54 protein-coding genes are annotated in these 57671 nt (G+C 35.4%); 26 read left to right on the top strand and 28 right to left on the bottom strand.

Annotated elements, in window-relative coordinates:
• Positions 1 to 10: 10 nt before the first annotated feature.
• Together ORI89_RS15970 and ORI89_RS15965 are read right to left on the bottom strand one after the other, a co-directional pair.
• Positions 11 to 2128: a type IA DNA topoisomerase gene (locus ORI89_RS15970; protein ID WP_268231508.1), complete on the bottom strand. Its 2118-nt coding sequence runs from the start codon at positions 2126 to 2128 to the stop codon at positions 11 to 13.
• 184 nt (positions 2129 to 2312) lie between these two features.
• Positions 2313 to 3659, bottom strand: coding sequence for a deoxyguanosinetriphosphate triphosphohydrolase (locus tag ORI89_RS15965; protein ID WP_268231507.1), 1347 nt, complete (start codon positions 3657 to 3659; stop codon positions 2313 to 2315).
• A gap of 258 nt (positions 3660 to 3917) precedes the next feature.
• Between ORI89_RS15965 and ORI89_RS15960 the strand changes: the two genes are divergently transcribed.
• Positions 3918 to 4976, top strand: coding sequence for an aldose epimerase family protein (locus tag ORI89_RS15960; protein ID WP_268231506.1), 1059 nt, complete (start codon positions 3918 to 3920; stop codon positions 4974 to 4976).
• A 71-nt stretch (positions 4977 to 5047) separates the two neighbouring features.
• Entirely contained in the window at positions 5048 to 6559 is a 1512-nt protein-coding gene (locus ORI89_RS15955) for a redoxin family protein (RefSeq protein ID WP_268231505.1), read from the top strand.
• Positions 6560 to 6618: 59 nt separating this feature from the next.
• Here the strand turns inward: ORI89_RS15955 and argH are convergent, their stop codons facing one another.
• Complete coding sequence (argH, locus tag ORI89_RS15950) at positions 6619 to 7950, bottom strand: argininosuccinate lyase (RefSeq protein ID WP_268231504.1); 1332 nt, start codon at positions 7948 to 7950, stop codon at positions 6619 to 6621.
• A 903-nt stretch (positions 7951 to 8853) separates the two neighbouring features.
• On the opposite strand from argH, the gene rbfA reads away from it, so the two are divergent.
• The 9 genes from rbfA to ORI89_RS15905 all read left to right on the top strand — a co-directional run bounded on the left by rbfA (position 8854) and on the right by ORI89_RS15905 (position 18573).
• Entirely contained in the window at positions 8854 to 9225 is a 372-nt protein-coding gene (rbfA, locus tag ORI89_RS15945) for a 30S ribosome-binding factor RbfA (protein ID WP_268231503.1), read from the top strand.
• A gap of 33 nt (positions 9226 to 9258) precedes the next feature.
• On the top strand, positions 9259 to 9915 hold the full coding sequence (gene aat / locus ORI89_RS15940; protein WP_268231502.1) for a leucyl/phenylalanyl-tRNA--protein transferase: 657 nt from the start codon (positions 9259 to 9261) through the stop codon (positions 9913 to 9915).
• Positions 9905 to 10984 carry an aminotransferase class V-fold PLP-dependent enzyme gene (locus ORI89_RS15935; protein ID WP_268231501.1) on the top strand — a complete coding sequence of 360 codons (1080 nt, stop codon included), beginning with the start codon at positions 9905 to 9907 and terminating at the stop codon, positions 10982 to 10984. Before aat ends, ORI89_RS15935 begins: the two co-directional genes overlap by 11 nt.
• A 257-nt stretch (positions 10985 to 11241) precedes the next feature.
• Positions 11242 to 11886 (top strand): hypothetical protein, encoded by a 645-nt coding sequence (locus ORI89_RS15930; RefSeq protein ID WP_268231500.1) that lies wholly within the window; start codon positions 11242 to 11244, stop codon positions 11884 to 11886.
• Positions 11887 to 12162: 276 nt separating this feature from the next.
• Positions 12163 to 13404, top strand: a complete 1242-nt coding sequence (gene hemA / locus ORI89_RS15925; RefSeq protein ID WP_268231499.1) for a glutamyl-tRNA reductase — start codon at positions 12163 to 12165, stop codon at positions 13402 to 13404.
• A 234-nt stretch (positions 13405 to 13638) separates the two neighbouring features.
• Positions 13639 to 15228 carry a hydroxymethylbilane synthase gene (hemC, locus tag ORI89_RS15920; RefSeq protein WP_268231498.1) on the top strand — a complete coding sequence of 530 codons (1590 nt, stop codon included), beginning with the start codon at positions 13639 to 13641 and terminating at the stop codon, positions 15226 to 15228.
• A gap of 47 nt (positions 15229 to 15275) precedes the next feature.
• Positions 15276 to 16250 carry a porphobilinogen synthase gene (gene hemB / locus ORI89_RS15915; protein WP_268231524.1) on the top strand — a complete coding sequence of 325 codons (975 nt, stop codon included), beginning with the start codon at positions 15276 to 15278 and terminating at the stop codon, positions 16248 to 16250.
• 65 nt (positions 16251 to 16315) lie between these two features.
• A complete protein-coding gene (hemL, locus tag ORI89_RS15910) occupies positions 16316 to 17629 on the top strand; it encodes a glutamate-1-semialdehyde 2,1-aminomutase (protein ID WP_268231497.1) in 1314 nt (437 codons plus the stop codon).
• A 128-nt stretch (positions 17630 to 17757) separates the two neighbouring features.
• Positions 17758 to 18573, top strand: coding sequence for a hypothetical protein (locus ORI89_RS15905; RefSeq protein ID WP_268231496.1), 816 nt, complete (start codon positions 17758 to 17760; stop codon positions 18571 to 18573).
• An 85-nt stretch (positions 18574 to 18658) separates the two neighbouring features.
• Here ORI89_RS15905 and argC read toward each other — a convergent pair whose 3' ends face one another.
• From argC to ORI89_RS15890, 3 genes are all read right to left on the bottom strand, one after another.
• A complete protein-coding gene (gene argC, locus ORI89_RS15900; protein ID WP_268231495.1) occupies positions 18659 to 19678 on the bottom strand; it encodes an N-acetyl-gamma-glutamyl-phosphate reductase in 1020 nt (339 codons plus the stop codon).
• Between the two features lie 82 nt (positions 19679 to 19760).
• Complete coding sequence (gene argG / locus ORI89_RS15895) at positions 19761 to 20945, bottom strand: argininosuccinate synthase (RefSeq protein WP_268231494.1); 1185 nt, start codon at positions 20943 to 20945, stop codon at positions 19761 to 19763.
• A 152-nt stretch (positions 20946 to 21097) separates the two neighbouring features.
• On the bottom strand, positions 21098 to 21814 hold the full coding sequence (locus ORI89_RS15890; RefSeq protein ID WP_268231493.1) for a GNAT family N-acetyltransferase: 717 nt from the start codon (positions 21812 to 21814) through the stop codon (positions 21098 to 21100).
• A 555-nt stretch (positions 21815 to 22369) separates the two neighbouring features.
• Here ORI89_RS15890 and ORI89_RS15885 point away from each other — a divergent pair.
• Positions 22370 to 22561, top strand: a complete 192-nt coding sequence (locus ORI89_RS15885) for a hypothetical protein (protein ID WP_268231492.1) — start codon at positions 22370 to 22372, stop codon at positions 22559 to 22561.
• Positions 22562 to 22614: 53 nt separating this feature from the next.
• On the opposite strand, the gene ORI89_RS15880 is transcribed toward ORI89_RS15885, so the two are convergent.
• Complete coding sequence (locus tag ORI89_RS15880; RefSeq protein ID WP_268231491.1) at positions 22615 to 24768, bottom strand: S9 family peptidase; 2154 nt, start codon at positions 24766 to 24768, stop codon at positions 22615 to 22617.
• A gap of 172 nt (positions 24769 to 24940) precedes the next feature.
• On the opposite strand from ORI89_RS15880, the gene ORI89_RS15875 reads away from it, so the two are divergent.
• From ORI89_RS15875 to recA, 4 genes are all read left to right on the top strand, one after another.
• A complete protein-coding gene (locus ORI89_RS15875; protein WP_268231490.1) occupies positions 24941 to 26557 on the top strand; it encodes a S8 family peptidase in 1617 nt (538 codons plus the stop codon).
• A gap of 63 nt (positions 26558 to 26620) precedes the next feature.
• The gene (locus tag ORI89_RS15870) at positions 26621 to 26806 is read left to right on the top strand and encodes a hypothetical protein (RefSeq protein WP_268231489.1); all 186 of its coding nucleotides are present in this window, start codon (positions 26621 to 26623) and stop codon (positions 26804 to 26806) included.
• A 67-nt stretch (positions 26807 to 26873) separates the two neighbouring features.
• Positions 26874 to 27542 carry an endonuclease III gene (nth, locus tag ORI89_RS15865; RefSeq protein ID WP_268231488.1) on the top strand — a complete coding sequence of 223 codons (669 nt, stop codon included), beginning with the start codon at positions 26874 to 26876 and terminating at the stop codon, positions 27540 to 27542.
• A 66-nt stretch (positions 27543 to 27608) separates the two neighbouring features.
• Positions 27609 to 28637 carry a recombinase RecA gene (recA, locus tag ORI89_RS15860; RefSeq protein ID WP_268231487.1) on the top strand — a complete coding sequence of 343 codons (1029 nt, stop codon included), beginning with the start codon at positions 27609 to 27611 and terminating at the stop codon, positions 28635 to 28637.
• A gap of 78 nt (positions 28638 to 28715) precedes the next feature.
• Here recA and ORI89_RS15855 read toward each other — a convergent pair whose 3' ends face one another.
• From ORI89_RS15855 to ORI89_RS15840, 4 genes are all read right to left on the bottom strand, one after another.
• On the bottom strand, positions 28716 to 29321 hold the full coding sequence (locus tag ORI89_RS15855) for a superoxide dismutase (RefSeq protein ID WP_268231486.1): 606 nt from the start codon (positions 29319 to 29321) through the stop codon (positions 28716 to 28718).
• Positions 29322 to 29412: 91 nt separating this feature from the next.
• A complete protein-coding gene (locus tag ORI89_RS15850) occupies positions 29413 to 29883 on the bottom strand; it encodes a nucleoside deaminase (protein WP_268231485.1) in 471 nt (156 codons plus the stop codon).
• 1 nt (position 29884) lies between these two features.
• The gene (locus ORI89_RS15845; RefSeq protein WP_268231484.1) at positions 29885 to 30229 is read right to left on the bottom strand and encodes a tRNA-binding protein; all 345 of its coding nucleotides are present in this window, start codon (positions 30227 to 30229) and stop codon (positions 29885 to 29887) included.
• 2 nt (positions 30230 to 30231) lie between these two features.
• Entirely contained in the window at positions 30232 to 30447 is a 216-nt protein-coding gene (locus tag ORI89_RS15840; RefSeq protein WP_268231483.1) for a hypothetical protein, read from the bottom strand.
• A 70-nt stretch (positions 30448 to 30517) separates the two neighbouring features.
• Between ORI89_RS15840 and ORI89_RS15835 the strand changes: the two genes are divergently transcribed.
• From ORI89_RS15835 to ORI89_RS15815, 5 genes are all read left to right on the top strand, one after another.
• Entirely contained in the window at positions 30518 to 31099 is a 582-nt protein-coding gene (locus ORI89_RS15835; protein ID WP_268231482.1) for a porin family protein, read from the top strand.
• A gap of 267 nt (positions 31100 to 31366) precedes the next feature.
• Positions 31367 to 32140 (top strand): succinate dehydrogenase cytochrome b subunit, encoded by a 774-nt coding sequence (locus tag ORI89_RS15830; protein ID WP_268231481.1) that lies wholly within the window; start codon positions 31367 to 31369, stop codon positions 32138 to 32140.
• A 49-nt stretch (positions 32141 to 32189) separates the two neighbouring features.
• Positions 32190 to 34124 (top strand): fumarate reductase/succinate dehydrogenase flavoprotein subunit, encoded by a 1935-nt coding sequence (locus ORI89_RS15825; protein ID WP_268231480.1) that lies wholly within the window; start codon positions 32190 to 32192, stop codon positions 34122 to 34124.
• Between the two features lie 54 nt (positions 34125 to 34178).
• Positions 34179 to 34952, top strand: coding sequence for a succinate dehydrogenase/fumarate reductase iron-sulfur subunit (locus ORI89_RS15820; RefSeq protein ID WP_268231479.1), 774 nt, complete (start codon positions 34179 to 34181; stop codon positions 34950 to 34952).
• 93 nt (positions 34953 to 35045) lie between these two features.
• Positions 35046 to 38804, top strand: coding sequence for an ATP-binding protein (locus ORI89_RS15815; protein WP_268231478.1), 3759 nt, complete (start codon positions 35046 to 35048; stop codon positions 38802 to 38804).
• Positions 38805 to 38818: 14 nt separating this feature from the next.
• On the opposite strand, the gene ORI89_RS15810 is transcribed toward ORI89_RS15815, so the two are convergent.
• From ORI89_RS15810 to ORI89_RS15800, 3 genes are all read right to left on the bottom strand, one after another.
• A complete protein-coding gene (locus ORI89_RS15810) occupies positions 38819 to 39778 on the bottom strand; it encodes a hypothetical protein (RefSeq protein WP_268231477.1) in 960 nt (319 codons plus the stop codon).
• 91 nt (positions 39779 to 39869) lie between these two features.
• The gene (gene gmd / locus ORI89_RS15805; RefSeq protein WP_268231476.1) at positions 39870 to 41021 is read right to left on the bottom strand and encodes a GDP-mannose 4,6-dehydratase; all 1152 of its coding nucleotides are present in this window, start codon (positions 41019 to 41021) and stop codon (positions 39870 to 39872) included.
• A gap of 112 nt (positions 41022 to 41133) precedes the next feature.
• Positions 41134 to 41694 carry a hypothetical protein gene (locus ORI89_RS15800; RefSeq protein ID WP_268231475.1) on the bottom strand — a complete coding sequence of 187 codons (561 nt, stop codon included), beginning with the start codon at positions 41692 to 41694 and terminating at the stop codon, positions 41134 to 41136.
• Positions 41695 to 42106: 412 nt separating this feature from the next.
• On the opposite strand from ORI89_RS15800, the gene ORI89_RS15795 reads away from it, so the two are divergent.
• The 3 genes from ORI89_RS15795 to ORI89_RS15785 all read left to right on the top strand — a co-directional run bounded on the left by ORI89_RS15795 (position 42107) and on the right by ORI89_RS15785 (position 44752).
• On the top strand, positions 42107 to 43024 hold the full coding sequence (locus ORI89_RS15795) for a lysylphosphatidylglycerol synthase transmembrane domain-containing protein (RefSeq protein ID WP_268231474.1): 918 nt from the start codon (positions 42107 to 42109) through the stop codon (positions 43022 to 43024).
• A gap of 224 nt (positions 43025 to 43248) precedes the next feature.
• Positions 43249 to 43959, top strand: coding sequence for an SDR family NAD(P)-dependent oxidoreductase (locus tag ORI89_RS15790; protein WP_268231473.1), 711 nt, complete (start codon positions 43249 to 43251; stop codon positions 43957 to 43959).
• Positions 43960 to 44014: 55 nt separating this feature from the next.
• Positions 44015 to 44752, top strand: a complete 738-nt coding sequence (locus tag ORI89_RS15785; RefSeq protein ID WP_268231472.1) for a lysophospholipid acyltransferase family protein — start codon at positions 44015 to 44017, stop codon at positions 44750 to 44752.
• Here the strand turns inward: ORI89_RS15785 and ORI89_RS15780 are convergent.
• Both ORI89_RS15780 and ORI89_RS15775 read right to left on the bottom strand, forming a co-directional pair.
• Positions 44749 to 45816: a glycosyltransferase gene (locus ORI89_RS15780; protein WP_268231471.1), complete on the bottom strand. Its 1068-nt coding sequence runs from the start codon at positions 45814 to 45816 to the stop codon at positions 44749 to 44751. The two genes, ORI89_RS15785 and ORI89_RS15780, sit on opposite strands and share 4 nt — an antisense overlap.
• 49 nt (positions 45817 to 45865) lie before the next feature.
• Positions 45866 to 46840 carry a lysylphosphatidylglycerol synthase transmembrane domain-containing protein gene (locus ORI89_RS15775; protein ID WP_268231470.1) on the bottom strand — a complete coding sequence of 325 codons (975 nt, stop codon included), beginning with the start codon at positions 46838 to 46840 and terminating at the stop codon, positions 45866 to 45868.
• 92 nt (positions 46841 to 46932) lie between these two features.
• Between ORI89_RS15775 and ruvC the strand changes: the two genes are divergently transcribed.
• Positions 46933 to 47496 (top strand): crossover junction endodeoxyribonuclease RuvC, encoded by a 564-nt coding sequence (gene ruvC / locus ORI89_RS15770; RefSeq protein ID WP_268231469.1) that lies wholly within the window; start codon positions 46933 to 46935, stop codon positions 47494 to 47496.
• Here ruvC and ORI89_RS15765 read toward each other — a convergent pair.
• Positions 47493 to 48536: a hypothetical protein gene (locus ORI89_RS15765; protein WP_268231468.1), complete on the bottom strand. Its 1044-nt coding sequence runs from the start codon at positions 48534 to 48536 to the stop codon at positions 47493 to 47495. The genes ruvC and ORI89_RS15765 overlap by 4 nt on opposite strands.
• A gap of 328 nt (positions 48537 to 48864) precedes the next feature.
• Here ORI89_RS15765 and ORI89_RS15760 point away from each other — a divergent pair, with 328 nt between their 5' ends.
• Positions 48865 to 49335 carry an Lrp/AsnC ligand binding domain-containing protein gene (locus ORI89_RS15760; protein WP_268231467.1) on the top strand — a complete coding sequence of 157 codons (471 nt, stop codon included), beginning with the start codon at positions 48865 to 48867 and terminating at the stop codon, positions 49333 to 49335.
• Between the two features lie 17 nt (positions 49336 to 49352).
• Here the strand turns inward: ORI89_RS15760 and ORI89_RS15755 are convergent, their stop codons facing one another.
• The 11 genes from ORI89_RS15755 to ykgO form a co-directional block, all read right to left on the bottom strand.
• Positions 49353 to 50423: a M20 family metallo-hydrolase gene (locus ORI89_RS15755; protein WP_268231466.1), complete on the bottom strand. Its 1071-nt coding sequence runs from the start codon at positions 50421 to 50423 to the stop codon at positions 49353 to 49355.
• Complete coding sequence (gene proC / locus ORI89_RS15750; protein ID WP_268231465.1) at positions 50413 to 51213, bottom strand: pyrroline-5-carboxylate reductase; 801 nt, start codon at positions 51211 to 51213, stop codon at positions 50413 to 50415. Before proC ends, ORI89_RS15755 begins: the two co-directional genes overlap by 11 nt.
• A 5-nt stretch (positions 51214 to 51218) precedes the next feature.
• Positions 51219 to 52013 carry an acetylglutamate kinase gene (argB, locus tag ORI89_RS15745; RefSeq protein WP_268231464.1) on the bottom strand — a complete coding sequence of 265 codons (795 nt, stop codon included), beginning with the start codon at positions 52011 to 52013 and terminating at the stop codon, positions 51219 to 51221.
• 20 nt (positions 52014 to 52033) lie between these two features.
• Entirely contained in the window at positions 52034 to 52996 is a 963-nt protein-coding gene (locus ORI89_RS15740; RefSeq protein WP_268231463.1) for an acetylornithine carbamoyltransferase, read from the bottom strand.
• Between the two features lie 62 nt (positions 52997 to 53058).
• Positions 53059 to 54195: an aspartate aminotransferase family protein gene (locus ORI89_RS15735; protein WP_268231462.1), complete on the bottom strand. Its 1137-nt coding sequence runs from the start codon at positions 54193 to 54195 to the stop codon at positions 53059 to 53061.
• 135 nt (positions 54196 to 54330) lie between these two features.
• The gene (rplQ, locus tag ORI89_RS15730) at positions 54331 to 54852 is read right to left on the bottom strand and encodes a 50S ribosomal protein L17 (protein WP_268231461.1); all 522 of its coding nucleotides are present in this window, start codon (positions 54850 to 54852) and stop codon (positions 54331 to 54333) included.
• Positions 54853 to 54950: 98 nt separating this feature from the next.
• Positions 54951 to 55943 carry a DNA-directed RNA polymerase subunit alpha gene (locus ORI89_RS15725; RefSeq protein ID WP_268231460.1) on the bottom strand — a complete coding sequence of 331 codons (993 nt, stop codon included), beginning with the start codon at positions 55941 to 55943 and terminating at the stop codon, positions 54951 to 54953.
• Between the two features lie 87 nt (positions 55944 to 56030).
• The gene (gene rpsD, locus ORI89_RS15720; RefSeq protein WP_268231459.1) at positions 56031 to 56639 is read right to left on the bottom strand and encodes a 30S ribosomal protein S4; all 609 of its coding nucleotides are present in this window, start codon (positions 56637 to 56639) and stop codon (positions 56031 to 56033) included.
• 67 nt (positions 56640 to 56706) lie between these two features.
• Positions 56707 to 57096: a 30S ribosomal protein S11 gene (gene rpsK / locus ORI89_RS15715; protein ID WP_268231458.1), complete on the bottom strand. Its 390-nt coding sequence runs from the start codon at positions 57094 to 57096 to the stop codon at positions 56707 to 56709.
• A gap of 10 nt (positions 57097 to 57106) precedes the next feature.
• A complete protein-coding gene (gene rpsM, locus ORI89_RS15710) occupies positions 57107 to 57484 on the bottom strand; it encodes a 30S ribosomal protein S13 (RefSeq protein WP_268231457.1) in 378 nt (125 codons plus the stop codon).
• Positions 57485 to 57513: 29 nt separating this feature from the next.
• On the bottom strand, positions 57514 to 57630 hold the full coding sequence (gene ykgO / locus ORI89_RS15705; RefSeq protein WP_013665024.1) for a type B 50S ribosomal protein L36: 117 nt from the start codon (positions 57628 to 57630) through the stop codon (positions 57514 to 57516).
• Between the last annotated feature and the right edge of the window lie 41 nt (positions 57631 to 57671).

Genomic DNA, 57671 nt, shown 5'->3' with positions numbered 1-57671 from the left:
TTCAACAAAATCATGCTGGCTGAACAATAGCTTTAAAATTATCCAATACCAAATAACCATCCTGACTATTGCCTCCAACAGGTTTTAAACCTTTTAACAAGGTTGTTTTGCCCTTTTCCAAGAGGTTTTTCATTTCTTTTTCTTCTAAAAAAACGCCACTTAATGTTCTCCATATTTTAAAATCGCAACCTCGCGCATAATGATCGCACTGCGCAATTTTATCGTATAGCTGTACACTACCAGACTGGCACTTGGGACATTTTATTTTTCCTTTTTGTTGCGGCTTAATTTCTTCCTGCTGTATAGCAACTCGCATCTGTACCAACTCGGTTGTTATCTTTGCAGTATAATCCTTAATATGCTTCATAAAGACCTCATAGGAAACTTTATTTGCCCGCATCTCTTCCAGCTTCTGCTCCCACTTACCTGTTAAGGTTACCTTTGCAATAGACCGGTCCTTTACTAAACCATAAACTGTAAGTCCTTTTTCGGTAGGTATCAGTCTTTTCTTTTCCCGTTTTATGTAGTCACGTTGAAACAAGGTTTCTATCGTTGCAGCCCGGGTAGCGGGCGTACCTAACCCACAATCTTTCATAGCCTGTCGCATTTCATCATCTTCTATTTCCTTACCTGATGTTTCCATCGCTTTTAATAAAGAAGCTTCCGTATGTATTGGCCTTGCTTTGGTAAAGCGCTCCGCTAACTCTAAAGACAACACCTCCAATAGTTCCTCTGCGAGCAGCTTCGGAAGTTGCGCATTTTCATTGTCCTGGTCGTCATTATTTTTATCTTCATCAGGAAGCTCGACCTGCTCGGCAGACAAACGCCAGCCATACTGCCTGATTACAGTACCTTTTGCGATAAGCTCTACTCCTTTAGCATCAATAGTAACTGTGGTAATGTCTTTTAAGCATACCTCCGAAAAGCTCTCGACCATACGCTTGGCTATCATATTATAAATATGTTGTTGATCTTTGGGCATTGGCCCCGGCTTTTCATCCGTTACTAACAAAGCATGATGGTCGGTTACTTTCTTATCATCCACGGAGCGTTTATTCAATTTTGCCCCGATAAGATTACGGCTTATTACGGATATACTTTCCTCAGCTGTGTCTGCCAGGTGTTGAAATAAAGCATCTATTTCTTCAAAAACATCTTCACCGATGTATCTAGACCCTGTACGTGGGTAGGTTATTACTTTCTTCTCGTATAAAGCCTGTGCTATACTAAGCGTTTGATCTGCTGAATAACCGTATTTTTTATTCGCATCCTGTTGCAAAGAGGTTAGATCAAAGAGCAAAGGCGGCTGTTCTTTTGTTTCTTTAGCTTCGACTTTAAGCACTTTAGCCGATTCTCCGATTTGTATCAGATTTACCAGCCCCTCAGCCTGCTCTTTTTTATCGATACGGTCAGACGTTGCCTTAAAACTTATATTATCCTTCTCAAACCCGGCCTGTATCTTATAAAAAGCTTGCGGTTTAAAATCTTTATTTTCTAAATAACGGGAGCAGATCATCGCCAATGTAGGCGTTTGCACCCGTCCTAAAGACAATAGCCCTCTATTGCCGGCTGCTAAAGTCAATGCTTGTGTAGCGTTGATACCAATTAACCAGTCGGATTCAGACCGAGAACGCGCCGACATATACAAACTATCATACTCTGTACCGTCTTTTAAATTTGCGAAGCCTTCTTTAATTGCTTTATCTGTCTGCGAGGAGATCCATAAGCGTTTAAACGGCACTTTAGAGTTCAAATAGTAATAAATATTTCTAAAAATAAGCTCTCCTTCCCTCCCGGCATCTGTTGCGACGATCACCTCCTCAGCTTGACTAAGCAAGTGTTTAATCGTATTTAATTGTTTTAGTGCACCACCATCATCAATCTGCTTGCCGTCACGCTTCACTTTTTTTACTTCTAAACGAAATTCCTGAGGAATAATAGGCAAATTAGACACAGACCAAGTCGCATAACCATAAGCCTGCGGAGTACACAATTGCACTAAATGACCAAATGCGTATGTAAATGCATATCCATTTCCAGCGATATACCCGTCCATCACTTCTTTCGCTCCCATGACACGTGCTAAATCTCTTGCTACTGACGGTTTTTCTGCTATGACTAACTTCATATGTACTTAATTCTTCGTATGCTTTTTTTTCCTAACAGAACTTGTGGTTGTTCTGTACTTTCTTCCCATAATTACTAGTGTGACCATAATCCATATTAAAAAAAACAGGATTAATATTTCAATTATATGAATATTGAAAAAGACAGGCTACTACAACACAATGGGATTGATTTCTCCTAACATTTTAATCTAATGACGGAATGGATATTCCTTGAATTTTTCGATATAGATCAATGGCGTAAATATCCGTCATACTGGACACGAAATCTAAGACCGCTCTTATCTTCTCATACGTACCCGAACTGTCTGTATGAAATTGCTCGGGTATCATCGCCACGAGTTTATGATCGAATAACATTTTGTTTGTTTTTAGATAAGCAGGTATAAACTCATCCAACAAAGCATTCATAACTTTATAGCCTGCAATCTCTATTTGCACAACAGTAGGTGCATTATAAATCTTTTTGACCGACACCTTAGATATGGCTTTCATCTGCTCAACTATCTGCTCATCCAATGCATCCATAAGTGCTTTATCAAAAGTTCCATTAAGAAATCGCTCTTGATTCTCAGCAAAAACCTCTGCACATCCGTTAATCAATGTATTGATAGCTTTTGCGCGTAACAAAGCAACACGACTCCCTTTATCTGCCAGACTATTCAAGCGTGGACGTAAATCACCACCACCACACAGGGGCAAAAGCAACTCTTCAACTTCTGCATAGGATAGGATTTTTAGATGGTGTGCATCCTCTAAGTCAATAATATTATAACATATATCATCGGCAGCTTCTACTAAATAAACTAAAGGATGACGTACGTAGCCTTTAATATTTTCTGGATCTCTCTTTAAACCCAGCTCTTGTGCTATTTTTTCAAAAGTATTTAGCTCCGTATCGAAAAAGCCATACTTTTTTCGGTGGTGGCTTCCTTTAATATGTCCATCTGCTGCTGCGCATGGATATTTCACAATTGATGCCAGTGTTGAATAAGTTAGCGCAAAACCTTTACTATCTTTACCATTAAAAGCATGGGTTAGGATCCGTAATGCATTTGCATTTCCCTCAAAGTGTGTAAGATCTTCCCATTGCTCTGGAGTAACATGCTCCTGATATTTTTGACCTGCCCCCTGTGTAAAATAGGTGGATATTGCCGTTTCACCGGAGTGGCCAAAAGCAGGGTTACCTAGGTCGTGCGAAAGACATGCTGCGGAAACAATATTACCAACTTCCTGCAAAAAAGGATATTCCTTATCAATATTTGGGTTTTCCTTTTTCATTAAAGTATAGAAGAGTCGTCCAAGTGACCTCCCTACACTAGCTACTTCCAGACTATGTGTCAATCTATTATGTACAAAAACTGCTCCAGGCAAAGGAAAAACCTGTGTTTTGTTCTGCAACCTCCGAAAAGGAGATGAAAAAATCAAACGATCATAATCCCTTTGAAATTCCGATCGGGCATCGAACTGATCACTCATTACACGATCTTCATACCCCCATCTTTTAGCTGAAAGCAATTGTTTCCAATTCATCTATATTCTATTTTGCTATACTGCAAATATAAGCTTTCAAGGCTATATAACTAAGCTATACATTTGGGGGCCAGTTTATTTTTTATAAAAAAACGATGATGTCTTGATTAGAAAAAACTATTAAAACTATGAACCAAAGGCTTTAAACCTCCTTTATGGAATAAAGTATATGTACGCCGATTGCTTTAAGTAAGTTATATAAGTTTGTTTGAAGCCATTAATATTTTGTATTTTTAGAAATATTATACTTTGATAACAATGATCTATAAACTTCCTTCTGCTAAAAACTTTGAACATAATATTGGGGGTAAAAACACCCATCTAATAACCTTACAGAACCGTTCGGGAATGCAAGTTGCTTTTACAGATTATGGCGCTCGTATTGTCAGTATCTTAGTGCCCGACAACACAGGGGAACTCCGGGATGTGGTACTGGGCTTTGATAGTATACAGGGGTATTTAGAGGCTGATGAAAAATATCACGGGACGACAGTAGGACGTTTTGCCAACAGAATTGCAAACGGAGCTTTTACGATTGATGACCAGCAATTTACGCTAGAGAAGAATAATGGAAATAATAGCCTACATGGTGGGCCTAATGGTTTCCATAACCAAATTTGGGATAGACAAGTTTCATTTAAGAAGAAAGTAGATTTTTATTATACCTCAGCCGATGGCGAAGAGGGATTTCCTGGCAATTTGAAAGTATATGTTTCCTATGAATTGACCGAGGAGAATGAAATTATCATCACATATAAAGCGGAGACAGACCGGAAAACGGTAATTAACTTAACGAATCATAGTTACTTCAACTTAAATGGAGAAGGGAATGATGACATTCTAAATCATATTTTGGAAATTCCGTCGTCGCAATATGTTGCGATTGACGAAAATCAAATTCCACTTACGCAACTTGCAGAGGTAGCAGACACAGCATTTGACTTTCGAAGCCCAAAAGCCATTGGAAAAGATATAAACAACACAGATAAACAACTCGAGTATGGGAACGGCTATGACCATAGCTACGTCTTAGATGGCGAAATAAAACGGAGAGCTGCGAAAGCCTTTTCACCTAAATCAGGCATAGTTTTAGAAGTTTTCACTTCTGAACCGGGCATACAATTATATACAGGTAATTTTCTGTCGGGAAAAGACATCGGAAAGACAGGAAGAAATTATGCAAAAAACTCCGCATTTTGTTTAGAGACACAGCATTACCCTGACAGCCCGAACAGAACAGACTTCCCTTCTGTTAACCTTGATGTAGGCGAAGTGTTTACATCTACTACAATCTATAAATTTAGTATTCAAAAATAAACACCCTGACAGTACATAAAACACAGTACCATGGTCAGTAGGAAATAATATATAGTAACTAACAACGAGGGATGAAAAAGATAAATTTATTTTCAGCAATATGCCTACTATCGGGCATCTGCTTTTTAACACCCAGCTATGCACAATTAGCTAAACAAAAAGATATTACTGCTGAGGAACTAACGAAGCATATAAGCAGTCTGGTAAACGCCGGAACAGACTCGGCAATAACGGAATTAAAAAAAGAAATCATCTATTTAGAGCAAAGTGACGACGAGGCCATTTTATCGCTTGCTCCTTTTGTTTATGAGCATGCTTTAGATAATGTCACAAAAGCAGAAGAACTAAGAACCGAGATTGCGACTAAGTTTCCCGTAGGACGCACGGCTCGTGGAATTGCTTACAACAAAGTTTTCGAAGACAAGGACAAAAACACAAGCCCACAAGTTTTTGAAGAACGTTTATTGGCCTGGCGCAAAGCATTTCCTGAAGACAGCTTCCCAGAAACAGACCGTTCTATCTATAGCTTCGCTACGCAAAATTTAGCTCGACATTTTGCACGTGCTAATGCGACCGATAAAGCCTTACAATATCTTGAAGAACTGAAAGATGCGGATAACTTTGCGATGGTAACTTACACAGTAGTAAACGCTAGCGCCAAAGAAGAAACCCCAAAATACAATGCACTGATACAGCATGCCTACCAAGTGGCAGACAAAGCGTCTCAATCTAGCGACGAAAAAATAAAGAAAGGTGACAATGCACGATACAAATCAGCATTACTAGTGTTGTATGCAAACGCTATTTTAGATGATGGGGGCAGCGAACAAGCAATCAACCTTTTAAAGAACCGCTTAGAAGAGGATGAATATTCTGGTTATTACGCTAATAAAGATGTAGAAATATTAACAAAAGCATACTTACTTCAGAACAAGCCAAAAGAAGCTTTCGATGCTTTAGAAAAAGTCATGAAAAATAATGGCGTAAACCCTTCTTTAGAAGAATTATCTAAGGGGTTGTTTCCTACTCAGAAAAAAGAAGAGTTAAACTTTGAGAACTATATAGCTGATATCAGAAAAACCTATAGGGAAAAGATGACGGCCAAATACGAGAAAGAAATTATTAATACAGAAGCACCAAGCTTCACCTTAGTAAATCGAGATGGAAAAGAAGTTTCTTTAGCGGATTATAAAGGCAAAGTGGTGGTAATTGACTTTTGGGCTACTTGGTGTGGTCCTTGTATTATTTCTTTCCCAGGGATGCAAGCTGCTGTCAATAAGTTTAAAGATGACAAAGAAGTTGAATTCTTATTCATTAATACCTGGCAACGAGAAAAAGATTACAAGGAACTCGTAGAGAAGTTTATTACCGATAATAAATATACGTTCCACGTACTTTTCGATGAAATGGAAGAAAGAAGCAAAGCCGTTGTTACAGCTTTTGGAGTAAGGGGAATTCCAACAAAGGTAGTTATTGATAAAAATGGGATGATCCGCTTCCAATCAGCAGGAGGTAGCGATAATGTAGAAGAGATTTTAACGGAAATGGAAGTAAAAATTGGCTTAGCTAAACAGGCTAGTTAAGTTTAAAAAATAAGAGCGCTTAATGAACGCTCTTATTTTTTAAACTGTAATACTTTTGATTATTTTACAAGCTCTGCTATAGCAGTTTCAACCTTTTGAAAGTCAAAATCGTTTTTCACTTCGTAAAACATACGTTCAATCTGATCGTTACATAAGTTGCCGATACTCCCTTCATGTATATGTGCAACTTCTTTTGAAGGTTTGAATGTTCCATTTTCAATATCCAGGCCTATTCTTCTATACGCCTCTCTAAAAGGCACCCCCTCCAATACCATATTATTAACAACTTCAACACTGAACAAATAATCGTATTTGGGATCTTCCAACACATCGGAACGCACCTCTATATGTTTCAACATAAAAGTTGAAATTTCTAAACAGTCACTCAATGATTGGAATGCGGGGAACAGATTTTCTTTCAACAACTGTAAATCCCTGTGATAACCCGACGGTAAATTTGTAGTCATTAAAGCGATCTCATTTGGAAGTGCTTGTATCCTATTACAACGCGCACGAACCAATTCAAAAACATCTGGGTTCTTCTTATGGGGCATAATGCTTGACCCTGTTGTCAAATGGTCAGGGAAAGAAATAAATCCGAAATTTTGATTTATAAACATACAGATGTCCATGGCAAACTTTGCCAAAGTAGCAGCTACACTGCTCATTCCCTGTGCGAGAATTCGCTCTGTTTTGCCACGTCCCATTTGGGCATAGACAACATTATAATTCAAATCATTAAATCCAAGTAACGTTGTAGTCATCGTACGGTTTAGTGGAAAAGAAGAGCCATAACCAGCTGCAGACCCCAGAGGATTCTTGTTGCATACCTTCCAAGCGGACTTTAAAAGCTCCATATCGTCTACCAGACTTTCTGCATAAGCAGCAAACCACAAACCAAAGGAAGAAGGCATAGCAATCTGCAGATGTGTATAACCTGGAATAAGGATAGCTTTATGCTGTTCACTAAGCAAAAGAAGTTGCTGAAAAAGCCCTTCTATCTGCTCAACCAAGCGTTGTATCTCCGCACGAAAATAAAGTTTCAGATCAACCAATACCTGATCGTTTCGTGACCTACCTGCATGTATCTTTTTCCCGGGATCGCCGATTCGTTCGGTTAAAACCTGTTCGACATGCGAATGCACGTCCTCTGCAGTATCGGCAATAAAAAATTCTCCTTCTTCTATTTCTCGGTATATCTTTTTAAGCTCGTCTTGTACCGATTGTAAATCTGAGTCTGTCATCAAACCTATACTATTAAGCATTCGCGTATGAGCAAGTGACCCCAAGACATCTGCAGCCGCCAAATGCTGGTCCATCTCTCTGTCATTACCAACTGTAAATGATTCTACAAACGAGTCTACATCAATATTTTTTTGCCAAATCTTCATGCTAAATGGTTTTTTGAATTGCAAATTTATTCATTCTACCTAATATAAACGTAGATTTTAAAAATATTCACCATCCGTTTTTAGATTAAGCAGAAAGAAGAGAGTTTTCTATATCAGTCTGCCCTTCCATTTCCATATTTTTTTAGACTTCTTACATTAAAAAAAGTGAACGCTCACCAAGCAGCTTTAACATCGTATCTTTAAATTTTCAGCAAAAAAAGCAATCGTTTGTCTAAGGTGTCTAAAAAAAAATTAAGCAATAAAAAGGGCTGACAGCCTTTAAACGCAGAATTAAAGTGATTACTCACTTTTTTTTAAAAAAACTCTTTGTCATCCTAAAGTATATATCTATGTTTGTATCAGTAAGGGGAAAATGAAATAGAAAAACGACCTCAAGTGAGTTGGCACTCACAGCTCGTTTACCAAATGACTAAATGTACTAAATTTGATAGACGAAGGTCTTAAATCTTAAAGAAATACAACTAACCATTTATAAACTATTTTTGTTTAAAAGCGTATCTCTGCCTGTGGTACGCTTTTTTTATATTGTACCTTTTCAAAAACTGCTTAACGCCCCCCTTTTTTAAGCTTCGCTATTAATTTATATTATTCATATATCAAATCTTATGCCTTAATTTTAAAATCACATTTAATAGGCCTTTTTAATAGTAAAATATTTCTTTATTCTATTATTAAACAAGCACACACTCAAAATCAAGCTATATACGTGATGATGAATCAGTTTGCACTGAATGAAAATAAAATCGCATGTAAAACAATGGAGATATACTGTATCAATAATGAAAACGAAATTATATACATATGAAACAGCATATTCCTCCATTATCCTTACCTTTGTTATTAATGTGAACCTCTATTATAGTGGTTCGGAATAATAAAGTTATGGGAATAGAAAGCAAAAGACAGCAGCGATTTTCAGCTGTAATACAACAGGATATGGCTGAACTTTTTCAGCGAGACGGGAATGTTTGGGCACCAAATGCATTTATTACAGTGACTAGAGTTCGGGTAACACCTGACTTAGCAATTGCGCGCATCTATTTAAGTTTTTTAGATGCTAAAACAGCAAAAGAAAATGTAGAACGTATACGGACTAAAGCGAGTGAAATACGCTATAAATTAGGTATGCGTATAAAAAATCAAGCACGTATAGTCCCTCATTTAGAGTTTTTTTTAGATGACACCAATGAGTATGTAGAGAAAATGGATAAGTTATTTGATGAAATTAGCAAGGAGCCTAGACAACCAGAGTAAAAGAACTCTGTTTTAAAGACCTTTTTTGCAACCATGCTTTACCAACTTGATCAGGAGATTATATTTCCACATCCGAAATTAGCTAACGAAGACGGCTTACTTGCTGTAGGCGGAGATCTTTCGACCGAGCGTCTGCTTCTGGCTTACAGTCATGGGATATTCCCCTGGTATGCAGATGACACTCCAATCCTATGGTATGCGCCAAAGGAAAGGTTTGTGCTCTACCCAAATGAGGTGAAAATCAATAAGAGTATGCGGCAATTTATGCGGAACACAAAATTTCAGGTACATCAGGATCGTTCTTTTAGAAAAGTCATAGAAAAATGTGCTAGCGTAGGACGCAAAGACCAAGATGGCACATGGATCACTGAAGAAATGCAAAAGGCCTATATTGACTTACATGTAAAAGGCTATGCACACAGCATTGAAACATACGACGAGAACGATGTTTTAGTGGGTGGTTTATACGGCATATTAGTAGGTAATATTTTCTGTGGAGAAAGTATGTTCTCCGACAAACCGAATGCGTCGAAGCTTGCACTAGTACATCTCTGCCAGAATTTCAATATCGCACTAATAGACTGTCAGATATATTCGGAACATTTACAAAAATTAGGAGCAAAGCTGATCAATGGGGAACATTATTACCAAATGTTACAACAACAAACACTAAATTCAAATGGGTTTTAGAGAGCATTTTCAAATACCGGACAACCTTGTTTACCTAAATACACCTGGTAACGGCCTTTTACCGACAAAAACGTTAGAATGGCGGGCCAAATGGGAAAGAACCTTTTATGCACCGGAAACACACCTTAGAGACCAACAGCAAGCTGTTATACAAGAAACAAAAAAAACGTTAGCCTCTTTTTTCAATACGAAAAGTACAACTGTTTTTTGCACGCCAAACTTCTCTCATGCCTTTATTTCTTTACTGGAATTACTTCCGGAAGATTACACTTATCTAATACTTGACGAGGACTACCCTTCACTAAATTATCCTATAATTAATCGAAGACGTAAGCATAGCTTTCTTCAAATAACGGAAACATTAGAAGAGGATATATTTCAAAAAATAGAATCGTGTAAACCTGATGTTTTAGTGTTGAGTATAGTACAATATATTACAGGCGTAAAAATAGACCTGCAATTTATTAAGAAACTAAAATCTGCGTTTCCAGAGCTTATTATAATCGGTGATGGAACACAATATTTCGGGACAGAAGCGTTTGATTTTGACATTTCTGGTTTTGATGCTGTGGCAGGTAGTGGCTACAAATGGTTACTGAGTGGTTTTGGCAATGGATTCATCCTTATCAATGAATGTTTGCAAGAGCGATTAACCCATAATTTAGAACATTTCAAATTTCCTAAACAAATGTGGGCCGATAAATCAAAGTTACAGACATTTTTCGAACCAGGACACCAAGATACCCTATCACACGGAACACTAAGCGAATCGCTTTCTTTCATACTGGATTGTGGGCTTGATAATATACAAAAGCATATTACAAAACTGACAGTTTTTGCTTATGAAAAGCTGCAGGAGCGCAATATGCTTCTACCTATAGTAAGAAAACGATCGGTTAAATCGGCATTAATAAATATACAATTAAACCCTGACCTGTATCCTGAACTGGTAAAGAAAGGTATAAGATGCTTTCCAAGAGGCAGTGGTATACGCATCGGATTACACCTTTATAATACAGAGGAGGATGTAGAGTATTTATTAGATGTCATGGATACCTTAAAGAAATGACAGAAAGTATGCCTATTGCACAAGTAAATTGCACATAGTGTAGTTATTTCATGAGTTCACTACAGTTGGTTTGGATATGCTATACGACCATAAAAAAAAACAAACCTGCGAGTTTACAAAGTAACTACCAAACACTTTATAAGTTGCAGTAAATAATAAGAATATACGAGTAGTTATATAAAATACGAAATGTCTACATTTCTGTAAAGTACATACACGAGTATTATATATGACTAATAAAAACAGATTATATACATATGAATCTTAAAATTGGAGACTTGGTTAGATTTGTTGATGAACCTATCGAGGGACATATTACTTCTTTCCAAAACAATGACATTATCGGGGTAACAGATAAATCAGGCTTTGAAATACCTGTATTAGCAAGCAAGGTTACTTTAGTTCACGGAAATATGAAACGTGAAGATGATAACTTTGAAGAACCTGCAAAAATTAATATTCCATTTGTAGAGAAGGGAATATTCTTAGCAGTTGAGGGCGAACAACGTGAGGGGTTAGCGAAATTTCATATCGTTAACCACACATCATACGATTTATTAATAGCCATAGCAGAGGTAAACACATTAAAACGCACAGGTGTTTTTGCCGAGAAAATTTTAAAAAAGGACACCCTACAGTTCTATACTGCAAATTTCAGTCAGGTCGGAAAATGGCCTACCTTCGAGATTCAAATTATTCGTTTTACAAAAACGGTTCAAAAAGCGACGCAACCTATTATCAAAGAGATCCGCGTTAAACCACTCGATTTAATTCAATCCAAAGATCTTGATGAGGTTTTAGACACCAAAGTATGGTCTTTCGAACTCGACAAACCAGAAGAAAATATTGGTTTAGACAAATTAAAAGATCACTTTATTTCTCATCGTCCCAATAAAAAATAATATCAGGCCTAGAGCTGCTTTTCTAAATGTAGCTCTAAGCTTCATGATAATTCTCACCATCAAACACATTAACTTATCAACAGTAAATGAAATTTTATTGCCTTGCAGAGAAATGATTTTTATCACTTTTCTAAGAAACAAAACACAACAAACTAATAACAAGCCACTTAAGTCTATTTATAAGCATTCTAAATTACATGTGTTGACAGATTTTTGACATATTAACATGTCTTTTAATCTACATTTGCAGTATTAATTATTGAAGGTAACCAGACTTTGAAGAATTTAAAAGTTATAGCATTCACACACAAGCACGTTGATCTAAAGGATTTAGGCAATTTAGTTATCTGTAACGAAGAGTTAGAAGGAAGACTAATGAGTTTAAAAAACGCTTTAGATATACCTGAAATTTTTTACATAGCGACTTGTAACCGTGTAGAATTTATATTTTGTGGAGCTCATGAGCTGACAGATTCATTTATAGCAGACTTTATGCAACGGATGAACTTCTGTGTTCCGGCAGATCAATTGCATTGCTATTTAGGGCAAGTAAATCGCTACACCGACATGAATGCTTTAACTCACCTCTTCCGTATGTCATGTTCATTAGAAAGTTTAGTCGTTGGTGAGAAAGAAATATTAGCACAAGTTAGGCGAGCTTACGAACGCTGTCGCCAGGCTGGTTTTACTGGTGATTTTTTAAGGTTAACAATGGATCAACTTGTTAAGACAGCTAAAGAAGTTTATACCTATACCAATATTTCTAAAAATCCAATCTCCGTTGTTTCTCTTGCATACCGTAAACTTAAAGAAGCAAAAATTCCGAGCAATCCCCGGATTTTGGTAATCGGATCAGGAGAAACGAATCAAAATCTCACTAAATATTTAAAGAAGCATAAATATACCGACTTCGTCGTATTCAACCGTACATCTGCTAATGCTAAGAAACTAGCGGAAGAACTGAATGCACCATATTACTCGCTAGCAGAATTAGGGAATTACAAAAGAGGATTTGATGTTATGATTACCTGTACGGGTTCTCCTGAAGCCATTATAGATAATAATTTATACAAATTACTACTGAATGGTGAAACTGATAAGAAAATCATAGTAGACTTAGCCATCCCCAACGATATTTCTGATGAAGTAATAGCTACTTTTCCTATACATTATATTGAGGTAAGTAGCTTGCAAAAGATTGCAGAAAAAAACATGCAAGAACGTCGCAACGAACTAGAAAGTGCAGACGTTATCATTCAGAAAAATATCGCAGAATTTTTACCTATTTTGAAACAACGCCGTGTTGAAGTTGCAATGCGTCAAGTGCCAGAGACAATTAAAGAGATCAAATCGTTTGCATTAAATGAAGTCTTTGCTAAAGATGTAGATAACTTGGATCCTGCTGCACGAGAAGTGTTAGAAAAGGTGATTAACTATATGGAAAAAAAATATATAAAAGTCCCTATGGTTATGGCAAAAGAAATTCTTGTAAAAAACTCTCCCAACGAATTAAATTAGCCCATCCGTTAGTTCAATTAGACTCACGTAGTTCCTTAACCACCTAGATTACTTTATAGGACTAAGGATACTTTTTTCTTTGATAATTTGCGAAGTCATAAGAATTCACTTTTTTAATTTAAAAGCATATTCTTATTTGAAATTTAGCCTAATTCTGACAATACGCCCCACTTTTTCATAGTATAATAATTAAATTTGCGTGTACTTGGAATCAGAAAAAACAAATCATTTACCGTGAGTAGAAAACTTATCATTGGAACGAGAGGCAGTCAGTTAGCTCTTTGGCAAGCCAATTACATCAAAGCTAAATTGGCAGAGATAGGTGTCGAAGCTGAGCTTAAAATTATAAAGACCCAGGGAGACATTATACAGCATCTTCGCTTGGACAAACTGGAAGGCAAAGGCTTCTTTACAAAAGAATTGGAAGAGGAATTATTAAGTAATACAATTGACTTAGCTGTTCACTCACATAAAGATTTACCTACTGTCAATCCTCCCGGACTTATCATAGCTTCAGTTTCTGAGCGAGAGGATCCGTCAGAATTAATTATCATCCATAAAGATTGTGTTGATGTAACTAAACGTTTATCATTAAAACACAATGCGTCGGTAGGAACCTCATCAAACAGAAGAAAAGCACAGCTTTTATCATTAAGGCCAGATTTAGAGTTTAGTGACTTAAGGGGGAATATTCAAACACGTTTACAAAAACTTCGGGATGAGCAATACGATGCTATCGTATTAGCAAAAGCAGGTGTGGCAAGAGTTGAGATGGACTTATCGGACTTCCATATTGAAGAGATATCACCGATAGAAGTTGTGCCTGCACCAGCTCAAGGTGTTTTAGCCGTACAAATACGCGAAGTAGATACCGAGCTGTACGCTATCTTGCAAAAGATAAATGATGCTGATGTTGCGCGTACTATTGCCGTGGAACGAAAAGTATTAAACATGTTTGAAGCAGGATGCCATGCTCCTCTTGGCTGCTATTGTAGGAAAACAAATGACGGTAACTATGAGGCATGGACGTCGATAGCTGAAACAAATGAAGATTTTCCTGATCGTATTTATATAAAATCAGAAACTACAGAGAATATGGCCCAAGCCATATTTGATAAGTACCAAAAAGAACGTCAGCTTCCAAAAAGTGTCTTTATAACACGTGATTTGGATGAACAATCTTATTTATACCGTTTTCTTACGAAACATAATATACAAATAGACGCGCGTTCCTTAATACGAATTTATCCCACTATTAACACGCTTGATTCATTCATCTTAAAAAAAGCTGATTGGATATTTTTTAATAGCAAAAATGCTATTGACCACTTCTTTAAATTAGAGCCTTATATTTTAAAGAAGACAAAGATAGCGGTGCTAGGTCGTGGTTCGGAAGATACGTTACGGAAATATAACCGTATAGCAGACTTTTCTGGGGACAATTTAGGAATCGATACACAAAGTATAGCCAAAGAGTTTGCGAAAGTAGCGGATGGCCAAACTGTATTTATTCCACGAGCGAAGGGCTCACTGATGTCTATTCAGAAAGAACTTACAGCGAACACAGAACTTATTGATTTACCGATCTATGAAACTGTTTTAGAGGATGAAGTAGATAAAACAAATGCGGAGGTATTGGTATTTACAAGTCCGAGCAATGTAGAGGCCTATTTTAAAAACAACTTGATTGATCCTGATCAAAAAATAATTTGTATAGGTTACTCAACAGGACAGGCTATCGAGGCTATGGGACTACCCTACGAACTACCTTTCACTCCAGATGAAATCGGTTTATCAGAAGCAATTTTCGGTTTAGATTTATAAAATTGTCCAGGAGCTTAAAAGCTCCTTTTTACTTAAAATAATATATGATGTTACATCGTCCAAGAAGAAATAGAAAGTCTGCAGTAATCCGCGACATGGTACAAGAACACCATATCACTGCTAAAAATTTAATTTTTCCTTTATTTATCGTAGATAGCACTTCACAAAAAACAGAAGTCGCTTCGATGCCGGGTATTTATAGATATTCTATAGATAACTTATTGAAAGAAGTAGAGCAATGTCTCAACTTAGGGCTATATTCTTTTGACTTGTTTCCGAATATTGAAGACTCTTTAAAGGATAAAATGGCTACAGTCAGCTATCAAAAAGGTAATTTATATTTGAGAGCTATTAACGCTATCAAAAGTAATTTTCCGGAAGCTTGTATTGTAACCGATGTCGCAATGGACCCTTACAGTTCAGATGGACATGACGGCATTGTGGAAGGCTCAAAAATTCTAAACGATGAAACTCTAGAGGTCTTAGGAAAAATGGCATTGGCACAAGCGGAAGCCGGTGCAGATATTATAGCACCATCTGACATGATGGATGGTCGTATTGGATATATTCGGGAATTATTGGATAGTAATGGGTTTACGGAGGTATCCCTGATGTCATATACTGCAAAGTATGCTTCTGCTTTTTATGGTCCTTTCCGTGACGCTCTTAACTCTGCACCTAAAGCCGGTGATAAAAAAACCTATCAAATGAATCCTGCCAATGCACGAGAGGCTTTAATAGAGGCTCAATTGGATATGGAAGAAGGTGCTGACTTCTTGATGGTAAAACCCGGACTCCCTTATTTAGATATTATTAGACTACTACATGATAACTTCGATCTTCCAATCGCCGCTTATAACGTATCGGGTGAATATGCCATGCTAAAAGCCGCTATTCAGAATGGTTGGCTAGACGAAGAAAGAGCTATTATGGAGACACTTCTTAGTTTTAAAAGAGCAGGAGCAACAGCCATACTCACATATCATGCTAAAGAAGTGCTCGAAAAAGGCTGGTTGAAATAATCCATACTTTGAGTTCATGAATGTGTTAAAAGAAATTCAATAAAAAGATATTTAAAGAAAAAAATATGTCAACACAATTTCCAGATATTCCACGTGAAAAATCTGCCGAGCTATTTGCAAAAGCAAAAGAGTATTTTCCAGGAGGAGTAAATTCTCCAGTACGTGCATTTAAATCGGTATATGGCACACCCCTATTCATTGAAAGAGGAGATCAATCAAAAATATGGGATGCAGACAATAATGAGTTTATAGATTTCTGTTGCTCTTGGGGTCCCTTAATTTTAGGACATAATAATGCGGAAGTAAGAGAAGCTGTAACAACCCAGCTAAATAAAGGACTAAGCTTTGGCGCACCAACACGTTTGGAAAATGAATTGGCTGATTTGATTTTATCGAATAACAGCTTTATAGATAAAATCAGATTTGTAAGCTCAGGTACAGAGGCTGTCATGTCGGCAATACGTCTAGCACGAGGCTTTACAAAGAGAGACAAAATTGTAAAGTTTGAAGGCTGTTATCACGGGCATTCTGATTCTTTATTGGTCAAAGCTGGTTCGGGTTTAGTTACGTTTGGAGAGACCTCTTCGGCGGGAGTACCTAAGGCTTTTGCAGATGAAACAATTGTCATTGCGCTAGATGATAAAGATGCATTAGACCGTGTATTTAGTGATTTTAAAAACCAAATAGCAGCTGTAATAATCGAAGGTATCCCGGCGAATAATGGTTTACTATTACAAGAAAAAGAATATATAGATTATTTACGCGCTGTAACAAAAGCGAATGGCACCCTGTTAATATTTGATGAAGTTATTACAGGATTTAGATTAGGTTTTGAAGGAGCAGCTAAATATTACGGTATACAGCCGGATATAATTACCTACGGTAAGATTATTGGCGGTGGCATGCCTGTAGGGGCTTATGGGGCTTCAAACGAAATAATGTCTAATATTTCTCCCGATGGAGCTGTTTATCAGGCAGGCACTTTATCAGGAAATCCCGTAGCTATGGCCGCTGGTATTGCAGCGTTAAGCATACTCTCCGAACCTGGTTTTTATGAAGAACAAGAAGAGAAAACAAAGAGTTTTATAAACGAGTTGAGATCTTATATTAAAGAAAAAGGCTACGATGTACAAGTATTCACAATAGGTTCTATCTTTTGGATTGCTTTTACGGATCAGAAAAAGATTACTAGAGCTGATCAAATCGATCCAAAATCAATGGAAAAGTATAAAATAATGCACAAGGAGCTTCTCAACCGAGGCGTATATTTTGGTCCATCCGGTTATGAGGTAGGATTTATCTCACAGGCTCATACAACAGATGATTTGCAAAAAAGCCTGCAAGCACTAAAAGAAGCCTTAGATATAGTTTTTAAATAGATTTATAATTAAAACATTTTAGAACTATATTTGTTATCACAAGAACGTTTGACTCCAAGAATAACTCTTGGTAAAACGTATTTAAGATCGAGCAAATGATAGTTATAAATAAATATATAGATATGAATATGAAAAATTTTAAAACCGCAGCAGCCGTTATAGCTGTATCGGCGACAATAGTTTCCTGTAATCAAAATGCAAATAATACGGACACTACAAATACGTCTGACTCGACTACTGTAGAAAACGTAGAAAATGCTATTGCGATTAATCCGCTAAACCATTCAAAAGAATTTCCTGGGGCAACACTAAAAATAAATTCTATTACAGCTGAAAAAGTGGGAACAGACTCAGCTAAAGTGACTGTAAAATATGATGTAAGTAATTTTGAGCTTACTGCACAAACAGAACACGACCATCATATGGCAAACTCGCACGATGGACAGCATATCCATTTTATACTAGATAACACGCCATATGCAGCTTTATATAAGCCAGAGCACAGCGTCACTGTACCTGTAAATTCAGAGCATTATCTTATGTCATTCCTGTCTCGTTCATACCACGAATCGATAAAAACAGCAGATGCACACAAACTAGTGAAATTCAAAGTAACAGCAGATGCTAAAATTGAAGAGCAAGCTGTTCCTGCAGAAGCTGCTTTATTCTATAGCCGTCCGAAAGGAGACTATAAAGGTGAAGACACTAAATTTATGCTGCTAGATTTCTTTGTTTCAAACGCTGAACTTGGTGCAGATGGACATAAAGTGAAAGCTTCTGTAAATGGTCAAGAGTTTACATTGGACAAATGGGTTCCTTACGAAATATTAAATTTACCAATGGGTGAAAACACAGTAAAACTTACACTTGTTGATAAAGATGGAAATGCAGTATCAGGTGATAATGTATCGATCGAAAGAAAATTCAATCTCTCGGCAGAATAAAAATTTCAAATTTTTCATATAAAATAAAATAGGCTCGTATAATAAAGTATACGAGCCTATTTTTATATCATATTTTAAAAAAAGCTTAAAAACCAGAGCTTTTTAAATTTAAACCTTCCCGCTCGTCAAGTCCAAACATAAGATTCATGTTCTGAACAGCCTGCCCAGAAGCTCCTTTCAAAAGATTATCAGTTGCGTTTAAAATCAATAAATTATCACCGTGTTTTTCTAAAGAAATAATACTTTTATTTGTATTAACTACTTGCTTCAAATCTACACTTGTTTTACTGACCCACGTAAAGGGATGCTTCTCATAATAGTCAGCATACAATTGATGGGCTTCACCTATAGATAAGTTGCTCTTTATATAGATGCTTGAAAATATCCCTCTAGCGAATGCTCCTCTTTGCGGAATAAAGTTTATTCTATCCGCAGCACGTTCTAATAATGACCGCTGATCTACCGGTAAAAATCCTTGCTGCAATTGATTCAATGATTCTGAAATTTCCTGTAAATGTTGATGCTCAAACGACTTATATACGGACAGATTATTACTTCTCCACGAAAAATGTGTTGTAGCTCCAGGCTTTTGACCGGCACCGGTAGAGCCCGTTGTTGCATTTACGTGTATTTGATCGGTTAACTGTCCTTCTGATGCTAATGGTAATAGTGAAAGCTGAATATTAGTAGCAAAACAACCTGGATTAGCGACATTATCAGCTGTGCTTATAGCTTTTCTATTCAATTCTGGCAAGCCATATATGAAATTTCTATCCTGAAAAGTATGATTAGAAGTTAGTCTAAAATCCTGCGACAAATCTATAATTTTGACTGTGTCAGAAACAGGGTTTTTCTCTAAAAACTTGCGGGCATCACCATGTCCCACACACATAAAGAGTACATCGATATCAGCGTGAAAATCTGATGTAAAGCTTAGCTCCGTATCACCGAACAAATCAGCATGAACATCATAAACTTTATTCCCTGCGTTAGAGATAGAATTGACAAAAATAATATCTACAACAGGGTGATATATTAGAACCCGAAGGAGCTCTCCTCCTGTATAACCTGCAGAACCTACTATTCCAACTTTTATTTTACTCATATTAATATGCTTTCAATATATTAGTATATTAGATTTTCTTATTTATCTTCTCTCCACAATAAGGGAATAAAACTCTTAAGCACTACCCCTTATTGACTTTATGCCAAATGCTGGTCTGGTTACCAAATATTTTTGTAAAGCCTTTTACATCATCACCTGTATAACCTTCATTCATTTCACCATAGGTCCCGAATTTATTGGACATTAAATCATGCTCCGACTCAATGCCTACGATCACAAAACGATAAGGGTGTAATTCAACAATCACACGACCAGTGACTGTATCTTGCGAAGATGTTAAAAATGCTTCCATATCACGCATAACAGGATCATGCATTTGACCCTCGTGCATATAGTTACCATAAAAACCAGATAACTGATCTTTCCACGATAATTGCCATTTTGTTAAGGTATGTTTTTCTAATGTATGGTGCGCTTTAATCAAAATAAGAGGACCTGCAGCCTCAAAACCGACTCGCCCTTTAATACCAATAATAGTATCTCCCACATGTATGTCGCGTCCAATACCATAGGGTTGTGATAGATCCTGTAATTGTTGTATAACAGCTACTGACCCTATATTCTTTCCGTTTAAAGCTACCGGTTCTCCTTTAACAAAGTCGATGGTTATAGTTTGTGGCTCTTCGGAAGTAACCTGAGTAGGCCAAGCTGATTCAGGCAAATACTGATTTGATGTTAAGGTTTCAGCTCCTCCAACAGATGTCCCCCACAAACCTTTATTGATAGAGTATTTAGCTTTTTCGGCATTGATCTCTACACCATGTTTGTTAAGATAATCAATTTCCTGTTCACGGGAGAGCTTTAGATCTCTAATAGGTGTGATAATCTCTACCCCTGGGATAAGTGTTTGTAATATCATATCAAAGCGAACCTGATCATTCCCTGCACCTGTCGAACCGTGCGCGACACAATTTGTTCCAATTTTTTTCGCATAATTGGCTATAGCAGTTGCTTGACAAACTCTCTCAGCAGATACTGATAACGGGTAAGTGCCATTCTTCAATACATTACCAAAAATTAAGTACTTAATAGTATCGCGATAATAGTTTTCTGTTTCATCAATTGTAGTATGTGATGTAACTCCCAATTCGTAAGCCCGCTTCTCAATTGTTTGAAGTTCTTCGGCAGAAAAACCACCTGTATTAACTACTACAGAATGAATATCCAGACCTAGCTCTTTGGACAAATATATACAACAGAAGGAGGTGTCTAAACCACCACTAAACGCTAATACTACTTTTTTCATCTTTTAATAAACTTTTTATATATGTATAATCTGTTTTTCTAATCGTTATTTAGAATACCCACTTTTTTATTATGTACACTTTTATTTCTATGCATGCTGTATGTTGTCGTAAACATGGGTATTTTATGTATGGTTCTTAATTTTCTTACGCCTTAAATACCTTTTATACTTCGTGTTCCTACAGGAAAAATAGCAACAATTGTTTTTCTTACTGCACGCCATAACTTCGCTTCAATCTTTTTTAAAAGTGATTGCTTCTTAACAATACGATCTAAACGCTCTTTAGCTTCTGCCCTTCTTTGAATCTTTTCTTTTAACTCTCTCTCCTTTTCAACAGGATCCCATAGCATAGCGGTACACATACAGTTTTTACGGTCTTTACTTACAAGTATCTCGTAATTCACACAAGATTGACAACCTTTCCAAAATTCCTCGTCTTGTGTGAGCTCGGAATATGTTACCGGTTCATAGCCAAGATCTGAATTTATCTTCATAACTGCCAAGCCAGTAGTCAATCCAAAAATTTTAGACTTCGGATACTTCTCTCTCGATAGGTCAAAAATTCGTTTTTTAATTACTTTAGCTAACCCTACTTTCCGAAAAGTAGGATTGACGATAAGCCCAGAGTTTGCAACATAATCACCATGTCCCCAAGTTTCTATATAACAAAAACCGGCCCATGTGCCATCTTTATGTAAAGCAATTACGGCTTTTCCTTCCTCCATTTTACCTGCCACATATTCAGGTTTACGTCGAGCAATACCTGTTCCTCGTGCTTTTGCCGATTCGAACATTTCGTTACAAATAGTATCTGCATACCCAATGTGTGCAGAAGTAGCTGGAATAATTAGAAAATCTGAAAGTGTCATCTTGAGATGTCGACCTTAAATGAGGGGCATTAATATGCCGCTAAAAAAATGATTAACTCTTACAGAATCACCGAGCTGGAAGATTCTTTACAATTATAATGGAAGTAGCCTGCCTCCGAAATCAAGCTCGAGGCAGAATAGGTCGTCGAAACCTTAATACTGGACACTTTAATGAATATAAAGCATACAATACAGGCTGTACAAACTTCTTCTGAAGCTGTGCAGTATGTAGTATATATGCTGATTTACAATTCATTTTATGCCAATTAATATTAAAGACAACGCAAAAGTAGTAAGTTTTTTTTCTATTTCGCAATACTAAGTTACTTTATTTGTTAAATAAAAACAAAAATCACGATTAAACTGACAAAAAACGTAATATTCAAGGCGTTTATTAAAAAAACAATGAAGATGTTTTGTGATTATCCTTTTGCCAACTTCAACAACAATATTTTATATGTGTATTAAAATGAATACTTTTGTATAAAGATTTATAACATGGTTGGTCCAAGTATTATATTTTACATATTTTTCGCTATACCCTACATTTTTGTCATGTACTGGTTGGTAAAACAGGACAAGAAAAAATACGTATGGGGATTAGTTGTCATAACGGCGATTGCAGTTCTGGGAATTGTAGTCTCACAGCGTGCAAGTAGAATTGCTGTTCAAAACTACAAACAACATCAAATTGATGCCCGAGAAATTGAAAAAGAAAATTCTTTAGATTCGTTAAAGAACTTATAAAATGAAAAAGGCTTGATTGTTATCAAGCCTTTTTTTATTAAAGTGACTCACCCTTACTTTGTTATTCCTTCTAACTTAAATAAGAACGCATAATTCAAAGCTAGATCTTTCAAATAATCAAACCTACCTGATGCTCCCCCATGGCCGTATTCCATATCTGTTTTAAATAAAATAACTTGATTGCCCTTCTTGGTAGCTCGAAGTTTAGCAACCCATTTTGCCGGCTCAAAGTATTGCACTTGACTATCATGCAATCCTGTTGTTACTAAAAGGTGAGGATATTCTTTTTCCTCCACATTTTCATAAGGTGAATAGGACTTTATGTAATCATAGGCTTCTTTATGATTAGGGTTACCCCACTCGTCATATTCATTCGTGGTTAAAGGAATCGTTTCATCTAGCATTGTTGTTACTACATCCACAAAAGGCACTTGAGCAATAACTCCATTCCACAGTTCGGGGGCCATATTAACAACAGCTCCCATCAATAAACCACCGGCACTACCCCCTTGAGCATATAGATGTTTAGAACTTGTATAATTTTCTTTCACCAAATATTTCCCACAATCAATAAAGTCTGTAAATGAATTTTTCTTTTTCAGCATCTTACCGTCTTCATACCACTGGCGTCCCATTTCTTCACCTCCGCGAATGTGAGCAATAGCATAAGCAAAGCCTCTATCCAATAGGCTTAAACGACTTGAATTAAAGCTTGGATCCATTGACATACCATAAGAACCATATGCATAGAGTAACAAAGGAGCCTTGCCGTTCTTTTTATATCCCTTTTTATAAACAATAGATATTGGCACTTTTGTACCGTCTGTAGCTGTAGCAAAAACCCTCTCTGTAACATAATTCGCTGCATCGTAACCACCTACAACCTCTTGCTGTTTTTTAAGATCTTTCTCTTTCGTTTTCATATTGTAATCAAAAGTAGAAGAAGGAGTTACTAAGGAAGTATACCCATACCGAACAACGTCTGTATCATACTCCACATTTGTACTTGGATACACAGTATACGTAGCTTCCCCAAAATCTAAATAATGTTGTTCATCGGTATGAAGTGACTTGATTGCCATTTGAGTCAATCCATCTTTTCTTTCAGAAACGACAAGAAAATCTTTAAACTCGTCAATGTCTGAAACAAGGACGTCTGAACGATGCGGGATAAATTCGGTCCAATTATCTTTAGTGGTTTTGTCTAAAGGCGTTTGCATAACTTTAAAGTTAGTAGCTCCTTCATCATTCGTCAGAATTAAAAATCTATCAGAAAGTGGTACCACCGAATATAATACATCTTTTATTCTAGGTTGAAAAGATTGAAAAGTGCCCGTCGGCTGATCGGCATCTAAAATATATACTTCCGAGGATAGTGTTCCTCCAGTATAAATCATGATGTATTTACTATTTTTTGACTTTCCTACACCAATATAATTTGTTTTATCCTTTTCTTCATAAACGACTACATCATTGTGTGTGAGGTCTCCAAGTTTATGTCTTTTTATCTTTTCACTCAATAATGTTTCAGGATTTTTCGAGGTATAAAATAATGTTCGACTATCATTTGCCCAAGTTGTGCCACCAGTGGTCCGCTCAATTTTATCAGACATCAGCTCGCCTGTTTCTAGATTTTTAACATGGATTGTGTATTCTCTACGAGAAACAGTGTCGACTCCATATGCTAATAACTTATTATCCGGACTTATAGAGAAGCCATTAGCCGCATAATATGCATAGCCTTCAGCCATTTTATCTATATCTAACAAAACTTCTTCAGGAGCATCGAGACTTCCTTTCTTACGACAGAATTTATAATATTGTTTACCTTCCTCTGTTCGACTATAATAGTAATAACCGTTCTTGAGATAAGGCACAGACTCATCTTTCTCCTTAACTCGTGCTTTCATCTCCTCAAACAATGAAGACTGCAATCCTTCTGTATCTTTCATCATTGCATTGACATATGAATTTTCATTTGTCAAGTACTCAATCACGCGAGTGGAATCAGGACCTTTTTTAAAGAAGTCATTCATCCAATAATATACATCATTCACTGTATCTCCATGGAGAACACGAAAATGATCTTTCTTTTCCGCCACTGGCGGCTCAATATCAGTCCACGAAACAATGTGTTCATTAGACTTATCGGAACAAGATGCTAACATAGCTCCAATAATAACAAGATAACTCCACTTTATTTTCATAATTCTAAATTTATTACTTTAAAAAAACGAACTTTCTGCGTATCGCAGAAAGCAGTCGTTATAAGATTTCCCTAAAGTTAAGTGAAAAAAAGTAGGTATTTATAGTTTTTTAACAACTAGTACCAATGAGTTAACTTATATTTGTCGTTAGACGAGAAAGAATATCATGGTTATGAGATTTAAATTATCGAGCCTAATAGGTGCTTTTTTACTGCCTTTTTTAAGTTTTGGACAAACAAAAAAGAGCACCCCACCAAATTGGTTCAACCTAGACTTCCAAACAGATGGAGTGATGGGAATAAGTACGGAAAAAGCATATGAGCTTTTAAAAGGCAAGTCATCAACTCCCACTATTGTTGGAGTCTTAGATGGAGGCGTAGATTTTGCACATGAGGATTTAAAAGATGTTATGTGGATTAATCGGCAGGAAGTTGCGGGCAATGGGATTGATGATGACGGCAATGGGTATATTGACGATATATACGGCTGGAACTTTTTAGGCAACAGCAGTGGAGAAAACGTCGAACATGACAATCTAGAGGTCACCCGCTTAATTCGTATTTATGAGCCTAAATATGTTTCGGTGCTACCTTCTACTCCATTAACTGAGATGGAAAGAAGAGAATTTGTGGCGTACCAGCAAATGGTTGCAGATTATACAACAAAGCTTGACCAAGCTAATTTTGGAAATGTAAATTATTCTCGACTAAAAGAAGAGTTAGATCAAGTCATAGCTAATATAGGTAAGCAGCCTGAAGAGATCACTTTGTCAGACTTAAACGACTATAAAACAACAAACGATAGACAGAAAATGATTCTGCGAATTAGTAAAAAAGAAGTTGATAAAGAAGGGTTTGAAAAGTTTTACAAAGATTTAGAGGAGGGTGTTGAATATTATAAAAATCAAACAGAGTATCATTTAAATAAGAGTTATGACTCTAGATCTATAGTAGGTGATGACTATGATAATAATACGGAGCGTTTCTATGGAAATGGAGACGTAAAAGGTCCAGATGCAGATCACGGAACACATGTGGCAGGTATTATAGGAGCAAAACGGAAAAACGGGATTGGTATAGACGGCGTGGCTGATAATGTCAAAATATTGGCTGTGCGCATCGTGCCAGACGGCGATGAAAGAGACAAAGATGTAGCCAATGGTATTCGTTATGCTGTAGATCAAGGTGCTAAAGTAATAAATATGAGCTTTGGGAAGGGTTATGCATACAGTAAGAGTACGGTGGATAGTGCTGTTAAATATGCAGAGGCTAAAGATGTACTCTTAATACATGCAGCTGGAAATGATGCTCAAAATAATGATATCGAGAAGAACTATCCTACAAAATACTATACAGACAGTCTAGATGCAATTGTAGGAGAAGCAAGCAACTGGATCACAGTAGGTGCCACCTCTTCTGGTTTAGATAATGAGCTTTTGGCCGACTTTTCAAATTATGGTTACAAGTCTGTAGATGTCTTTGCTCCAGGGATAAAAATAAATTCTACAATGCCAGAATCTAAGTACAAGGAAATGGATGGCACAAGTATGGCCGCACCTGTTGTTTCTGGATTAGCGGCACTAATACGCTCTTATTATCCCGAACTTTCAGCACAGGAGGTTAAGAATATTATTTTAAAAACTGTAACTAAAGTTGATAAAAAGGTAAAGGTAAAATCTGGCAGTTCATCTAAAAAAGTATATTTAGACGAGATCAGCGTTACAGGAGGAATAGTCAATGCGTACAAAGCAATCCAAGAAGCGGAGAGCTATTCTAAAAACAAATCTTAAAAAATGTTAATTCTTCTGCAATATTAATCTACTAGCTACGTTTATATGTTAAACAACATGCTTATGGTAGAACACTTTACGAAAGAAGAACAGTATGCTAGCTTAACTAAAGAAGTTTTAAAAACAGAAAATGAAGCTGATGAGTTATTTGAAGAAAAATTAAAGGTAATTCTAAATCAAATTACAATAGAGCCTAAAACTGAAAGCATCAATGCTATTTTAAATTTCTCAAAAAGCCTAAGCAAGTAACAGCCTAAAGTCCCTAATTAAGTTAGGGACTTTGTTCTTTTCAATGTTCTTTTGAATATCTTTGTTTATGCTAAAAAAAGAAAGATATCAAGAGTTTGTCAAATATTTTTCGACACACAATCCTGATGCACAAACCGAATTAAACTACAGCAACCCCTATGAACTATTGGTTGCAGTAATATTATCTGCACAATGCACCGACAAAAGGATTAACCTCATCACCCCAGCTCTTTTTGAACGATTTCCCGAACCAGAGTCATTAGCAGCCAGCTCTCCTGAAGAGGTTTTTACTTATATTCGGTCGATAAGCTACCCAAACAACAAGGCAAAGCATTTGGTAGGAATGGCTCAGAAACTTATTTCAGAGTTTAATGGAGAAATACCTGAATCCGTAGAAGATCTTATTAAACTACCTGGAGTAGGCCGAAAAACAGCGAATGTTATCGCTTCTGTTGTTTACAACAGGCCCGCTATGGCTGTAGATACACATGTATTCAGAGTGAGTAATCGCTTAGGCCTAACCAGCCGCGCTACAACTCCCCTTGCAGCAGAGAAACAATTAGTCAAACATTTGCCTGAAGACACGATAGCTATTGCCCATCACTGGTTAATTTTACATGGACGATATATCTGTTTAGCACGTAAACCGAAATGTGAAGTTTGTCCAATAACGTATTTTTGTAAATATTTTGAGCAAAAGCATAAGGCAATTGCTTCGAGCAAATCAATAAGCTAATAATTTTAGCCTATATTTTTTATAATCAAATTTTAATCATACTTTTGAATTATCAATACTAAAAACATGAGCAACGCAGATAAATTAAAAGCTTTACAACTTACATTAGATAAGCTGGACAAGTCTTACGGAAAAGGAACAATAATGAAATTAGGTGACTCTGCTGTAGAGCCTGTTGAATCTATTTCGACGGGGTCACTTGGACTAGATATTGCTTTGGGCATTGGTGGTCTTCCTAAGGGACGCGTAATTGAAATCTACGGCCCAGAATCTTCAGGAAAAACAACTCTTGCGATCCATGCTATTGCAGAGGCTCAAAAAAAAGGAGGAATTGCAGCTTTTATTGATGCTGAACATGCTTTTGATAAATATTATGCACAGAAACTAGGTGTTGATATCGAAAATTTACTCATATCTCAACCCGATAATGGAGAGCAAGCATTAGAAATTGCAGATAATCTAATCCGCTCAGGAGCAATTGACATTATAGTTATTGACTCTGTTGCAGCTTTAGTTCCTAAAGCGGAAATCGAAGGCGAAATGGGTGATTCAAAAATGGGATTACAAGCTCGCCTTATGTCTCAAGCTCTACGAAAGTTGACAGGGACTATCGCAAAAACAAATTGCTGCTGTATTTTCATTAATCAATTGCGTGAAAAGATCGGAGTTATGTTTGGCAATCCAGAAACAACAACAGGTGGTAATGCTCTAAAATTTTATGCTTCTGTTCGTTTAGATATCAGACGCTCTTCCCAGATTAAAGATTCTGACGAAGTATCTGGAAATCGCGTAAAAGTTAAAATTGTAAAAAACAAAGTAGCACCTCCATTCCGAATAGCAGAGTTTGATATTATGTTTGGAGAAGGAATTTCTAAAGTAGGAGAAATTATTGACCTAGGTGTAGAGTATAATATAATTAAAAAAGCTGGCTCTTGGTTTAGTTATGGAGACACTAAATTAGGTCAAGGCCGAGATGCTGTAAAAACATTGTTATTAGATAATCCTGATTTAAGTGATGAACTTGAAGCAAAAATAAGAGCAGAAGTCAATGGTGTAGAATTTGGGAATGATAATTTAGCTGATCTTGAAGGTTAAATTTAAATTGTTTTTCCAAATAAAAAAGAGAGGTTGCTTTATTCTAAAGCGACCTCTCTTTTTTATTTTAAACTTACACTATGCTCCTGCATAAAGTTTAGCAACAGCATCCCAGTCGATAACATTAAAAATTGCTTCTAAATAAGCTGGACGTTTATTTTGATAATTCAGGTAATAAGCGTGTTCCCAAACATCAATACCTAAAATTGGTGTTCCTTGAACCTCAGCCACATCCATCAAAGGATTATCTTGGTTTGGTGTTGAAGTGACAGCTAACTGGCCATCGCTTTTAACTATAAGCCAAGCCCATCCAGAACCAAAACGAGTTGCGCCAGCTGCTTGTAACTGTGCTTTCAATTCTGAAAAAGAACCGAAAGTCTTATTGATAGCTTCAGCCAGTTCTCCGCTTGGCTCTCCACCTTTGTTAGCCCCTAAAACTGACCAAAACAACTTGTGGTTATAATGTCCTCCTCCATTATTACGAACAGCAGCAGAATACTTTGAAATATTTTTATTAATCTCTTCTAAAGTTAATTTTTCAGCATCCGTGCCCGCAATAGCTTTATTCAAATTATCTACATAAGCTTGATGGTGACGATCATGATGAATTTCCATGGTCTCTTTATCGATGTGGGGTTCCAACGCATCATTAGCGTATGGTAATGCTTCTAATTCAAATGCCATAATATTTTATATTTTAGTGATAATTACTAGACACGAATATAACAAATATAAGGCAAATATGTTCACGCCAAAAGACCAAAGATCAACTAGTTTATCTTTTATTACGAAAAAATGATGTTATCAAATCAGCGGATTCTTCTGCCAAAACACCACTTATAACTTCAGTTTTAGGGTGATATAGATTAGCATATTTGGAAGCTCCTCTCTTTTCATCAACTGTTCCATATACGATTTTAGAAATCTGAGTCCAATAAGACGCGCCTGCACACATCACGCATGGCTCTACTGTTACATATAAAGTACAGTTTTTTAAATATTTACCTCCTAAATAATTAGCTGCTGCCGTAAAAGCCTGCATTTCGGCATGAGCTGTAACATCATTTAATCTTTCGGTTAGATTATATCCCCTTCCGATAATTTTCCCTTGACTTACAATAATAGCGCCTATGGGTACTTCATCTTCATCATACGCCCGCTTTGCCAGTTTAAGAGCTTCCTGCATGTAACGTTCATCGAGAGTTTCCTCTCCTACGTTATCATTTTCAAAATTAAAAACTCTCATACTATATTAATCGACTTCCATTGGGCACTTTTCTTTCGACGGTAGTCAATACAATATGTCCATCTTGATCAGGAAAACCTGTGACCAAACATTCCGACATAAAGTTTGCGATTTGCTTTTTCGGGAAATTAACTACTGCTACTACCTGACGGTTTATCAAATCGTCGACTGTATAATGATGTGTAATTTGAGCACTAGATTTTAAAACACCGATTTCTTCTCCAAAATCAATTTTAAGCTGATAAGCAGGTCTTCTTGCTTTTTCAAAAACATTTGCTTCTAGTATAGTTCCTACTACTAAATGAACTTTTTCAAAATCTCCCCAACTAATCAAGTTATCACCCATATTTATAAAGTATTAGAATCTAAATCTACAAGTTGCTTCGATAATGTGAATACAATATATGCTGTATTTCTGCGCAATCGCTTAGCTAAGCGCTCAATAAGCTCCTCTTCTTGCCCTTCATTATAAGCTAAATCCTCCGCTGTCAAATGGTTGTACTTTCTAGCAAGCTTGATCTTCAAAACTTCCCAATCTTGATTTGATATTTTTAGTGTGGTCATATATGTCACTATCTTTTAGAAAAAATATGTTACTTTTACAAAGTAATAAATATAATTAAATATATCCACTATGAAAAAACCCCTACTTACTTTACTTTGTTTATTTGCTCTTGTGAGCATTTCACAAGCTCAACTTTTTCCTACGTTCAAATTAGGCGTGAAAGGAGCTCTAGGTTTTTCTTCCCTAAGCACAGAAGGCAAATTGCTAAATTCAGACACCAAAACGGGATACCAACTTGGCGTATGGGGACGAATAGGAATGGCTGGTATACACGTCCAACCAGAAGCTTACTATGCAAGCAAAAAAGTAGGCATAAAAGAAGAGGCTCAAAGCGGTAATGCAACATTTAATAGTTTTGATGTTCCAGTCCTTTTAGGTACAAGAATAGGTTTGGGTCCTTTAGGAGTTCGATTTCAAGCAGGCCCTGTTTTCTCATTTGCTCAAGACGGGAAAGTAAACTTTTCTCCTACGCAAGATTGGGGCAATTACAAAAAGAACTCAACAGGTATAATTGCTGGTATAGGTGCTGACATTAGTAAACTAACTGTTGATTTGCGTTATGAGCATGGTTTATCTAACTTGAGCGAAAGCAAAGCCAACAGTCAGAAGATAAAAATGTGGACTATCGGAGTAGGTTTTGCAATTCTGTAATTTTTTGAAAATATTTTAGGTTAGCTAGGATAGAACCTCTATTTATATTGTAGAAAATTAATAGTCAACTCCTTCAACCTAACAAAAACAAGTGATCAACTAATTTAAGTTATCATTTATAGTCGAAAGCTGTGTTGTTTCTAATGATAACACAGCTTTTCTATGATTAGAACAATTCTAAATTATTAGTTTTAGGTGTTACTTTGTCATAATTGTGTTAACAATTAGATAGATTTGTGAATCAATATTATATAAAAATCAAGGATAATGAGTAATTCAAAGCCAGTTTTAAGTTCTTCACTAGGAAGAAAACTAATCATGAGCTTGACAGGAATTTTTTTGTGTACATTCCTAATAGTTCACTTGATTGGTAACCTGCAGTTATTTAACAACGACGCAGGCTATAGCTTCAACAAGTATGCGTATTTAATGACGCATTTTGCCCCTATTAAAGTGGTTTCGTACCTACTTTATGCTTCTATTATTCTACACGCTGTGTATGCGTTAATTCTAACGTTAAAAAACAAAGCAGCACGCCCCGTAGCCTACGCTCAATATGATGGCAAAGCTAACAGTAAGTGGAACTCAAGAAACATGGGTATTTTAGGCACTGTTATTTTAGTCTTTTTAGCTACACACATGCAAAACTTTTGGTGGAAGTATCACAATGATCAAGTCCCTTACATTGAATACCGCACTGACTTGGCAACTGGAGAAACTACTTCTAAAGAATTGACAGCAAGCGAATTTAGAGACTATCAAGAAACAATTGAAAACAATGTAGAAATTATCAAAGCAAAAGATCTTTATAAACAAGTAGACTTTGCTTTTCAAAATATTGGTTTAGTAATTTTATACCTAATATCAATGGCTGCATTAGCTTTCCACTTGATTCATGGTTTTACATCTGCATTTCAAACATTAGGTCTTTCACACAAAAAATATATACCTATAATCCAAGGATTAGGTGTTTGGTTATTCGGTGTTATTATTCCTATAGGCTTCGCATTGATGCCTTTATACTTCTATTTCGTTAAGTAATATTTAAGATATAACGACTTATATCTATTAAATATAAAAAAAAATAAATATGTTAAATTCAAAAGTACCAGCGGGCCCTTTGACCGAAAAATGGTCAAAACATAAGTTTGACATGAAGCTAGTTAACCCGGCTAACAAACGTAAATTTACTATTATCGTTGTTGGTACAGGATTAGCTGGCGCATCAGCAGCAGCTTCTTTAGCTGAACTTGGTTACAACGTTAAAACATTTTGCTATCAAGATTCTCCTCGTCGTGCACACTCTATTGCTGCACAAGGAGGTATAAATGCAGCCAAAAACTATCAAAATGATGGTGACTCTGTTTACCGTTTATTTTATGACACAATTAAAGGTGGTGACTATCGTGCTCGTGAAGCAAACGTTTACCGATTAGCCGAAGTTTCTGCAAATATTATTGACCAGTGCGTAGCGCAAGGAGTTCCTTTTGCACGTGAATATGGTGGTTTATTAGACAACCGTTCCTTTGGAGGTGCACAAGTTTCACGTACATTTTATGCACGAGGCCAAACTGGACAACAATTACTTTTAGGCGCATATTCAGCCTTAAATCGTCAGATTAAGAAAGGTAAAGTAAAGTCGTATACACGCCATGAGATGTTAGATTTAGTCAAGATTGACGGTCATGCTCGTGGTGTGATTACACGTGATATGGTAAGCGGTAAAATCGAAGCCCATGAAGGTCATGCAGTTCTTTTGTGCACTGGCGGCTATGGTAACGTATTTTTCTTATCAACAAATGCTATGGGCTGTAACGTAACAGCAGCATGGAGAGCATACAAACGTGGCGCTTTCTTTGCCAACCCTTGTTACACACAAATACACCCGACATGTATTCCTGTAACTGGTGATCATCAATCAAAGTTAACGTTGATGTCAGAGTCTCTACGTAATGATGGTCGTGTATGGGTTCCGAAGACACAAGAAATGTCAGCTAAGCTTCGCAAAGGAGAGATCAAACCTAGTGATATTAAAGAAGAGGATAGAGATTATTTCCTTGAACGTAAATATCCTTCTTTCGGAAACTTAGTACCTCGTGACGTTGCTTCGAGAAATGCTAAAGAAATGGTTGATGATGGGCGCGGTGTAGGTAAATCCGGAGTTGCAGTATTTTTAGACTTCAAAGATGCTATTAACCGTTTAGGTGAAGATGCAGTTAGAGCTCGTTATGGTAACCTTTTTGATATGTATTACCAGATAACAGACGAGAACCCTTATCAGCAACCGATGCGTATTTACCCTGCTGTGCATTATACAATGGGGGGTGTTTGGGTAGATTATAACTTAATGACAACTGTTCCTGGACTATATGCCTTAGGTGAGGCGAATTTCTCGGATCACGGTGCAAACCGTCTTGGAGCTTCAGCCTTAATGCAAGGTTTATCTGACGGTTATTTTGTTATACCTTATACTGTGGGTGATTATTTAGCAAACTTAGGAAACTTCAACCCTGTTGATAAAAATCATCCAGCTTTCGAACAAACCCGTAGTGAGGTTGAAAGCCGAATTAATAAACTATTAAAGCTAAACGGTACAAAAACTGTTGACGATATTCACAAAGAATTAGGTCATATCATGTGGGAGTACTGTGGAATGGCAAGAACAGCCGAAGGCCTTACAAAAGCTAAGGGTTTAATTCAAGAACTTCGAAAAGAGTTTTGGTCTAACGCAAAAGTCCTAGGCGAGAATGATGAAATGAACATGTCTCTTGAAAAAGCAGGGCGTGTAGCAGACTTTTTAGAACTAGGAGAACTGATGGTAGATGATGCTCTAAACCGTAACGAATCTTGCGGAGGTCACTTCCGTTTAGAATCACAGACGGAAGAAGGCGAAGCTAAGCGAGACGATGCTAACTTTACATATGTTTCTGCATGGGAATTCAAAGGAGACGAACAAGCAGCGACTTTACATAAAGAAGATTTAGTTTTCGAAAACGTCGAGTTAACACAAAGAAGTTATAAATAACAGCATAGCTACCCTTTGTTATACTGGGTAGTTATTGTTACTTAAAAGATCATTATGGCACAACATATGAATTTAACGCTAAAAGTTTGGCGTCAAAAAAACGATAAATCAAAAGGTCAATTCGTCACAGTACAAGCTAACGATATTGCAGACGATATGTCTTTCTTAGAAATGCTAGATATTGTTAACGAAGACCTTACTCGCAAAGGTGAAGACCCTATATACTTTGATCACGATTGCCGCGAAGGTATTTGTGGTATGTGTTCTTTAGTTATAAACGGTCGTCCGCACGGTCCAAAATACGGTATCACAACTTGCCAGTTACACATGCGTTCATTTCATAACGGGCAAACAATTGTTATAGAACCTTGGAGAGCAGCTGCATTTCCTGTTTTAAAGGACTTAGCAGTAGACCGTACAGCATTTGACCGTATTCAACAGGCAGGAGGATATGTTAACGTTAATACGGGAGGTATTCCGGATGCTAATGCTATTCCTGTGCCAAAACGGGTTGCTGACGAAGCTTTTGAATCTGCTACATGTATTGGTTGTGGAGCCTGTGTTGCAGCATGTAAAAACGCTTCAGCCATGCTCTTTGTCTCAGCTAAAATATCTCAATTTGCACTCTTACCTCAAGGGCAAACAGAACGTTATGAAAGAGCACAAGCTATGGTGGACCAAATGGATGCTGAAGGATTCGGAAGCTGTACTAACACTGGAGCATGTGAAGCAGAATGTCCAAAAGGTATTAAACTATCAAATATTGCACGGATGAATAGGGAGTATTTTTCTGCCAAATTCTTCAGAGAAGAAGACGTGCATCAATAAACAAATACAGTAATATCTATAAAGAGTCCTCGTATGTAAAGTCAACTACGAGGACTTTTTTTTATATTTACATGCAACAAACTGAATTTATTCATGTTAACAAAGATTAATTTCCTTTTATTCATTCTAACATTATCTTTAATAGGAACTGCTATAACAATTAATTACAGCGTAACGGATGAGGATATATTAGAATTAGACAGGGCTAATCTGACAAAACAAATTCACAATTACGAAGAAAAAGTCGAAAAAATATGGCAAGACACTTCAGTTATTAATGCCATAACAAATGGTAATAAAAATCCGAACGATCTTCTTAAGGTTAGCCAAAAATTAATTCGCGAAAACTTTTATTTATATATCTACAGTCATCATCAGCTCAGTCATTGGTCTAACCATGATTATGTACCAGTAACTGATTTGGGGCTTCGATATAATACGACATTATTGCAAACGGAAAACCACTCATTCCTTGCGAAAAGACAAGAGTTTGAACATGGTATAACCGCATTAATTCTCATTCCCATACAAAGCCATTATGAAATTTCTAACGAATACTTAGAAAACAGCTTTATAGCTATAAAAGGAATTAAAAACTTAGAATTTGCCTCATATGAAGACAATAAAAACATAGAAAACATATATAGTAAAGACAAAACATATTTATTTTCTATCAAACTTATAGATGGAAAGAAAGATAATATATTCATCAATTTACAATTTTTCTGCTGGCTAACCGCACTTGTTTGTATCGTAGTCTTAGCGAATAATATCTGCCTATATATTGCTAAAAATGGGCACGCATGGCTTTCTTTAATTCTATTTCTTATTACATTACTGGGTCTCCGCTATATTGAACTCAACTCCAATTGGTTATCTGAACATTCAAGTCTCAAAATATTTGATCCAAAATATTATACCTATAGTGAAATTTTACCAAACATTTGGTCCTACCTTATGTTTACTGCAGGTATTTTTTGGTTTATCTGCTTTTTTATATCTATTATGGGAAACCTAAGTATCCCAAAAATATTAAAAAACAAAATATTTGCGTCGATATTTACTGTTTTCAGCATACTTTCTACATACGTATGTGCACAGCTAATGTATCATTATTTAGGTACTTTATTAACTCATTCACCTTTAGGAGATCATGATTTAACAAAATTACTAACATTGGGTCCTGATATTTGGATGTTTTTAATAATATACTGTTTCAATATAACAGCATTAGCTTTATATGTAGATACCATTATTAAAACAACGAAATACTTACTGAATGACACCACTCTTTTATTAAATATACAGCTCGCTTGTATAATAGGTGTCGTGGCTATAAGTTCAATAATAGAGTTAAACGTACTTTTCTATATTTTACTAGGTGTATTCCTTTTAATTAGAACATTTAAGGTGCACACATTTGCAAGCTCTTATAGACTTTCCATATTCATCAGTACAATCATACTATTAGCTGCAATAACCTCCGTTTCAACAAATCAATATACTAACGCAAAAAAAGAGGAGACAATGAGGCAATCTATCAGTCATTTAATGGCCGAAGATGATCTCAATGCAATTTCTCTATTCATCGATCTTGAAGTAAATATAAATAATGATGACGACCTATATAATCTTCTTAATTTAGATAAATCAAATAGAAACATCTCCACTATAACAGAGTATATAAAGGGTAGATACTTGAGCGGTTATCTTTCAAAATTTGAAAACCAAATCTCCATCTATGATAATGACGGTAAAGCATTAGAAACTTATACAAATAACAAAGCTGTTCAGTATAGAGAAGATGTAATCAAAAGTGCTATAAAGATTCCATTAACGAATAACTTTTATAGACTAAAAAGCGAGCTCGGGTCACACGAATATTTTACCCAAATTTCTATCCCTTATGAAAATGATAATGACAAAAGTTATCATATCTATCTCAGTCTAAAAAACTTATCCTATAGTACATCATTACCTTATCCTGAAGTGCTTTCGGACAACCGGGTAACTGCGTGGCAATTTGAAAACCTGCAAACCGACTCTTACGCTTTGTATAAGAGAAATAGACTCGTAACGCAATATGGTAAATATAGCTACGATGACAACGACAATTATGTTCCAAAACAAGTACTAGAATACTTACCACTAAACCGATCAGATGGATATAACCACTTAGCGTTTAGACCAGATGATTATACAACAATTGTATTAAGCAAGGAGAAAAAAACAATGTGGGAACACTTGGCTTTTGGATCAATTATGTTCATTCTCATTCTTTTATTTTTCTGTAGTTTTAATGTAATCACATACTTTTATAAAACCATAGTCAGCAAGCCCTTACCATGGAATACCTTAAAATATCAACTACAAACAATTATTAACAATATTCAATACAGTACCCGAATACAAACATTAGTAATCGTTTCTGTTCTATTTGGAATTTTAATATCAGGGGCAATTGCTTTTTTAAGTATTAGCTCACAATTAGAATCAAATAAACAAGATGATAGATTCCGAGAGATTGCAGAGATATCAAAAAAAATAGAAAATAATATAGGCAATGCTAAAGATGTAAATGACGAAACTATAGCTAATATGCTAAAGGACATAGCTCCTTCTACTGTAAGAAACTTCAATCTATATAACAAAGATGGCAGATTAATATATTCATCACAACCGCGCATTTTTGATCTGAAACTGATTTCTGAATTTATAAATCCAAGCGCATTATATAAATTATCTGTTTTACATAAAACTGAAGCCTATGAGCAGGAAAGTATTTCCAAATTCAATTACGCTTCAGCTTACGCTTCAATAAAAGGGGAGGATTATAATACTATTGCATACCTCAATATTCCTTACTATACTACAGAACGAGATGCTAATGCAAGCAAAACGGTTTTGCTGAATACCATTCTTAACATTTATACCTTTATTATTATAATATTTGCGTTTATCACCGGTGCTTTATCTAGTACTATCACAAAACCATTAGATATTATACGACAAAAGCTAGCGGACACGCAACTTTCAAATAAGGTTAACGAACCTCTATACTGGGCCAAAAATGATGAAATAGGCATGTTAATAAAAGAATATAATCTCATGTTGATCAAATTGGAAGAAAGTGCTAAACAATTAAGGGATGCGGAACGAGAAAAGGCGTGGAGAGAAATGGCAAAACAGATAGCACATGAGATTAAAAACCCATTAACTCCTATGAAGTTAGGCATACAGCAACTGATGAGATCTTATAAAGAAGAAGACACAAACTTTAAAGACCGTTTTAATAGAACATCTATCTCAATAATTGAACAAATAGAGAGCCTTTCAAAAATTGCTACTGAATTTTCCGCTTTTGCAAAACTTCCAGAAACAAAACTTGTTAAAATAAACATTGTTGAAAAGTTACAGAAAGTAATTAACTTATTCAATCATAGTACTAACACCACAATTACATTAATAAACCAGACTCAGAAATCTCCTATTTTTGTATTAGGAGATCGTGATCAGTTATTAAGATCTTTCAATAATCTTTTTAAGAACTCGATTGAAGCTAGTACAGGTAGAAAGAAAATAAAAATAGATATATTAATTCGTGAGTTAGAAAATAACTGGGTAGAGATATTAGTGAAAGACAATGGATATGGCATACCAAAAGAAGTTATACCAAACATTTTCAAACCTAATTTTACTACTAAAAGTTCTGGAACAGGTTTAGGCTTAGCGTTTGTAAAACAAACAGTTACTGGTGCTGGAGGAGTTATTGATTATGAGACATTGACTAATAAAGGCACGACTTTTATTATAATATTACCAACATACAACGATAAAAGCAATATGAGCTAGGTGACTCTCCCTAATTACCGCAAAACTACACTTGTTCTCCCCATTATCGCATTATTACTATAAAGCAGAATAGTATATGCTCCTTTCTTAAACTTATCTGTAGTCCACATCAATTGATACTCCTCCCCCTTATTCGTAAAAGAAAAAACATCCTTAAAAGTGTATTGCAATTTTTCTCCATGAACAAAAAAGAAGTTATTTGCATCACCATAAAGATTACCCAAAGGATCAATGACCCTTACAAAAACTTCTTTCTCTCCTACTTCAGCCAAAGTATTATCTGCAATAGAGTATAAGATCTGTAATTTATCGACTCGTCTTGCCTTTGTTTCTATTTCAATTTTCCCTTTCTTAGACTCAGAAATACCGTTGACTTGGATATTGGATACCTTTAAAGCTGAAGCTATAACAACTTTTTCCTGTAGTTGAGAATTCTCGCCAGAAAGTTTAGCAATTTTCTGATCAGAAGAGTTTACATCTTCCATGAGGTTATCATTCTCCTGTCTCAATAATTCATTCCTACGTTTCAACTCATTAAAGCTTACTTTAAGTGATGAGACATCATTTTTAAGTTTGGCTACTTCATTCTTAGCGATATATAAATCAGATTCTGAAATTGATTTATTCTCCAACTTCATTCGAAGATTATTAATCATATCTCTAGCCTTAATTTCTAATTCCTCAAAATCAGCCTGTGCTAAATCTTCAGATTTTAATGCAATTAGATTATCTAGTTCTGCCTCTATTCGATCTATTTCTATTTGTAAATCTTGTTTTTGAATAGTTGCTGTATAAAGTCTCTCTCCTGAGGATTTAAATTTTATATAAAAATAAATATTAGTAGCCAACAGTGCGGCTATTGCTATTACAAAAAAATAAACTTTAGAACTAGTTTTTTGAGGACTAATTACTTCTTTATTGCCCTCTTTCGAACTATAATTTTGAAAATTATCGGTAATTTCTTTTTTACGCATTATTATTCCTTCGTCAACATTGATGCTAAGTATAGTACTAACAACAAACAATTTTTAACAAAAACTATTCCAAGTGACACTTAACGAACTCCTATTCAAAGTAATTCAGAGTATCAAATCCTCCTTGTCTCAAGTACTCTTCCTTTCGCATTAGTTTTAAATCACTCTCTACCATATCTTTTACTAACATCTCCAGCGTCATTTTAGGATACCACCCTAATTTCTTATTTGCTTTAGATGGATCACCGACTAACAATTCTACTTCAGTAGGTCTAAAGTACTGTGCATCAACTTTTACAACAGTCTGACCTAATTTAATGTTTTCCACAGGAATGCTCAACTTTTTTAAGATATTTTCATCTATATCTATAATCACACCTTTCTCCGATTCATTCTTACCACTAAATTCAACTTCAATTCCAAGTTCAGAAAATGTCATTCGGACAAAATCGCGTACTGTTGTCGTTACTCCCGTAGCAATTACAAAATCCTCAGCTTTTTCTTGCTGAAGCATCAGCCACATAGCCTCTACATAGTCTTTAGCATGTCCCCAATCTCTTTGGGCAGATAAATTTCCTAAGTATAATCGATCTTGCAAACCTAATGCTATTTTTGCTGCAGCTCTTGTTATTTTACGCGTCACAAAAGTCTCCCCCCTTATAGGGCTTTCATGATTAAACAGAATTCCATTACAAGCATACATCCCATATGCTTCTCTATAATTAACGGTAATCCAATATCCGTAAAGTTTTGCTACAGCGTAAGGACTCCGCGGATAAAACGGAGTAGCTTCACTCTGCGGAACTTCTTGAACCAAACCATATAATTCTGAAGTTGAAGCTTGATAAACTTTAGTTTTATTCACCAATCCTAAAAGACGTACTGCATCTAATATTCGTAATGTTCCTAACCCATCTGCATTTGCTGTATATTCAGGAGTATCAAAGCTAACCTTCACATGTGATTGTGCAGCCAAGTTATAAATCTCATCTGGCTGAATCTCTTGAATAATTCGAATAAGATTTGTCGAGTCCGTTAAATCACCGTAATGTAAGAGAAAATTACGATTAATAATTTGTGGATCTTGGTATAAGTGATCAACACGATCAGTATTAAAAAGAGATGATCTTCTTTTTAATCCATGCACTATATACCCCTTCTTCAACAAAAACTCAGCTAAATATGCTCCGTCTTGACCGGTTATCCCTGTAATAAAAGCTACCTTTGGTTTATCTAATTCCATTTAACAATAAAGAATAAATCTACGAAATTTTATACTTTTCTTTTTCATGTGAACAACAAAAAAATATAAAAGAGCCACGATTGAGGTGGCTCTTTTATATTTTGGCGCTTAACTACTGCGCTATTCGTGAAAATGTAAACACAAGATTACCGCTTCCTTGGTCTAGCGGGATTGGCATTCTCATAATCAGGGTTTGGCCATCCGAATATGACAAATCTAAACGATATCCACTAGTAACATTCTTTGGACTCTCACCTGAATATATTTTCTTAAACTGAAATTGTGGATGTTTATCATCATTTTTAATATCATAAACACTCCAAACAATAGTTCGGACAGCGCCCTCGGCACAAAGTGTTCCAGCTGCATTAAACGAAATTGCCCCTCTATTGTTTCCTCCAGGAAGATTCCATTCACTTCCAATAAAGCACTCAACAGGAGCCTCATCAAATATGTTTTTTATCGTATAGGCTGCTGGAATATTTTCTCTATCTACGGCTTCAAGTGTCCATCTCCCTTTTAATCCTGATTTCCACTGAGAAGCCGTAGGCCCATCATTAGTGATTGAGGCACCACTTCCTCCTGATACAGATGATTTTTTTTGTGCTCCGCATGAAGCAATTAATAATGCTACACTGAACAATGTAACTACAGATAGAATATGTTTATACATAAGGTTAAATTTTAATTTTTTATTTTTAAGTATATTTGCAACTATTCAAATGTGATTTAATAATGAGATCCTCCAAAAGTCATACCGTAAGTAAAACAGTCGCTAGAACCGTAACAAAATTGACAATAATTATTCTTGCAACTCCTATTGTTTTATACTTCACAAATAAAGAGTCAATGGCACAGACAATTACTTTTCCTCATCCCTGGGCTATTATCTTTCCTATAATGCTACTACTCTCCTTTGTGATATTACTTTTTGTAGTACTCCGAGACAAATATAATAAAACAGATGCTAATTGGCTACTAGCATTATCAGGTGTTATGCTCTCAATGTACCTAATTATGCTATATAGCCGGATTTCTTCAATATTATAATATAAATATATACTTTTATAAAACGTTAAAGAATCATGGGGCAGAAAGAGAGATATTGGTCTATTATCAAAAATATTTTTAAAATAGGCATTACTATTACTGCAATATTTTGGATTTCACGAACAATATCATATAAGAATCTTCAAGAAGCTATTGAAAACTGTAAGCCTTTATACATTTTTATTGCTCTTTTCTGTTATATAGCATCACAAATAATTGCATCTTCAAGACTAAATACTTTTTTAAAAATTATCGGTCTAAATTTAACCGAGCGCTATAATCTAAGGCTATATCAAGTAGGGCTATTATATAATTTTTTTCTCCCTGGTGGCATTGGAGGAGATGGATACAAAGTATATTTTTTAAAGAAAAATCATCAGATTAAAACACGACGAGTTTTAAGTGCAGTATTTTTTGACCGATTAAGCGGTATTTGGGCTCTTTCCATCATTACAGGGTTTTTGATTATTTTCATGCCACGATTTGCTATTCCTAATACGATAACCATTAGTGTACTTTTTGTAGGAACAGCCACTTATATTTATTTATTAAGATTGTTCTTTAGAGATTTTTTATCCAAATTCATTACTACACATTTAAAAGCACTAATGGTTCAGGGTTTCCAGACACTCAGTGCAATAGCTATACTTTACTCTTTAAGTTTTGACGGAAAATTCTCACCATACCTATTAATTTTTTTACTTTCCCAGCTGGTTGCAATTGTTCCGTCTATTTTAGGTGGAGTTGGTCTTCGGGAGTCAATAATGTCTTTTGGAGCAGTCTACCTTAACCTTGATCCACATTTAGCTGTGTTACTCAGTTTAACTTTCTACATTATTTCCTTTACTGTAGCAACATCAGGTATATATTATATTTTTCGTCCGCAGAGACTGGGAGCTAATAAACTACCCTCTGCGAGTGAGGTTGAAAAAGAACTGCATCATAATGCCTAATATAACTTACTATGATATCGTTTTAAATATTCTCAAAGTTGCGTTCATGAGCAGTAACTTTATAAAATAGAACGATATAAACAGCTCGATATTTGCAAACTTTGGATACAAAATAAAAATCAAATTTTTTACGTTCTTTTATCTACCATGAATATTGCTTAATTTCACCCATTTATTTTGCACGCATTTAATGTAGCAAATTGACAACTCTATACAATCTTAAAATGGCAAATATTATTATAACTGGGGCGAGCAGTGGAATAGGCTTTGAAGCCGTCTTAGACCTAACATCTAAAAAAGAAAATAATGTTATTGCATTAGCCCGTTCTGCGGATAAACTCCGCAAGTTACACGAGCTATCAAGTTCTTTAAACCCCGATGGAGGAAAGTTATATCCGGCTCAGTTTGATATCGTTTATGACGATTATACGAACTCTTTAGTGCCTTTCATTCAATCAAAGTTTGAAAAAGTTGATATCCTAATCAACAATGCTGGGACAATAATTAACAAACCATTTATGGATACAAGCTTAGAAGACTTTGCAACAACACTACAAAGCAATCTTTTAGGTCATATTAATATGATTCAACATGTAGTTCCATTAATGAAAGATGGAGGACACATAATTAATGTGGGCAGTATGGGCGGATTTCAAGGGTCTTCAAAATTTAGCGGACTATCTGCTTACTCAACTAGTAAAGGCGCTCTTGCAACCCTGTCGGAATGCCTTGCTGAAGAGCTTAAAGAGCAAAACATCAAAGTAAATTGTCTCGCTCTAGGATCTTCACAAACAGAAATGTTTGAGAACGCTTTCCCAGATCTCCAAGCAGGAACATTGGCGTTTGAAATGGGAAGATACTTAGCTGATTTTGCCCAAAATGGACATAAATATTATAATGGAAAAGTTTTACCTGTAGCGAATACGACTCCTTAGTCTATATAATACTCTTTTGCAAAATATTACTTGAAATAAACACAACTATTAAAACATGAGAAAACTCCTCGGATATATATTGACACCTCTATTTTATTTTTGCTTTGTCTTATTCTTAGTCATATTCCATCCAATTCAATGGTTATCTTTAAAATTAGGGGGATATACAGCACATAAAAAAAGTGTAGATGTTCTAAATGGTTTTTTAGTTGCATGTAACTATATACTTTTTAATAGAACTAAATTCATTGATAATAAAAATATTCCTACAGGGCAACCTATCATTTTCATTGCAAATCACCAAAGCTCATATGATATACCACCACTTATATACTTCCTTCGTAGATACCATGGCAAATTCATCTCCAAAATAGAATTAGCCAAAGCAGGCATTCCAAGTATATCATTTAACCTGATACATGGAGGAGCGGCAAATATTAATCGGAAAGACTCTAAGCAATCTATTTCTGAAATTTTAAAACTTGCGAACAATATGAAAACAAAAAACTGGTCTGCATTTATATTCCCAGAAGGAACACGTACCCGCACAGGAGCTATGAAAAGTTTTTCAGTGGGAGGAATAGCAACACTTTTAAAGAAAAACCCAAATGCATTAATTGTTCCTATTGCAATTACAGGCTCATATCTGATGGTAAGATATGGCATGTTCCCTTTACGTCCTTTTACAACAATGCAGTGGGAGGTTTTATCACCTATAAATAAAGATGGGTTAACTGCAGAACAAATAGTAAAACAAGCTGAAGATATAATCCGTTCAAAGGTGGAAGCCTAGTTAACAGTCCTCCCTTTCCAATCATATTTCCCCATATTTCCTGCTATACCTATATAAACCAAATATAAACTATGCGCTAAAGATAATATGGGAAGATGAACTAGCAGCTCTTTTCTTTGAACAAAACTGCAAAGTAAATGGATAAAATAATATTCGACAATTACTTTCAATATAAAAACGATTAACACCAACAAGATTAAACTTGGCTCAATTAAAATTCCTACGACTAAACTGACAATAAAAGCTAAGTTAAATAACCATATAGCGATACCCAATATGACAACTTTTTTATCTTTATATTTAGTACTCTTTGAGGCCCATCGCTTTCTCTGACTTATAAATGCTTGTAAGTTGGGCTTAGCATCTGTATATACTATTGCCTTTCTACTTTTACAAAACCCTATTTTATCAGCATATTTCTCAGCTACTTTATGCAAAAAAAGCTCATCATCTCCAGAAGCTAAATTATCAATACCGGAAAAACCTCCCATTTCATAAAACACATCTTGTCTATAAGCCAAATTTGCTCCATTACAAGTTGTAGGCTTACTATTACCAATACCAGCTGCGCCTAAGCCTATTAAATAGAGAAACTCTAATGTTTGCAATCTTTCAAAATAACTTGATTCGTTAGAATAAACCACAGGAGATGATACTAAATAACTTTCATTGCTCTCAAAATATTCAATTACACTTTGTAACCATTCATTATCCATTCTGCAATCGGCATCGGTTGTTACAATAATCTCTCCCTTCGCACAAGCTATTGCTTTTGATATCGCAAGTTTCTTATAAGAATTGAGTTTATCCCCCTCGTTCAACTGTATTAATGTGACGCCATACTTTGCGTAACTACGTACTATATCTGCAGTTTTATCTATAGAGTGGTCATCAACCACTATAACTTCCATTAAATCTTTAGGGAATTTCTGCTGAATGATACAGTCCAGTGTGTTCCCTATATTATCTTCTTCATTTCTCGCAGCAATAATTATAGAGACAGATGTTTTAGGTTTTATATTTTGCGGACAAGAGCCAGGTATCCGTTTCCATCCCCTTCTCATATAGAGGACTAAGAGTATGTATACAAAACACATACATACTAAAAAAAAACTAAGATTGATTATTATCAAGATAATTCACATTAAATACAAAAGCAGCTCCTATAACTGCTGGTAAAATTAAATTTACAAACCATATACAAGAAACAATAGCCATTACAGCAATTTCTTGCGTTGTAATATAACTATATAAATTGCTAGCCACGAAACTACGCACACTAAAATCAAAAATATCCAACGATGGCATAGCTGACTGTATAAAAAACAATATAAAGATCATTAATACCATAGCCACAAAAGGTAAATCAGGCAATATTAGCAACATCAATATAATATATTGCGATGTAAAGATGATAAATCTACATAAGGATAATAATAAGACATACAGTAATTCTTTTCGTTTATATGTTTGGAGCACTGAAAAAAAACCTTTTATTTTTTCCATAAACCTAAATCGATTAACAAACCGATCTATCCAATGTACATTGAAATATAACAATATAAAAGCACCTGCATAAACTACAGAAAAGAGAAAGAAAACTCCATTCAAGGCGACAGAAAAATTCAGATACTTGGCCACAAACCAAGCTATACTTAAAGCTCCAAAAACACTCGTTAGAACTAATTGAGCAAATAGACCAACTCCCATGGCAACAGCTCCTGACGCCCTATTTTGCGGCTTCAAAAACATAATTCGTCCACCATACTCTCCAATACGATTAGGTGTAAAAATAGCCCATGTCAATCCTGCAAAAACTGATTTAAAAGCAGTCCACCAACTTATATTTTCTATCTTCCGACTTAAGTACTTCCATTTTAAGACTTCTAAAGACCAGTTTAAAAACATCATTAAAACAACAACCGAAATAGTTATGCGAACTACATCCGGGTTAATGCTTCGAATAAGAAGTTCAAACTCTTTTAAGTTTTTTTGATCACTAACTTTAGCATATATAAACCAAGACGCAAGCCCTACTATAATAAGTTTGATCCCAAGATTAAGATATTTCTTTTGTTGTTTTGTCAATATAAGTTAAAATGAAAGCACAATGTTACTAATTTTCGATCAATTCTTTAGTTCTTAATCTACTTAAAAAACTAAAGTCGTAATATTGTAAAATGCAACGAGAAAAAGCGAAAGAAAGAATTATTCTAGGAATAGACCCAGGAACAATTGTTCTTGGATATGGTATTATAAAGCAGGTTGGACAGAAGCTTTCTCTTATTACTTTAGGCGTGGTGAAAATGGGACACTTAACAGATCAAGGCTTAAAGTTACAGCGTATTTTCAAAAAAACTTCTGCCTTAGTTGAAGAATATAAACCAGACTGTATGGCATTAGAAGCTCCCTTTTATGGAAAAAACGTTCAAGTAATGCTAAAACTAGGCAGAGCTCAAGGCGTTGCAATGGCAGCAGCGTTGAGTGTAGATATTCCTATATTCGAATATGCTCCTCGAAAAATAAAGCAGTCAGTTACAGGCAATGGAACGGCCAGTAAAGAGCAAGTCGCTGCAATGCTCAAAAATTTATTGAACTTTAATGAAACACCTGAGTTTTTAGATGCGACCGACGGTTTAGCGGTTGCAGTTTGTCACGCATTTCAACAAAATCATTCTACAGAAAAGAAGAGTTATTCAGGCTGGGAAGCTTTTGTTAAAGATAATAAAAAGCGAATAAGCTAAAGTTTTACCTGTCTTATAACATTTTTGACATTAAGCTCAACAATATCTGTCATAGTTTTGCATCTATAATAGCTATCATTATTATGAAAAATTGCATATGATTTTTTCAAAGTATCTATATTTTCTTTCGTCGATAAAGATTGTAATTGTGACGCGTCTCGTAAATCTTTAATTCGGTGACGTTCACTACGAACCCGATGCACAATAGATGACCGCTCTTCTTGCTGATACTGTAAAACTGTATCAGCGGTAAGATGCTCCATAGCTAACTTAACATATGGAAAATTTTCTTTAAAGTACTGTGGCATATACACTTTAGAATTACCTTCATAAAATTGTTGATCAAAATCAATTGCGCGAATCCTAAATTGAAAATCATCAAAATCGGGAGTTATTTGCATAACAAAGTTATATGCACGCATATCTCCCAATAAAGAAATTATACAACGTTCATTAAATTTCACAAATTCTTTGGCTATACGAGTTTGATTATAATCCTGGTTATACATCCCTCCTTTACTAAAAACATCCCCCGGTATTCCTACAATATGTTCTTCGACCAACGTATCACGATCTACTAGATAATTTACTGAATTTGGAGATAATATTTCCTCCAACTCTAAACCATATATGCGAGAAGCATCCGCTTGTTTTATATAAAAGTAATCATAGACATCGTTCAGGCGATTGATAATACGTACTCTAAAAGGCTTTGTATTTCCAAAAGCACAGTACTCAATCCTATCAATAATCTTATGCTGAACAATTCGTGTATTACCAGATGCTTTAAGAATTGCGTAGATTACTTTTAAATTATTATACAGCTGATCTTGTAAATATGGAGGATATAATGGCGATTCCCAAAATGTATCATTACCGAACTTGTCTAGTACAGGAACAGTTTCCGTAAAATTTAAAAGATCTTGATAGGTAAGTGGGAATTTAGCATCTCTTTGATAAAAACGTAAGTATTTACTTAAACCAAAACCTACAGGGTAAGTTGGTTTTTTACGTGATATTTTAACATCTCCTATCTCCATAGCACTGTTTTTTAGTAAATTTACTTAAATAACAGAGAGTGCACAAAGAAAATACAAATAACATAACCAATATAAAATATTTATAATTAAAATTACTATTTACGCTTGAAAATAAGATTTTTATTAAAAAAACTTAGTATTTTTGAAAAAAATAAAAATAAACATCAGAAATAATTATAAGTCATATAGTCATAGAATGATATATGTATATATTGTACAGGAATCGACTAAAAATATAACCAATATTAAAGAGTGGTTTCTATCAATAACCAAACTAATATAGATTTAAACTTAAATATTTCGGATAAATACTTAAACAAAAAAACATATGGATAAAAAGTACGCAAACTATGATTTAGACAATTTAGACATTCAGATATTGTCTATTTTAATGGAAGATGCTTCAATTCCCTATACTGAGATTGCTAAAAAACTAATTGTCTCTGGAGGAACCATTCATGTACGCATGAAAAAAATGGAAGAGATGAACATTATTAAAGGTTCAGAATTAATAATTAATCCCCAAAAAGTAGGGTTTGACATTACAGCCTTTTTAGGTATTTATCTTGAAAAAGGTTCTCAATATTCAGACGCCGTCAAACAACTAAAGCAAATTAAGGAAGTTGTAGAACTACATTATTGTACAGGGCAATACAGTATGTTTGCAAAAATTGTCTGCAAAGATACTGCTCACTTAAGAAAAGTTCTAAACGAAGATATCCAATCCTTAACAGGAATACAACGCACTGAAACTATTATATCTTTAGAAGAAAGTATTAAAAGACAAATCACTTTATAGAGAGGTTTAAAACCTCTCTATAAAATATTTTTTAATATTTTAATATAAAAATCTACCCCCTCTTCAATTTCCTTTATATATATAAACTCATCTGCAGAGTGTGATCTAGCAGAGTCTCCTGGCCCTACTTTTACAGAAGGAACTGGTAATAAAGCTTGATCACTCATAGTTGGGCTACCATATATATTGGCTCCAAGTGCTAGTCCAGATCGGACAATTGGATGCTCTACAGAGATAGTTGATGGATTTAATCTCGTTGAGCGAGCCTTAACTTTAACAGAAACACTATCTTTTATAATATTTAGAACCTCCGTATTGGTATAAACATCTGTTGTTCTTACATCAACCACAAAATTGCAAATAGCTGGTACCACGTTATGTTGTGTTCCAGCTTCAATCATTGTTACTGACATCTTTATAGGACCGAGATACTGCGAAACTTTAGGAAATTGAAAAGTTCGAAACCAATGTATGCTATCCAGCGCTCTGTAAATGGCATTATCCCCTTCCTCTCTAGCGGCATGACCGGCTATTCCTTGAGCTTCACAATCTAAAACCATAAGACCTTTCTCAGCAACTGCCAAATCCAAAAGAGTGGGTTCACCAACTATAGCAAAATCAATGGGCAACAAATGCTTAAAGACACATTCAACCCCCTTATCGCCAGAAACCTCTTCTTCTGCAGATGCTAATAAACACAAATTGTACTTTAAATCTTTTCGATTATAAAAATAAAGAAATGTAGCAATAAGAGCTACTAAGCACCCACCAGCATCATTACTCCCTAGGCCATAGAGTTTCCCTTTTTCCTCATCTGCTAAGAAGGGGGTTCTCGTATAAGCCTTATTCGGTTTAACCGTATCATGATGAGAATTCAATAGTATAGTCGGCTTGTTTTGGTCATAAAATTCGTTATAACACCACAAATTATTATGTAACCGATTAACGTTTATCTTTTTCTCTTGTAAAAAATTAAATATCAATTTTGCTGTTCCTTCCTCTTCCCGGCTATAAGAAGGAATTGCAATCATTTCTTTAAGTAGATGAATAATTTCTTTTTTTAGGCTATCAACAGTTTTATTCTTCATATAAGTCCCCTGCTTTATCTGCCGATAGTTTTATTCCTTTTATAAATGCAGAGCTAAAACCATTATGTTCCATTTCATTAAGCCCTGCAATAGTACAACCTTTTGGGGAAGTCACTTTGTCAATTTCTCCTTCCGGATGATTTTGCGTTTGTAGCAACAAATCTGCAGCTCCTTTCGCTGTTTGTACAGCCATTTTTAAAGCATCATGCGCATGAAAACCAATTTCAACTCCTCCTTGGGAAGCAGCGCGAATAGCACGAAGAAAAAATGCGATTCCGCAGGCACATAAAGCTGTGGCTGATGTCATTAGATCTTCCTGTATAACTACAACAGCTCCTACTGTTTCAAATAGTTTCTCAACCTTTTCTACTACTTTTATATCGGCATCATCAGTAGCTACACAAGTCATAGACTGACCTATAGCAATAGCAGTATTGGGCATCGCTCTTACAACCTGTTTATCCGTACCAATAATAGCTTTTATATTCATACAACTGACACCTGATGCAACAGATACAATAATTTGTGTCGAAGTTAAAGAAGTTTTTATTAACTCTAATACCTTCTTTAATTGCTGGGGAAGGATAGCCAATACAATTATATCAGCATTCTTCACTGCACTGTTATTGTTATCAGAAACATGAAAACCTAGTTTAGCCTCTTCTTCTAAAGCCTCTACATTTCTACGCGTTAAAGTTATTTGCGCAGGAACAAATAAATTAGACTTAACAAGTCCTTTTGCCAAAGAAAGTCCTATGTTTCCACTACCTATAATAGTTATATTTTTCATACGGTTTATTTTGATAGTAAGCAGGTACCAAATTCTCCTTGCTGATAAAGATGAAGATTTAAAGCATTACCAATGTATACATTTTTAACTCCTTTTGAAATAGCTTCAAAAGCATTATCAAGCTTGGGAATCATTCCTTCAAATATTACTTTGTCTAATTTTAGTCGTTGGAACTCTTCTATATTTATACTTTTTATAACAGAACTTTCATCACTAACATCCCGTAATACGCCATTCTTCTCAAAACAGTAGATCAACTGAGTATCATATATTTTAGATAAAGAAATTGCTAATGCCGAAGCAATAGTGTCTGCATTAGTATTCAGCAATTGACCTAAACCATTGTGAGTAATTGCTGAAAACACAGGAGTAAAACCCGCATCTAAAAACTTTTTCAAACTAAGCGTATTAACTGAATCAAACAGAATATCCCCTACATAACCATAATCTACCTGTTTAACAGCACGTTTTACGGCTTTAATAACATTACCATCCGCTCCACTTAATCCAACTGCATCACAATTATTCTTTTGTAGCAAGGCTACAATTTTTTTATTCGTTAAACCAGCATACACCATCGTTACAACATCCAACATCTTCTCATCTGTAATGCGGCGACCTTCTAACATTTTCACTTCTACACCTAAGCTATCAGCTACCCGAGTAGCAATCTTCCCTCCCCCATGTACTAAAATCTTTTTTCCTTGTAACGCAGCGAATTTTTCTAAAAACAAATGCAATTGTTCTTCATCATCGATTACATTACCACCTATCTTGATTATGTGGATCACACTTCCCATCAATTAGTCTAATTTCAATATTAGTTATTACTTTCTAAAATTCTCTTCAACACAACCTGTGCAGCCCAAACACGATTACTTGCTTCTTTTATAACTAAAGAATTTGGTCCATCCAATATTTCAGAAGATAATTCAAGATCACGTCTAACAGGCAAACAATGCATCACTTTTGCGTTATTTGTTAACTTTAGCTTTTCATTATCCATCATCCATGACTCATCAACAGAGTAAACCGCACCATAGTCTTTATAGGCAGACCAATTTTTAACATAAACAAAGTCAGCTCCCTGTAATGCATCGTTCAAATCATTACTGATAACAGCACCGTTTGTAAACTCTTCATTTAATTCATAACCTTTAGGATGACTAACAACAAACTCAACAAGGCCCTCCTCTTGAGCCCGGCACATCCATTCACTAAAAGAGTTAGGCACTGCTTGTGGCAAAGCTTTAACGTGCGGAGCCCACGCTAATACTACCTTTGGCCGCACTGTGGATTTATGTTCCATAATTGTTATTATATCAGTTAAGCTCTGCAAGGGATGTCTAGTTGCACTTTCTAAAGAAATTACAGGTACTCCACAAAAAGAAACAAACTTGTTAAAGAGATCTTCACTATAATCGGCAGCTTTATCTTTCAAGCTTGGAAAAGATCGTAATCCTAATACATCGCAATACTCTCCCATTACCGCTGCAGCTTCCCTAATGTGTTCTACAGTAGAACCATTCATCACCACGCCATCTTGCGTCTCTAATGCCCAGCCATCTTTATCCATATTCATAATCATAACATTCATTCCCAAGTTCATAGCAGCTTTTTGCGTACTAAGGCGAGTTCTGAGACTAGGGTTTAAAAATACTAAACCTAAGGTCTTATTTTTACCTAAGTTACCCTCATTATAAGGATCTGCTTTTAAAGCCAAAGCCTCTCTAACGATAGTTTCTACATTATCTACGTCTCTTACAGAAAAGAAGTTCTTCATATTAAAAATTGGATTAAATATAGTATTATAATGAATATTTTATATTGTACTGTTATGTTTATCTAATATAAACTCAACTGCTCATCTAATGATTCCAAAAAACGATCTGCTATAGCGTTTGTAATATTTAAAGCAGGTAAAATACGGATAACATTTGGTTTAGCCTCTCCTGTGAAAATTTTACTTTTCAACAAAAGATCCCTTCTCACATCTTTAAGCTCCTCTGGCAGCTCAATTCCTATCATAAGTCCCCTTCCTCTTACTTCTCTCACTTTATCAAACTTCCTCAATTCCCCAATTAAATAATCTCCTACATTTTTCGCATTATTTAAAAGGTTATCTTCTGCTATTACATCTAAAACAGATATAGCTGCTGCACATGCTAAATGATTACCACCAAATGTAGTACCTAATAAACCAAAACTAGCTTCAAATTTAGCACTTATAGAAACTGCTCCAATAGGAAAGCCATTCCCCATACCTTTAGCCATTGTATACAAGTCTGCATTTATATCAGCATAGTCATGCGCATAAAACTCACCTGTTCGTCCATATCCACATTGTACACTATCAGCAATAAAAACTGAATTATATTGGTCACATAAAGATCGAATAAGTTGAAGAAATGAAACGGAAGCTTCACGTATACCTCCAACCCCTTGAATTCCCTCAATAATAACTGAAGATATCTCCTCACCATAAGTAGAAAATGCGTCTTGCAAGGCTATTTCATCATTAAAAGGTAGAAAAATAATATTATCAGTTTCATTAACAGGAGCTACTATCGCCGCATTATCAGTAGCAGCAACAGCTAGTGAAGTTCTTCCGTGAAAACTTTTATCGAAAGCAATCACCTTTTTTCTTTTATTATAAAATGAAGCTAGCTTAAGTGCATTTTCGTTAGCTTCAGCTCCAGAATTACATAAGAATAAACTAAAATCTTCCTTATTAGATAGAACACCCAATTTACTCGCTAGCTCTTTCTGGATCGGAATTTCGACAGAATTAGAATAAAAGCCTATCTCTTTTACTTGATTAGAAATAGCTTCTATATAGCGCGGGTGTGCGTGACCTATCGATATAACAGCATGACCTCCATAAAGATCTAAATATTCAGTACCATTAATATCCCAAACTTTGGAGCCATTTGCCCGTACGATATTGATAGGGTTAATGGGGTATACATTAAATAATTTCATAACAGGAAATATCACAAATACAACTAATTCGTCTTATCACAAATATAACTAAGTGTAATTAAAAGACGATAAATCAAACAAAAAAAAGCCTACCATCGTTATTGATGATAGGCTTCTTGATTACATAAAAAAAAATTAATCTTTTTTCTCTTCAGTATCTTCAGAAGGAGTCTCAGTTTCTACAACTTCTACTACCTCTTCAGCTTTTGCATCTTCGACGTTCTCAACTGCTTTCTTTTTCCCACCACCACGTCGACGTGTAGCTTTTTTCTCAGTTACTTCAGTTTTATTGTACACTTCATTATAGTCTACTAACTCAATAAAGGCCATTTCTGCATTATCACCAAGTCTATTCTCAAGCTTAATGATACGAGTGTAACCACCTGGACGAGAAGCTACTTTTTCCGATACTTCACGGAACAAAATACCAACTGCTTCTTTATCTTTTAAATAAGCAAATACTGTTCTTCTAGAGTGTGTTGTATCATTCTTTGATTTAGTAATCAAAGGTTCAACATACGTACGTAATGCTTTTGCTTTAGCTAAAGTAGTAGTTATACGTTTGTGTTTAATTAAAGAAGTCGCCATATTAGACAACATTGCTTTACGGTGACTGTCCGTGCGCCCTAAATGCTTTACTTTTCTTCCGTGTCTCATGTTTTTGTTTTTTGTGCGTACCGTTCTATCGTATATATCATCGCTTGATATACTTTTAAGAGGAATTACGCAACAGGTCGCTTAAAATTTAATTTATTTTATTCTTCTTCCAACTTAAATTTTGAAAGATTCATTCCAAAGGATAACCCTTTAGATTTCACTAATTCTTGTATCTCACTCAATGACTTCTTTCCAAAGTTACGGAACTTTAACATATCTGCGACATCATATGTAACAAGCTCTGCTAATGTCCTGATATCCGCAGCTTTCAAGCAATTTAAAGCACGTACGGAAAGATCTAAATCCACTAATTCAGTTTTTAGGACTTTACGCATATGTAAAATCTCTTCATCAACAACTTTAGTTTCTTCTTTTGCTTGAGATTCTAACAACATATTCTCATCAGAGAATAACATAAAATGTTGTATCAATATTTTGGCAGCCTCTTTAAGAGCATCTTCTGGGTGAATAGAACCATCTGTGGAAATGTCAAGCAACAGTTTTTCGTAATCCGTTTTTTGCTCCACACGGTAATTTTCAACACTATACTTAACGTTCTTAATTGGCGTGTAAATCGAGTCAACTGCAATAAAACCTACAGGACCATCAGTAACTTTATTCTCTTCAGCATTTACATAACCACGTCCTTTCGCCACCACCAACTCGAGCTCGATCGTTACGGAAGTATCCATATTACAAATAACCATATCCGGGTTTAAAACCGTAAAGTTATTCGAAAATTTAGTAATGTCACCAGCTAGAAATTGTTCCTGACCGTTAATAACCACAAAGATCTTCTCATTATCACCTTGATCTCCTGTCTTCTTAAAACGTACTTGTTTTAGATTCAGAATAATTTCAGTAACATCTTCAACCACACCTTTGATAGTTGTGAATTCGTGCGAAACGCCTGAAAACCTTACCGACGTAATTGCATATCCTTCAAGTGAGGACAATAAAATACGGCGCAAAGCATTACCAATAGTTACACCAAAACCAGGTTCTAATGGACGAAATTCGAAAGTACCATCAAAATCTGTTGATTTCTGCATGATAACTTTATCCGGTCTTTGAAATGCTAAAATTGCCATTTAATTTCTTTTAAAAGTTTTTATTAATAAACGTATAATATAAATGGTGCGTACATAATTATAGCTTATGTACGCACTACTTATTTACTATTTAGAGTACAACTCTACAATTAAGTTTTCTTTAATATTCTCAGGAATTTCTGTTCTTTCAGGGAAATTTACAAAAACACCTTTCAACTCATTTGCGTCCCACTCTAGCCATCCGAATTTATTAATTCGTCTACCTTCTACAGAAGCAGTAATTGCTTCAAGAGATTTAGAGCGTTCACGAACCTCAACAATATCTCCTGGGCGCAAACTATATGATGGAATGTTAACGACATTGCCATTAACTGTAATATGCTTATGCGATACTAATTGACGTGCTGCTGCACGCGTAGTTGCGATACCTAAACGATAAACAACGTTATCTAAACGAGCTTCTAACAATTTAAGGAAAATCTCTCCTGTAATACCTTGTTTAGCTGAAGCTTTATCAAATAAATTCGCAAATTGACGTTCTAAAACACCGTAAGTGTATTTAGCTTTTTGTTTTTCTAACAACTGAATTGCATATTCAGATTGCTTACCTCTTCTTCTTGATGGACCATGCTGTCCAGGAGGATAATTCTTTCTTTCTAATGCTTTATCAGGACCAAAAATTGGTTCTCTGAATTTACGCGCTATTTTGGACTTGGGTCCTGTATATCTTGCCATTTTTCTTTCTGTCTGAAGTATCTATCAACCTAAAGTTGATGAATCTTATCTTAAACAATTAAATTAATTATACTCTTCTACGTTTCGGTGGGCGACAACCATTGTGTGGTAGCGGAGTAATATCCCTAATTGTAGTTACATCGATACCTACCGTTTGCAAAGTACGAATTGCGGATTCACGTCCTGAACCAGGGCCTTTAACAAACACCTCAACTTTACGTAAACCTAAATCATAAGCTATCTTACCACAATCATTAGCAGCTTGTGAAGCAGCATATGGAGTATTCTTTTTAGAACCTCTAAAGCCCATTTTACCAGCCGAAGACCATGAAATAGTTTGTCCTTGATTATTAGTCAAAGTAACGATAATATTATTAAAGGTAGCACTGATATGAGCTTGACCTACAGGCTCAATAACAACGATACGCTTTTTTGTAACCTTTTTACTTTTAGCCATTTCTTAATTATTATTTAGTAGCTTTTTTCTTATTTGCAACTGTCTTACGTTTACCTTTACGAGTACGTGAGTTGTTTTTTGTACGTTGTCCTCGAAGAGGTAAATGCTTACGGTGACGAAGACCACGGTAGCAACCAATGTCCATTAGACGTTTAATATTCAATTGAACTTCTGAACGTAATGCACCTTCAACTTTAATTTCTTCGTTGATGATATTACGAATAGCTGCTAATTGATCGTCATTCCATTCCGACACCTTTACATCCTGACTAATTCCTGCTTTATCTAAAATATAAGCAGCAGTCGAACTTCCGATGCCGAAAATATAAGTAAGGCCTATAACACCTCTTTTGTTTTTAGGTAAATCTATACCTGCTATCCTTGCCATATTATATTCTAAGCGATTATGTTAATAAACTACCCTTGGCGTTGCTTGAACTTAGGGTTCTTTTTGTTAATTACAAAAACTTTTCCTTTGCGACGTATTATTTTACAATCCGCACTACGTTTTTTTATTGATGCTCTTACTTTCATTATAATAGTGTTTTAAAAGCTAATTTTCTTGAAGAATTGAT

It is taken from the genome of Sphingobacterium sp. UT-1RO-CII-1 (genome assembly GCF_026711005.1).
Classification (GTDB): domain Bacteria; phylum Bacteroidota; class Bacteroidia; order Sphingobacteriales; family Sphingobacteriaceae; genus Sphingobacterium.
Note: the sequence above shows the minus strand (reverse complement) of the source record. Positions and strands in the feature narration are given on the sequence as shown.

Excerpts from the sequence above, each read along its gene's own strand:
- ORI89_RS15760 (WP_268231467.1), top strand. The coding sequence starts at position 48,865 with ATGGATAAAAAGTACGCAAACTATGATTTAGACAATTTAGACATTCAG.
- ORI89_RS15960 (WP_268231506.1), top strand. The coding sequence starts at position 3,918 with ATGATCTATAAACTTCCTTCTGCTAAAAACTTTGAACATAATATTGGG.
- ORI89_RS15780 (WP_268231471.1), bottom strand. The coding sequence starts at position 45,816 with ATGAGAAGGGGATGGAAACGGATACCTGGCTCTTGTCCGCAAAATATA.
- ORI89_RS15885 (WP_268231492.1), top strand. The coding sequence starts at position 22,370 with ATGTACTGGTTGGTAAAACAGGACAAGAAAAAATACGTATGGGGATTA.
- rpsK (WP_268231458.1), bottom strand. The coding sequence starts at position 57,096 with ATGGCTAAAAGTAAAAAGGTTACAAAAAAGCGTATCGTTGTTATTGAG.
- ORI89_RS15850 (WP_268231485.1), bottom strand. The coding sequence starts at position 29,883 with ATGAGAGTTTTTAATTTTGAAAATGATAACGTAGGAGAGGAAACTCTC.
- rpsD (WP_268231459.1), bottom strand. The coding sequence starts at position 56,639 with ATGGCAAGATATACAGGACCCAAGTCCAAAATAGCGCGTAAATTCAGA.
- ORI89_RS15835 (WP_268231482.1), top strand. The coding sequence starts at position 30,518 with ATGAAAAAACCCCTACTTACTTTACTTTGTTTATTTGCTCTTGTGAGC.
- ORI89_RS15845 (WP_268231484.1), bottom strand. The coding sequence starts at position 30,229 with ATGGGTGATAACTTGATTAGTTGGGGAGATTTTGAAAAAGTTCATTTA.
- ORI89_RS15815 (WP_268231478.1), top strand. The coding sequence starts at position 35,046 with ATGTTAACAAAGATTAATTTCCTTTTATTCATTCTAACATTATCTTTA.
- rbfA (WP_268231503.1), top strand. The coding sequence starts at position 8,854 with ATGGGAATAGAAAGCAAAAGACAGCAGCGATTTTCAGCTGTAATACAA.
- argB (WP_268231464.1), bottom strand. The coding sequence starts at position 52,013 with ATGGGAAGTGTGATCCACATAATCAAGATAGGTGGTAATGTAATCGAT.
- ykgO (WP_013665024.1), bottom strand. The coding sequence starts at position 57,630 with ATGAAAGTAAGAGCATCAATAAAAAAACGTAGTGCGGATTGTAAAATA.
- rplQ (WP_268231461.1), bottom strand. The coding sequence starts at position 54,852 with ATGAGACACGGAAGAAAAGTAAAGCATTTAGGGCGCACGGACAGTCAC.
- ORI89_RS15800 (WP_268231475.1), bottom strand. The coding sequence starts at position 41,694 with ATGTATAAACATATTCTATCTGTAGTTACATTGTTCAGTGTAGCATTA.
- proC (WP_268231465.1), bottom strand. The coding sequence starts at position 51,213 with ATGAAAAATATAACTATTATAGGTAGTGGAAACATAGGACTTTCTTTG.
- ORI89_RS15765 (WP_268231468.1), bottom strand. The coding sequence starts at position 48,536 with ATGGAGATAGGAGATGTTAAAATATCACGTAAAAAACCAACTTACCCT.
- hemB (WP_268231524.1), top strand. The coding sequence starts at position 15,276 with ATGTTACATCGTCCAAGAAGAAATAGAAAGTCTGCAGTAATCCGCGAC.
- aat (WP_268231502.1), top strand. The coding sequence starts at position 9,259 with ATGCTTTACCAACTTGATCAGGAGATTATATTTCCACATCCGAAATTA.
- ORI89_RS15740 (WP_268231463.1), bottom strand. The coding sequence starts at position 52,996 with ATGAAGAACTTCTTTTCTGTAAGAGACGTAGATAATGTAGAAACTATC.
- gmd (WP_268231476.1), bottom strand. The coding sequence starts at position 41,021 with ATGGAATTAGATAAACCAAAGGTAGCTTTTATTACAGGGATAACCGGT.
- ORI89_RS15735 (WP_268231462.1), bottom strand. The coding sequence starts at position 54,195 with ATGAAATTATTTAATGTATACCCCATTAACCCTATCAATATCGTACGG.
- ORI89_RS15890 (WP_268231493.1), bottom strand. The coding sequence starts at position 21,814 with ATGACACTTTCAGATTTTCTAATTATTCCAGCTACTTCTGCACACATT.
- ORI89_RS15820 (WP_268231479.1), top strand. The coding sequence starts at position 34,179 with ATGGCACAACATATGAATTTAACGCTAAAAGTTTGGCGTCAAAAAAAC.
- ORI89_RS15870 (WP_268231489.1), top strand. The coding sequence starts at position 26,621 with ATGGTAGAACACTTTACGAAAGAAGAACAGTATGCTAGCTTAACTAAA.
- ORI89_RS15855 (WP_268231486.1), bottom strand. The coding sequence starts at position 29,321 with ATGGCATTTGAATTAGAAGCATTACCATACGCTAATGATGCGTTGGAA.
- ORI89_RS15755 (WP_268231466.1), bottom strand. The coding sequence starts at position 50,423 with ATGAAGAATAAAACTGTTGATAGCCTAAAAAAAGAAATTATTCATCTA.
- ORI89_RS15970 (WP_268231508.1), bottom strand. The coding sequence starts at position 2,128 with ATGAAGTTAGTCATAGCAGAAAAACCGTCAGTAGCAAGAGATTTAGCA.
- nth (WP_268231488.1), top strand. The coding sequence starts at position 26,874 with ATGCTAAAAAAAGAAAGATATCAAGAGTTTGTCAAATATTTTTCGACA.
- ORI89_RS15875 (WP_268231490.1), top strand. The coding sequence starts at position 24,941 with ATGAGATTTAAATTATCGAGCCTAATAGGTGCTTTTTTACTGCCTTTT.
- ORI89_RS15725 (WP_268231460.1), bottom strand. The coding sequence starts at position 55,943 with ATGGCAATTTTAGCATTTCAAAGACCGGATAAAGTTATCATGCAGAAA.
- rpsM (WP_268231457.1), bottom strand. The coding sequence starts at position 57,484 with ATGGCAAGGATAGCAGGTATAGATTTACCTAAAAACAAAAGAGGTGTT.
- ORI89_RS15965 (WP_268231507.1), bottom strand. The coding sequence starts at position 3,659 with ATGAATTGGAAACAATTGCTTTCAGCTAAAAGATGGGGGTATGAAGAT.
- hemL (WP_268231497.1), top strand. The coding sequence starts at position 16,316 with ATGTCAACACAATTTCCAGATATTCCACGTGAAAAATCTGCCGAGCTA.
- ORI89_RS15840 (WP_268231483.1), bottom strand. The coding sequence starts at position 30,447 with ATGACCACACTAAAAATATCAAATCAAGATTGGGAAGTTTTGAAGATC.
- recA (WP_268231487.1), top strand. The coding sequence starts at position 27,609 with ATGAGCAACGCAGATAAATTAAAAGCTTTACAACTTACATTAGATAAG.
- ORI89_RS15810 (WP_268231477.1), bottom strand. The coding sequence starts at position 39,778 with ATGCGTAAAAAAGAAATTACCGATAATTTTCAAAATTATAGTTCGAAA.
- ORI89_RS15790 (WP_268231473.1), top strand. The coding sequence starts at position 43,249 with ATGGCAAATATTATTATAACTGGGGCGAGCAGTGGAATAGGCTTTGAA.
- ORI89_RS15785 (WP_268231472.1), top strand. The coding sequence starts at position 44,015 with ATGAGAAAACTCCTCGGATATATATTGACACCTCTATTTTATTTTTGC.
- ORI89_RS15795 (WP_268231474.1), top strand. The coding sequence starts at position 42,107 with ATGGGGCAGAAAGAGAGATATTGGTCTATTATCAAAAATATTTTTAAA.
- argG (WP_268231494.1), bottom strand. The coding sequence starts at position 20,945 with ATGAAAAAAGTAGTATTAGCGTTTAGTGGTGGTTTAGACACCTCCTTC.
- ORI89_RS15905 (WP_268231496.1), top strand. The coding sequence starts at position 17,758 with ATGAAAAATTTTAAAACCGCAGCAGCCGTTATAGCTGTATCGGCGACA.
- ORI89_RS15830 (WP_268231481.1), top strand. The coding sequence starts at position 31,367 with ATGAGTAATTCAAAGCCAGTTTTAAGTTCTTCACTAGGAAGAAAACTA.
- ruvC (WP_268231469.1), top strand. The coding sequence starts at position 46,933 with ATGCAACGAGAAAAAGCGAAAGAAAGAATTATTCTAGGAATAGACCCA.
- ORI89_RS15880 (WP_268231491.1), bottom strand. The coding sequence starts at position 24,768 with ATGAAAATAAAGTGGAGTTATCTTGTTATTATTGGAGCTATGTTAGCA.
- ORI89_RS15935 (WP_268231501.1), top strand. The coding sequence starts at position 9,905 with ATGGGTTTTAGAGAGCATTTTCAAATACCGGACAACCTTGTTTACCTA.
- argC (WP_268231495.1), bottom strand. The coding sequence starts at position 19,678 with ATGAGTAAAATAAAAGTTGGAATAGTAGGTTCTGCAGGTTATACAGGA.
- ORI89_RS15955 (WP_268231505.1), top strand. The coding sequence starts at position 5,048 with ATGAAAAAGATAAATTTATTTTCAGCAATATGCCTACTATCGGGCATC.
- argH (WP_268231504.1), bottom strand. The coding sequence starts at position 7,950 with ATGAAGATTTGGCAAAAAAATATTGATGTAGACTCGTTTGTAGAATCA.
- ORI89_RS15930 (WP_268231500.1), top strand. The coding sequence starts at position 11,242 with ATGAATCTTAAAATTGGAGACTTGGTTAGATTTGTTGATGAACCTATC.
- ORI89_RS15825 (WP_268231480.1), top strand. The coding sequence starts at position 32,190 with ATGTTAAATTCAAAAGTACCAGCGGGCCCTTTGACCGAAAAATGGTCA.